This window comes from Methylobacterium sp. P3_A11 (assembly GCF_056403155.1).
The window spans coordinates 1-41,309 of sequence record NZ_JBFUGA010000052.1 but is presented as its reverse complement, the minus strand read 5'-3'; the positions used below and the strand labels follow the sequence as shown (position 1 = coordinate 41,309).

The 41,309-nt window shown below is 69.5% G+C and carries 38 protein-coding genes and 1 tRNA gene; 16 read left to right on the top strand and 23 right to left on the bottom strand.

What is annotated here, in order from left to right; all coding sequences use genetic code 11:
* Together AC1DXK_RS17230 and pgeF are read right to left on the bottom strand one after the other, a co-directional pair.
* Positions 1-516 (bottom strand): outer membrane protein (locus tag AC1DXK_RS17230; RefSeq protein ID WP_477298452.1); only part of this gene is annotated, 516 nt, incomplete at its 3' end.
* Positions 517-785: 269 nt separating this feature from the next.
* The gene (gene pgeF, locus AC1DXK_RS17225) at positions 786-1,556 is read right to left on the bottom strand and encodes a peptidoglycan editing factor PgeF (RefSeq protein WP_457104852.1); all 771 of its coding nucleotides are present in this window, start codon (positions 1,554-1,556) and stop codon (positions 786-788) included.
* A gap of 144 nt (positions 1,557-1,700) precedes the next feature.
* On the opposite strand from pgeF, the gene AC1DXK_RS17220 reads away from it, so the two are divergent.
* The gene (locus tag AC1DXK_RS17220) at positions 1,701-1,892 is read left to right on the top strand and encodes a fibronectin-attachment protein (FAP) (RefSeq protein ID WP_457104816.1); all 192 of its coding nucleotides are present in this window, start codon (positions 1,701-1,703) and stop codon (positions 1,890-1,892) included.
* A gap of 43 nt (positions 1,893-1,935) precedes the next feature.
* Here the strand turns inward: AC1DXK_RS17220 and AC1DXK_RS17215 are convergent, their stop codons facing one another.
* The 10 genes from AC1DXK_RS17215 to rpsF all read right to left on the bottom strand — a co-directional run bounded on the left by AC1DXK_RS17215 (position 1,936) and on the right by rpsF (position 10,777).
* Positions 1,936-3,006, bottom strand: a complete 1,071-nt coding sequence (locus tag AC1DXK_RS17215; RefSeq protein WP_457104817.1) for a class I SAM-dependent methyltransferase — start codon at positions 3,004-3,006, stop codon at positions 1,936-1,938.
* The gene (gene lgt / locus AC1DXK_RS17210) at positions 3,003-3,905 is read right to left on the bottom strand and encodes a prolipoprotein diacylglyceryl transferase (protein WP_457104818.1); all 903 of its coding nucleotides are present in this window, start codon (positions 3,903-3,905) and stop codon (positions 3,003-3,005) included. Before lgt ends, AC1DXK_RS17215 begins: the two co-directional genes overlap by 4 nt.
* Positions 3,906-3,985: 80 nt before the next feature.
* The gene (locus AC1DXK_RS17205; protein WP_457104819.1) at positions 3,986-4,882 is read right to left on the bottom strand and encodes a VOC family protein; all 897 of its coding nucleotides are present in this window, start codon (positions 4,880-4,882) and stop codon (positions 3,986-3,988) included.
* Entirely contained in the window at positions 4,879-5,781 is a 903-nt protein-coding gene (locus AC1DXK_RS17200; RefSeq protein ID WP_457104820.1) for an SMP-30/gluconolactonase/LRE family protein, read from the bottom strand. Before AC1DXK_RS17200 ends, AC1DXK_RS17205 begins: the two co-directional genes overlap by 4 nt.
* Positions 5,782-5,791: 10 nt before the next feature.
* Entirely contained in the window at positions 5,792-6,241 is a 450-nt protein-coding gene (locus AC1DXK_RS17195; protein WP_457104821.1) for a cupin domain-containing protein, read from the bottom strand.
* Positions 6,242-6,447: 206 nt separating this feature from the next.
* A complete protein-coding gene (locus tag AC1DXK_RS17190) occupies positions 6,448-7,935 on the bottom strand; it encodes a replicative DNA helicase (protein WP_457104822.1) in 1,488 nt (495 codons plus the stop codon).
* A gap of 357 nt (positions 7,936-8,292) precedes the next feature.
* Positions 8,293-8,865 carry a 50S ribosomal protein L9 gene (rplI, locus tag AC1DXK_RS17185; protein WP_457104823.1) on the bottom strand — a complete coding sequence of 191 codons (573 nt, stop codon included), beginning with the start codon at positions 8,863-8,865 and terminating at the stop codon, positions 8,293-8,295.
* Positions 8,866-8,906: 41 nt separating this feature from the next.
* On the bottom strand, positions 8,907-9,929 hold the full coding sequence (locus tag AC1DXK_RS17180; RefSeq protein WP_457104824.1) for a hypothetical protein: 1,023 nt from the start codon (positions 9,927-9,929) through the stop codon (positions 8,907-8,909).
* A 128-nt stretch (positions 9,930-10,057) separates the two neighbouring features.
* Positions 10,058-10,309 (bottom strand): 30S ribosomal protein S18, encoded by a 252-nt coding sequence (gene rpsR / locus AC1DXK_RS17175; RefSeq protein ID WP_007561044.1) that lies wholly within the window; start codon positions 10,307-10,309, stop codon positions 10,058-10,060.
* 3 nt (positions 10,310-10,312) lie between these two features.
* Complete coding sequence (gene rpsF, locus AC1DXK_RS17170; RefSeq protein WP_457104825.1) at positions 10,313-10,777, bottom strand: 30S ribosomal protein S6; 465 nt, start codon at positions 10,775-10,777, stop codon at positions 10,313-10,315.
* A gap of 445 nt (positions 10,778-11,222) precedes the next feature.
* On the opposite strand from rpsF, the gene hpnA reads away from it, so the two are divergent.
* The 6 genes from hpnA (at position 11,223) to AC1DXK_RS17140 (ending at position 18,256) form a co-directional block, all read left to right on the top strand.
* On the top strand, positions 11,223-12,251 hold the full coding sequence (hpnA, locus tag AC1DXK_RS17165; RefSeq protein ID WP_457104826.1) for a hopanoid-associated sugar epimerase: 1,029 nt from the start codon (positions 11,223-11,225) through the stop codon (positions 12,249-12,251).
* Entirely contained in the window at positions 12,248-13,144 is an 897-nt protein-coding gene (gene hpnC / locus AC1DXK_RS17160) for a squalene synthase HpnC (protein WP_457104827.1), read from the top strand. Before hpnA ends, hpnC begins: the two co-directional genes overlap by 4 nt.
* Positions 13,141-13,992, top strand: coding sequence for a presqualene diphosphate synthase HpnD (gene hpnD, locus AC1DXK_RS17155; RefSeq protein WP_457104828.1), 852 nt, complete (start codon positions 13,141-13,143; stop codon positions 13,990-13,992). The genes hpnC and hpnD overlap by 4 nt, the downstream gene beginning before the upstream one ends.
* Complete coding sequence (gene hpnE, locus AC1DXK_RS17150) at positions 13,992-15,293, top strand: hydroxysqualene dehydroxylase HpnE (RefSeq protein WP_457104829.1); 1,302 nt, start codon at positions 13,992-13,994, stop codon at positions 15,291-15,293. The genes hpnD and hpnE overlap by 1 nt, the downstream gene beginning before the upstream one ends.
* A 42-nt stretch (positions 15,294-15,335) precedes the next feature.
* On the top strand, positions 15,336-17,333 hold the full coding sequence (gene shc, locus AC1DXK_RS17145; RefSeq protein WP_457104830.1) for a squalene--hopene cyclase: 1,998 nt from the start codon (positions 15,336-15,338) through the stop codon (positions 17,331-17,333).
* A gap of 224 nt (positions 17,334-17,557) precedes the next feature.
* On the top strand, positions 17,558-18,256 hold the full coding sequence (locus AC1DXK_RS17140) for a phosphorylase (RefSeq protein WP_457104831.1): 699 nt from the start codon (positions 17,558-17,560) through the stop codon (positions 18,254-18,256).
* A 239-nt stretch (positions 18,257-18,495) separates the two neighbouring features.
* Here AC1DXK_RS17140 and AC1DXK_RS17135 read toward each other — a convergent pair whose 3' ends face one another.
* The gene (locus tag AC1DXK_RS17135) at positions 18,496-20,022 is read right to left on the bottom strand and encodes a Do family serine endopeptidase (RefSeq protein WP_457104832.1); all 1,527 of its coding nucleotides are present in this window, start codon (positions 20,020-20,022) and stop codon (positions 18,496-18,498) included.
* Positions 20,023-20,356: 334 nt separating this feature from the next.
* Between AC1DXK_RS17135 and AC1DXK_RS17130 the strand changes: the two genes are divergently transcribed.
* Positions 20,357-20,737, top strand: coding sequence for a hypothetical protein (locus AC1DXK_RS17130; protein WP_457104833.1), 381 nt, complete (start codon positions 20,357-20,359; stop codon positions 20,735-20,737).
* 58 nt (positions 20,738-20,795) lie between these two features.
* Here the strand turns inward: AC1DXK_RS17130 and AC1DXK_RS17125 are convergent, their stop codons facing one another.
* The 4 genes from AC1DXK_RS17125 to AC1DXK_RS17110 form a co-directional block, all read right to left on the bottom strand.
* On the bottom strand, positions 20,796-23,513 hold the full coding sequence (locus AC1DXK_RS17125) for a valine--tRNA ligase (RefSeq protein WP_457104834.1): 2,718 nt from the start codon (positions 23,511-23,513) through the stop codon (positions 20,796-20,798).
* A gap of 113 nt (positions 23,514-23,626) precedes the next feature.
* Positions 23,627-24,151 (bottom strand): PopZ family protein, encoded by a 525-nt coding sequence (locus AC1DXK_RS17120; RefSeq protein ID WP_457104835.1) that lies wholly within the window; start codon positions 24,149-24,151, stop codon positions 23,627-23,629.
* Positions 24,152-24,348: 197 nt separating this feature from the next.
* Entirely contained in the window at positions 24,349-25,932 is a 1,584-nt protein-coding gene (locus AC1DXK_RS17115; protein WP_457104853.1) for a TolC family outer membrane protein, read from the bottom strand.
* Between the two features lie 422 nt (positions 25,933-26,354).
* Positions 26,355-27,182, bottom strand: a complete 828-nt coding sequence (locus AC1DXK_RS17110; RefSeq protein ID WP_477298443.1) for a collagen-like protein — start codon at positions 27,180-27,182, stop codon at positions 26,355-26,357.
* A gap of 269 nt (positions 27,183-27,451) precedes the next feature.
* On the opposite strand from AC1DXK_RS17110, the gene AC1DXK_RS17105 reads away from it, so the two are divergent.
* Positions 27,452-27,676, top strand: a complete 225-nt coding sequence (locus AC1DXK_RS17105; protein ID WP_457104836.1) for a hypothetical protein — start codon at positions 27,452-27,454, stop codon at positions 27,674-27,676.
* A gap of 69 nt (positions 27,677-27,745) precedes the next feature.
* Here the strand turns inward: AC1DXK_RS17105 and AC1DXK_RS17100 are convergent, their stop codons facing one another.
* The gene (locus AC1DXK_RS17100; RefSeq protein WP_457104837.1) at positions 27,746-29,773 is read right to left on the bottom strand and encodes a putative bifunctional diguanylate cyclase/phosphodiesterase; all 2,028 of its coding nucleotides are present in this window, start codon (positions 29,771-29,773) and stop codon (positions 27,746-27,748) included.
* A 192-nt stretch (positions 29,774-29,965) separates the two neighbouring features.
* Here AC1DXK_RS17100 and AC1DXK_RS17095 point away from each other — a divergent pair, with 192 nt between their 5' ends.
* The gene (locus AC1DXK_RS17095; RefSeq protein WP_457104838.1) at positions 29,966-31,033 is read left to right on the top strand and encodes a spore photoproduct lyase family protein; all 1,068 of its coding nucleotides are present in this window, start codon (positions 29,966-29,968) and stop codon (positions 31,031-31,033) included.
* A 49-nt stretch (positions 31,034-31,082) separates the two neighbouring features.
* Positions 31,083-31,541, top strand: coding sequence for a nucleoside deaminase (locus AC1DXK_RS17090; protein WP_457104839.1), 459 nt, complete (start codon positions 31,083-31,085; stop codon positions 31,539-31,541).
* Between the two features lie 16 nt (positions 31,542-31,557).
* On the opposite strand, the gene AC1DXK_RS17085 is transcribed toward AC1DXK_RS17090, so the two are convergent.
* Complete coding sequence (locus AC1DXK_RS17085) at positions 31,558-31,869, bottom strand: ETC complex I subunit (RefSeq protein ID WP_457104840.1); 312 nt, start codon at positions 31,867-31,869, stop codon at positions 31,558-31,560.
* Between the two features lie 25 nt (positions 31,870-31,894).
* Positions 31,895-31,971 (bottom strand) — tRNA-Pro (locus AC1DXK_RS17080).
* 408 nt (positions 31,972-32,379) lie between these two features.
* Between AC1DXK_RS17080 and AC1DXK_RS17075 the strand changes: the two genes are divergently transcribed.
* The 4 genes from AC1DXK_RS17075 to AC1DXK_RS17060 all read left to right on the top strand — a co-directional run bounded on the left by AC1DXK_RS17075 (position 32,380) and on the right by AC1DXK_RS17060 (position 35,619).
* On the top strand, positions 32,380-33,318 hold the full coding sequence (locus tag AC1DXK_RS17075; protein ID WP_477298439.1) for an SMP-30/gluconolactonase/LRE family protein: 939 nt from the start codon (positions 32,380-32,382) through the stop codon (positions 33,316-33,318).
* A gap of 96 nt (positions 33,319-33,414) precedes the next feature.
* A complete protein-coding gene (locus tag AC1DXK_RS17070; RefSeq protein ID WP_457104842.1) occupies positions 33,415-34,122 on the top strand; it encodes a glutathione binding-like protein in 708 nt (235 codons plus the stop codon).
* Positions 34,123-34,129: 7 nt separating this feature from the next.
* Entirely contained in the window at positions 34,130-34,705 is a 576-nt protein-coding gene (locus AC1DXK_RS17065) for an NUDIX domain-containing protein (RefSeq protein ID WP_457104843.1), read from the top strand.
* Positions 34,702-35,619 (top strand): inositol monophosphatase family protein, encoded by a 918-nt coding sequence (locus AC1DXK_RS17060; protein WP_457104844.1) that lies wholly within the window; start codon positions 34,702-34,704, stop codon positions 35,617-35,619. The genes AC1DXK_RS17065 and AC1DXK_RS17060 overlap by 4 nt, the downstream gene beginning before the upstream one ends.
* 194 nt (positions 35,620-35,813) lie before the next feature.
* On the opposite strand, the gene clpB is transcribed toward AC1DXK_RS17060, so the two are convergent.
* Positions 35,814-38,450 (bottom strand): ATP-dependent chaperone ClpB, encoded by a 2,637-nt coding sequence (clpB, locus tag AC1DXK_RS17055; RefSeq protein ID WP_457104845.1) that lies wholly within the window; start codon positions 38,448-38,450, stop codon positions 35,814-35,816.
* 199 nt (positions 38,451-38,649) lie between these two features.
* Between clpB and AC1DXK_RS17050 the strand changes: the two genes are divergently transcribed.
* Complete coding sequence (locus AC1DXK_RS17050; RefSeq protein ID WP_457104846.1) at positions 38,650-39,420, top strand: MOSC domain-containing protein; 771 nt, start codon at positions 38,650-38,652, stop codon at positions 39,418-39,420.
* A gap of 158 nt (positions 39,421-39,578) precedes the next feature.
* Here AC1DXK_RS17050 and AC1DXK_RS17045 read toward each other — a convergent pair whose 3' ends face one another.
* Together AC1DXK_RS17045 and AC1DXK_RS17040 are read right to left on the bottom strand one after the other, a co-directional pair.
* Positions 39,579-40,172 (bottom strand): c-type cytochrome, encoded by a 594-nt coding sequence (locus AC1DXK_RS17045; protein ID WP_457104847.1) that lies wholly within the window; start codon positions 40,170-40,172, stop codon positions 39,579-39,581.
* A partial coding sequence (locus tag AC1DXK_RS17040; RefSeq protein WP_477298435.1) for a PQQ-dependent sugar dehydrogenase occupies positions 40,172-41,309 on the bottom strand: 1,138 nt, incomplete at its 5' end. The genes AC1DXK_RS17040 and AC1DXK_RS17045, both read right to left, overlap by 1 nt.

Sequence of the window (41,309 nt, the reverse complement as noted above, 5' to 3'; positions counted from 1 at the left end):
GCCGGTGCCGTACACGAGGGTGCGGTCGAAGGCGTAGCCGAGGCGGCCGCGCACGGTGCCGAAGAAGTCGAGGCTGGAGAGGCCGCGCGGATCGGTGACGTAGTAGCCGGGGGCCAGGGCGCCATTGATGAAGGCGCTGTTCCGGTTACGGCCGAAGTCGAGGTACTGGGCATCGGCCTCGACGCCGAACACGACGCCGGAGCCGGGGGTCAGCTGCCAGTTGTAGCCGATCTGRCCACCGCCGGAGAAGCCGTCCTGGCTGCTGTTGCGGAAGGTGGCGACGGTGCCGGGGGCGGCGTAGGGGAACGGCACGCCGAAGCTGTTGCCGGTGGAGCGGCTGCTGGCGTCGAAGGCGTAGCCGGCGTTGATACCGAAGTAGGCGCCCGTCCAGGTGAACACCGGGACCGGGGTGAACACCGGCGGCGGAGCGGCCCGGCGCGGAAGGTCGGCGGCGAAGGCCGAACCCGCGAAGGCGACGCCCGCGAGGGCCGTGGTGACGCGGAGCAGGGATTTCATGTTCTGGTCCTCACTGGTTGCCCCCGCCGCCCGTCGAGCGGGTGGCTGCGGAGCCGGATCTGGTAGCTGTCCAGCGGTTCCAGGGCTGCTTTACGCTCTGCGGTGTCGCCGACCGCTCATCGCGGCCCCTTGTGGCAACCCGCCGTTTTTCCCCGGCACCTTGACCCCACAACGCGTTCGAATGGCCAAGGTTCATTTACGGCTACGCTTTTTTCCTGGCCCTGCGTCGACAAAGTGTCGCACCCCCTGTTCGGGTCGGGACGGAGGGGTCATGGCGCGAGGGTGACGGCGGAGATCAGGCGTCCATAATCCGCCTCGCCGCGATGCGTGGCCCGGCGGTAGCTGTAGAACCGCTCGGGATCCGCGTAGGTGCAGAGATGAAGCGCGGTGGCCTCTCCGATCTGGGCTTCGGCGAGACGCGCCAGGATGAAGCCCGGGAGGTCGAACTGCGCGTGGTCGGGCCGCGTGCCGGCAGCCAGGAACCGCTCCATCCCGGGGGCATCCGCCTGAAACCGCGTGATGAAGTCCGGGCCGACCTCATAGGAGGCCTGCCCGATTGTCGGCCCCAGCACGGCGACGATCCTTTGCCGTCTCGCGCCCAGCGCCTCCATGGCCGCCACTGTCGCCGCGATGACGCCGGTGAGGGCACCCTTCCAGCCGGCATGGGCGGCGCCGACGACCCCGTGCTCGGGATCGGCGAACAGGATTGGCCCGCAATCGGCCGTCGCGATGCCCAGCGCCAGGCCGGGCACCCGCGTCACCATGGCATCGGCCTTCGGGCGCTCCCCCGCCGCGAACGGCGCCGTGACTGTGACGACGTCGGCCGAATGGACCTGGTACAGGCTCACGAGCCGGTCCGGCGGCAGGCCGAGCTGGCTGCACATCCGCGCCCGATTCTCGGCGACGCGCTCCGGCACGTCCTGGGAGCCGAGACCGCCGTTCAGCGACGCGTAGACGCCCTCCGAAACTCCCCCGCAGCGGGTGAAGAAGGCGTGACGCACGCCCGCATGCGCGGAGAGTTCCGGTGCCTCGATCATCATGCCTGCGGTCACGGTTGGCCTCTCGCGTACCCCTGTGGCGCTGCGATACCGCAAGGCCGGACCCTTGACGATGTCGTTCAGGCGTCAGATTCTTGTTGCATCGCAGTATGGAGCCGATCCGGCTTCACCTCGAGAAGGATCGCAATGTCACGCGGCATCGAAACCGACGCCCTGCCCGACACCCCCGAGGCTGAGGAGCCCCGGATCCCGACCGCGCCCGCGCATCCCGTGACGGGCGAGCCCGCCGCCTTCGACCCCAACGACCTCAATCCGCCTGCACCGCCGACACCGCGGCCCTCCAGCCAGACGGATTCCGGCTTCGGCTCCTTCGGCTGACGACGCTCGGCTCCGCATCGGTCCGAAGACGAGACCCGGTGGTTCAGGCCTCCGGGAAGCCCGGGAGCGGCCCGATCGTCGGGCCGCTCACCGCCAGGACCTTGAACAGGCTGCCCATGCTCCCGACACGGGGGTCTGTGAGACGTGCGACGGCGGCGTCGATCGCGGCGGACTGCGCCGCCGTGGCCCGGGCCTTCAGGCGGTCGGCCCGCGCGCCGAGGCCGAGGGCGGCCAGGAAATTACCCTGATCCACCGGTCCATGAATCGCGGCCCCCTCCGCCCGTGCAGCCCGAGCGAGGGCGGCGAAGTCGACATGATGCGTGAGATCCGCCGCGCCCGGGGCGGAGAGGGGATCGGTGAGGCGATGGCCTGCCAGGGCCTGGAGGGTATCGCCGAACCCGGGTCGGACATGGCCGTAATCGATCGCCAGCAGGGCGCCCCCCGTGGTGCGCAGGCGTCCTGCCAGCCTGCGCATCAGCGCCAGACCGGCTGCCGGCACGCTCATCAGCGCGCCGTCCGGGCCGTCCGCGTCGAGGCCGGGACTCGGTTCCGGTGACAGGCCGAAGGCGAGGGCGCCCTCGGGACCGAGCCCGACCTGTCGCTCATGCCAGCCCGTCGGGCGACGCTCGAACTGGCGCACCGGCAGGCAATCGAAGAACTCGTTGGCCAGGATGATCGCCGGACCGGGGGGCAGCGTCTCGATCCCGTCGTGCCACGTCGCGCCGGTCCCGGCGAGGGCGCGCGCCTGCGCGGCCCGCAGCACAGGACTGGTTTCGACGAGGTGCGGCGTCACGGGCAGGCCGGGAGCCGCCGCCCGCAGCGCCCGCAGGGCATCGGCCATCAGCGTGCCGCGACCAGGCCCGAACTCCACCAGCATTAGCGGATCGGGTCGCCCCATCGCCCCGTGGACGTAGGCCGTCCAGGCGCCAATCAGCTCGCCGAACATCTGGCTGATCTCGGGCGCCGTGATGAAGTCGCCCTGCACCCCCAGGGGGTCGCGGTTGCGGTAGTAGCCGTGGATCGGATGGCCGAGGCAGAGGGCCATGTAGCGGTCGACGCCAATCGGCCCGTTCTGGCGGATCAGCGCCGCGATCTCGGCTCCGAGGGGCGTCACGCCTCGATGGCCGCCTTGCGCGCCGCCTCGGCGGTGGGGAGCTCGACCGGGTTGCGCGGTCGCGTCCGGCCGGTCCCGGCTAGCACGATGTAGGTGAGGCCGATGATCATCATCGGCACGCAGAGCAGCATGCCCATGGTCACGCCGCCGCCCATAGGACCGAGATGGTCGCCGAACAGGAAGCCGAGCTGGCGATCCGGCTCGCGGAAGAACTCGCAGAACGTCCGGGCCAGGGCATAGCCGAGGACGAAGATGCCGCCGAGCAAGCCGGGCTTTCGGAAGCCGAACCGGCGGACGCTGATCGCCATCACGACGAAGAGGAGCAGGCCCTCGGTCGCGGCCTCGTAGAGCTGGCTCGGGTGGCGCGGCAGCGGTCCGCCGCTCGGGAACACGATGGCGTAGGGGAAGTCCGGCGCCACGCGCCCCCAGAGTTCGCCGTTCACGAAGTTGGCGATGCGGCCGAAGAACAGCCCGATCGGCACGACCACCGCGCCTATGTCGAGGAGCGTGTAGCCGTTGAGGCTCTTGGCCCGGGCGAAGAGCAGGAAGGCCAGGATCGCCCCGATGAAGCCGCCGTGGAACGACATGCCGCCGTTGCGGATCGCCAGGATCTCCATCGGATCGGCGATGTACATGGGCAGGTTGTAGAACAGCACGTAGCCGATCCGGCCGCCGAGCACGACGCCGAGGGCTACCCAGACCACGAGGTCGTCGATATCGAGGACCTGCGGGCGCTTTACCACCCCCCATAGGCTGTCGGCCATGACGAGGCGGCGCGCGTAATACCAGCCGCCGATCAGGCCGGCGATATAGGCGAGCGCGTACCATTTGATCGTGATCGGCCCGATCGCGAGGGCCACCGGATCGATGGCCGGAAAGGGCAGGGCGAGGAGCGGCATCGGTCTCACCTCCGAGGCGGCCGGATTGGACGCCGGAGGGGTTGCACGTCAAGCCTGCACGCCTCGCCGATGTGAGTGTCTCAGCCTGGCACGAACAAGAAGCCGTGTCCGTCGGGTCCCGCGCAGGAGACCGCCGCGCGGTCGCTGGAGATCCGTGGTGCCAGTCCGGCACCGCGCAGGGATCGCGGCAAGTCCTGCAGATTGGCCGCGGAAAAGACGAAGCGGGTGGAGGCCCGGTCGGCGGGGCCGAAAGACAGCGTCCTCCGGGTGGTCGGGACGCGATAGTGCAGCAGTTCCACGTGCGGCGCGGGCTCCGGAGGCGTCAGCGCGATCACATCGACCTGCGGGTCGTCCACCCCGTCGAGGCGCGCCTGCTCCGGTCCCTGATTCAGCCCGCGCTCCCCCAGCGTGAGGCCGAGCGTTCCTATCAGGAAGGCCGGGGTAGCCTCGAGATCAGTGACGGTGATCGCAGAGTGATCGATGCCCAGGAACAGCCCCGGTGTGTCGCGCCAGCGGTCGGCGGGCGGACCTTCGGGAAAAGCGATCAACTCCAATGGGTGCCCGTCCGGGTCGCGGAACTTGTAGGCGGTGACGCCCCCCGTGGAGGCCGGCAGGCGCTGCGGACCGCCGTGGCTGATGGGGGTCGGGGCGAGCGGCGCCAGTTGCGCCATCGCGGCCCCCATGTCGCGGACCGGGATCGCGAGGTGCTGGAAGAACGGGTCTGTCGCGGCGGGATCGTCAGGATAGGGCGCCCCGGGCGGATCCACCGCCAGGAAGGTCACCGCCTGGGCGCCGAGCCGCATGCGCAGCTGCGTGGCCCGTCGGTCCGTCAGGCCCATCGCCTCGCAATGGGCGGGCGGAACGGGCTCCGGCGGTGCGACCTGCGCGAAACCCAACCCGTCGCGGTAGAATGCCTCGGTCACGGCGAGGTCCGCGACGGTTCGGCCGAAGCCGATGATCGCCCGCACGGCGCTCACAGGAGCGGGGCTCCCCGCACGTTCACGTAGATGGCGTAGAGCGTGTGCGACGCGCACAGGAACAGGCGGCTGTTGTTTCGGCCGCCGAAGGTCAGGTTGGCGACCGTCGAAGGCACCAGGATCTTCCCGACGCGTTCGCCGCCCAGATCGATGCAGTGGACACCGTCGCCGGCGCTCGACCAGAGATTGCCGTGCTCGTCGCAGCGAATCCCGTCGGCATTGCCGGGCGCGATCGTGCAGAACACTGCGCCTCCGGACAGGCCGCCATCCTCGGCAACGTCGAAGACGCGGACGTGCTGGACCGGCTCGGTGTCGAATTGCAGGCCGGTCTCGACGATGTAGAGCCTGCGCTCGTCAGGCGAGAAGCAGAGCCCGTTCGGACCCTGGAAGTCGTCCGCGACCACGCGCAGGGCGCCGTCGCGCGGATCGAAGCGGTAGACGGCAGCCGGCAGCTCAGAGTCCTGCTTGCCGCCCTCGTAATCGGTCTGGATGCCGTAGGGTGGGTCGGTGAACCAGATCGTCCCGTCCGACTTGCAGACGACGTCGTTGGGCGAATTCAACCGGCGCCCCTGGTAGCGCTCGACCAGGCTGGTGATGCGCCCGTCGAGTTCCGTCCGGTGGATGCGCCGGCCCCGGTGCGCGCAGGAGAGCATCCGACCCTGCCGGTCGCGGGCATGGCCGTTCTCGAAGTCGCTCGCCTCCCGGTAGACGCTGAGACCGGCATGCTCCGCCCAGCGCATCACGCGGTTGTTGGGCAGATCCGAGAACAGCAACTCGTCGCGGTCGCCGAACCAGACCGGACCCTCGGCCCAGCGGAATCCGTCGGCGAGCGTCTCCAGCGGCGCGTTCGGCAGGACGTACGCCTTGAAGCGCGGCTGCGTCAGCTCGAAGCCCTCCATGGCGCGCGCTCTACGTGAAGCGGCCGGGCTGGTTCACGGTCGGCTCGACCTGAAGGCCCGTCACGATCATGGTGCAGGGCGCGTCGCCCACGGTCCCGGACAGGTGGCCCTTCCTGCCGTCACGGGCCTTGGTGTTCTGATCCTCGCCCATCATCAGTTCGCCCGGGCCCATCTCGACCCGGTGGCCGTCCATGGTCTCGACGAACCAGCGACCGGAGAGGATCGCGATCCATTGCGGCCGGGGATTCTCGTGCCATTCGCCGACCCAGCCCACCGGCAGGACCGTGAAGGTCACGATCGACGGCGCCGGATCCATCTTGTCGTTCCACTGCGGCGCGGTCTCAGGGTTGATGCCCTCGAACGTGAACCGCTTGATGAAGAATCGCTCCTGGCGGCTCACCCCGTCCGCGTCCGTGTAGACGTGCCAGTACGGCATCATCGGAGGGGTCGGATCGCTCATCGTCGCTCCTGCCGCGGCGGGACATTCGTGTTTCCACAACGGCCGGTCCCGGGGATGGTTCGCGCCAGACGATCGAGGCGCGCGGGACGATCGGGCTCGTCCGGCGGACGGCGGCCAAAGGATCGGCCTGCTCATGGCGACGCACGCATCGGCGCTGCCACGGCCGCCGCCTCGCCGCCCGCCCGTGAACGGGCGGCAGCACCGTCTCACATCTGCTCGGGGATCCGATCCGCCTGCGCGAGGTTCGAGAATCGGGTGATGTTGGCGTCGAACTGAAGCTCCACCGTTCCCGTCGGGCCGTGACGCTGCTTGCCGAGGATCACTTCGGCCTTGCCGTGGACGCGCTGCATCTCGGCTTCCCAGGCAAAGAACTCCTCCGTGCCTTCCCGAGGCTTCTTGTTGCCAACGTAATATTCCTCGCGGAACACGAACATGACCACGTCGGCGTCCTGCTCGATCGAACCCGATTCACGCAGGTCGGAGAGCTGCGGACGCTTGTCATCGCGGTTCTCGACCTGACGCGAGAGCTGAGACAGCCCGATGATCGGCACCGCCAGTTCCTTGGCGAGCGCCTTCATGCCGGTGGTGATCTCGGTCATCTCCTGCACGCGGTTGTCGCTACGCTTGCCCGAGCCCGAGAGCAGCTGCAGGTAATCGACGATCAGGAGGTCGAGCCCCTTCTGACGCTTGAGGCGTCGCGCCCGGGCGGCGAGCTGGGCGATCGAGATGCCGCCGCTCTGGTCGATGTAGAACGGGATCGTCTGCATGTCCCGCGCGGCGTCGGTGATCTTGTAGAAGTCCTCCGGGCGGATGTCGCCGCGGCGGATCTTGTAGGACGGGACGCCCGACTGCTCCGCGATGATACGGGTGGCGAGCTGCTCGGCCGACATTTCGAGGGAGAAGAACCCGACGATCCCGCCGTTCACGGTCTTGGTCGCGCCGTCCGGCTGCTTCTCGCCGCGATACGCCTTGGCGATGTTGAAGGCGATATTGGTCACCAGCGAGGTCTTTCCCATGGCCGGACGCCCCGCGAGGATGATCAGATCGGAGGGTTGCAACCCGCCCATCTTGGCGTCGAGGTCGCTGAGCCCGGTGGCGATGCCCGAGAGCTTGCCGTCGCGCTGGTAGGCCTTGGCCGCCATGTCGACCGCGGCGGTCAGCGCGTCCGAGAATTTCTGGAAGCCGCCGTCGTAGCGTCCGGCTTCGGCCAGCTCGTACAGGCGGCGCTCGGTCTCCTCGATCTGGTCGCGCGGCGCCTGCTCCACCGGCGCCTCATAGGCGCCGTTGACCAGATCCTCGCCGATGGTGATCAGCCGGCGGCGGATGGCGAGATCGTAGATCGTCCGGCCGTAATCGCCGGCGTTGATCACCGTGGTGGCGTCGGCGGCGAGCCGGGCGAGGTACTGCATCACCGTCTGGCCGCCGAAATCGGCATCGCCCAGATAGGTCTTCATCGTGATGGGCGTCGCGAGCTTGCCGGCCCGGATCAGGGAGGCCGCCACCGTGAAGATCTGCTGGTGGGCATCCTCCATGAAGTGCTCGGGCAGCAGGAAGTCCGACACCCGGTAATAGGCGTCGTTGTTCACGAGGATTGCGCCCAGCAGCGCCTGCTCCGCATCGATGTTGTGCGGGGCGACGCGGTACTCGGCCTGAACCGCTTCGAGCTTGGCCGTGAGCGCATTGGGCAGGGCCATCGGCGGACGACTCCGTATCAGGCGCCGCGGCGGGCGCGCCAGGATCACACCGCACGACCTTGGCCCCGGTATGGTTACCGAAGCCTAGCCGACGGCCGTTTCTCCCGGGCCGGGGCGCGGAAAAGCGGACGCCCGCCGACTCTCGCGAGGGGCGGGCGTCCATGCTGGAACAAAACTGGAACGTGTCAAGCCGGGGGACGGATCATCCCCAATGTTCACCCCTATACCGGGGTGTCGACGTGGGCGCGGACGCCCGGTCCGATACCGCTTCGCGGATCGATGCCACTCTCCGTTCGTCCGTTCCAGAAGAGCGATCGATCCAGGTCACCCCGGATCGATCGTTCCCCGCGAACCGAATCAGCCGCGGTCGTCGGCCCCCTCGCCGGCATCGGCCAGCGCCATGCCGACTTCCAGTCCGAGGTCGTCGAGGTTGAACGCCTCGCGCTCGGTCACCGACTCGCCGCGGGCCTGGCGCTCGGCCTCCTCGGGGCTGCGGGCGACGTTCACGGTGATCTCGACCTCGACCTCGGGGTGCAGCACCACCGGGACCTTGTGAAGGCCCAGCGTCTTGATCGGCTGGTTGAGGATGAACTGCCCGCGATCGACCGTGAAGCCCTCCTTCGCGACGACCTCGGCGAGATCGCGGGTCGAGACGGAGCCGTAGAGCACGCCGGTCTCACCCGACTGCCGGATCAGGATGAAGCTCTGGCCGTTCAGCTTCTCGGCCACCGCCTCGGCGTCCTTCTTGCGGTCGAGGTTGCGGGCCTCCAGCTGGGCGCGCTGCGCTTCGAAGTGCTTCTTGTTGGATTCCGTCGCGCGCAGGGCCTTGCCGCGGGCGAGCAGGAAGTTGCGGGCAAAGCCCGGGCGGACGTTCACGGTCTCGCCCATCTGGCCGAGCTTGGCCACGCGCTCGAGCAGGATCACTTCCATAGTCTTTCTCCTTCAGGTGGTCGGCCGCTGGGGCCGGGGTTTCACGGCGCCGGATTGTCCCTGGGACGCCGGCGGTCGAGGGCGGTGTCGGCGAGGCCGAACACGGTGAGTGCCACCAGGGCGATGCCCTGGGTCACGAACAGGATCAGGTACATGCCGAACAGCATCAGCCCGCGCCCCGGCCGGCCGCGCGAGCGGTCGTGGAAGGCGGCGAGCCCCTGGAGTGCGAAGGCCGCGCTGAACGCGCCGACCAGGGCGACGCCGAACACGCCGACATAGCCCGGGGCGAAGCACATCGCGACGGCTGCCGCGAGGGCCGCCAGCGTCGTGCGCGGCATGATGGTGGAGGGGATGTCGGGCCAGGGCCTGGGCAGGCGGCCGGAAATCTTCACGATCCGGGCCGAGGCCCAGAGGTAGAAGGCCAGGAGCAGCGCCAGACCGTTGGCCGCGAAGGCCGGAACGACGCGGGCGAGGGCGTCCGCCAGTTCGGCCCGGGTGACGTCGGCCTGATCGGTGTCGGTCTGCGGCGCCGGCGCGGCCGTTCCGTCCTGGCCAGTGGCATCGGACGACGGCGCGTCGGCGCGTCGACCCTCGACGGCCGGCCGCGTGGCCGGCATCCGCGTCTGGACGAGCGTCTGTGCGAGCCCGCGCAGCTGCGCGTCGAAGGCCGCGTGATTCGGCGAGGACAGGACCGCGATGGCGATGAAGGCGAGGGCGGCCGTGGCGGCGATCCAGCCGAGGAGGCGGCCGGTCGGGTACCATTCGAGGCCGGCCGACGTCTCACGCCCGAGCAGGGTCAGATAGGCGAGCCACCAAGCCGGCAGGGCGATGTAGGCCGCGAAGGCGAGCCCCATGAAGGGAGCGATCACCAGGGTCAGAACGAGGCTTCCGGCGGCTGCCGCCGCGAGCGCGGCCTTGCGGCTCCAGCCGAGGCCGACGATCAGGATCGGCAGGGGCGCCACGAGGTAGAGCAGGATCGCCAGCGGGGTCGCCTTCAGCAGCACGCCGAACAGGAGTGCCGAGACGAGGCCCGCGCCGATACCGATGCCGATATGCTGTGCCATGAGGTCCGCTGTCCCGCTGCCGCTGCGGCAGGGTTAGAGGCGGCGTTGCGCCCCAACGATCGGGCGGCGTGAGCCGCCCTCTGCGAGGGCCGGCCCGGGCAGATGCCGGGCCGGCGGGTTTCGATGGCCTACTTGATCACGTAGGGCAGCAGGCCGAGGAAGCGGGCGCGCTTGATCGCCTGGGCGAGTTCGCGCTGCTTCTTGGCCGAGACCGCGGTGATCCGCGACGGCACGATCTTGCCGCGCTCGGACACGTAGCGGGACAGGAGCTTGACGTCCTTGTAGTCGATCTTCGGCGCGTTCGCGCCGGAGAACGGGCAGGTCTTGCGACGACGGAAGAAGGGACGGCGTCCGCCGCCCGCACCAGCACCGAAAGCCATGTGTTAGCCCTCCCCGCCGAAGCTGCGCTCGGCACGATCACCGCGATCGCCGCGATCACCCCGGTCGCCGCCGAAGCCGCCGCCGCCGCCGAAGCCCTCGTCGTCACGACGACGGCCACGCTCGCGGTCCTTGCGGTCGTCGCGGTCGCGCTTCTGCATCATGGCGGACGGCTCGGAATCAAGCTCCTCGACCCGGACGGTCATGAAGCGCAGCACGTCCTCGGAGATCTGCATCTGGCGCTCCATCTCGGCGATGGCGGCCGGCGGGGCGTCGATGTTGAGGAGCGCGAAATGCGCCTTGCGGTTCTTCTTGATCCGATAGGCGAGGGACTTCACGCCCCACATCTCGATCTTCTCGAGACGGCCACCGTTCTGCTCGATCACACCCTTGTAGGTGTCGATCATCGTCTCGACCTGCTGGGACGTCACGTCCTGGCGGGCCAAGAGCACATGCTCGTAGAGAGGCATCGTCGGGCCTTTCATCGTCAAAAGGAGCCCGGCCGCCGGAAGGCAGCTGATTCGGGCCGGTTCATCTCGCGGAACGCTCGGCGCCAAGCCCTTCGAGCCGATTTTCAGGCCCGAGCGGTTGATCGAAGGCGGAGACACCGGACGACGGGGTCGGGAAGACCCCTGCACCGCAAGCGGCACCGTCCGTTCAGCCCCCGGCCGGAGCGAACGCGAGGGGCGGCGCATAGTCGGTTTTTGGAGCCCTGACAAGTCCGAGGCGCCGTTCCCGCCCCTGGGTGAGGGCCTGTGCCACGTGCATCCGGGCGCGGACTCGGCGACGTCGGGCAGGGGCTGCGGAAGCCGCTCCGCCGGCGCTTGGCTTGCCGCCCGGGCGGTTCGATGACACAAGCGCGCCGCGGCCGGGACTCCCGGCCCGGCTGGTTTTCGGTAACCCTCCAGATCCGTGATGGCAGAGGCCACAACCCCCGGCGCCTCCGAGGTCGGTCCCGTGCTGATCACCGGCGCGAGCGGCTTCCTCGGCTCCGCCCTGGTCGACGTGTTCCGTAAGGCCGGATTCCCGGTGCGCATCCTCGTGCGCGCGTCGAGCCCCCGCCGGAACCTCACCTGGACCGATGTCGAGATCGTCGAGGGCGACATGCGCGATCCGGCCGCCGTGGCAGCGGCGATGCGCGGGCAGCGTTACCTGATCCACGCGGCGGCCGATTACCGGCTCTGGGCGCCCGACATGGAGGAGATCGTCCGCACGAACCGCGACGGCACGCGGCTGATGATGCGCGCGGCCCTGGATGCCGGTGTCGAGCGGGTCGTCTACACGTCGAGCGTCGCGACGATCAAACCGCCGGCCGACGGCGTCACGCCCTCCGACGAGACCCTGCCGCTGACGCCCGAGACCGCGATCGGCGCTTACAAGCGAAGCAAGGTCGTGGCCGAGCGGGTGGTCGAGGAGATGGTCGCCCGCGACGGCCTGCAGGCGGTGATTGTCAACCCGTCGACGCCGATCGGCCCCCGCGACGTCAAGCCGACGCCCACCGGCCGGATCATTCAGGAGGCGGCCCTCGGGAAGATGCCGGCCTTCGTCGATACCGGCCTCAACCTCGCCCATGTAGACGACGTGGCCCACGGCCATCTCCTGGCGCTCCGCAAGGGCCGGATCGGCGAACGCTATATTCTGGGCGGCGAGGACGTCTTCCTGTCCCAGATGCTCGCCGACATCGCCGGCATGGTCGGCCGCAAGCCGCCGACCGTGAGCCTGCCCCGGGCCGCTGTCTATCCGGTGGCGTTCTTCGCGCAGCTCGCCGCACGGGCCACCGGCAGACAGCCCTTCGCGACCATCGACGGCATCCGCATGTCGCGCTACCGGATGTTCTTCTCGGACCGGAAGGCGCGCGCCGAGCTCGGCTACACGGCCCGGCCCTATCGCGAGGGGCTGTCCGACGCGATCACGTGGTTCCGGGAGGCGGGTTACCTCGCATGAGCACTCTCGAATCCGCCACGGCGACGCGCTCCGGCAAGGGGCACCAGGACGAGAACTTCCCCGTCGCCTCGCACCTGATCCACCCGCGCCACCGCGGCGCGATCCTGGCTTTCTACAACTTCGTCCGCGCCGGCGACGACGTGGCCGACCATGCGGATCTGTCGCCCGAGCGCAAGATCGCGCTGCTCGATCGACTCGCGGACGCGCTCACCGGCGCCGGCCCCGCCGATCCCGAGGCGGAGCCGCTCAAGCGCGAACTCGCCGCCCGCGGCCTGCCGCCGCGCCATGCTCTGGAACTGCTCGATGCGTTCCGCATGGACGCGCACAAGAACCGCTACGCCGACTGGGACGAACTCATCCACTATTGCCGCTACTCGGCCATGCCGGTGGGGCGCTTCGTCCTCGACGTGCACGGCGAGGACCCCGCTCGCGTGTACCAATCCTCCGACGCGATCTGCGCGGCCCTGCAGGTAATCAATCATCTCCAGGATTGCGGCAAGGATTTCGCCGCCCTAGACCGGGTCTACATCCCGCAGGATTGCCTCGACCGCCACGGCGCGACCGTGGCGATGCTCGGCGCCGCCAAGGCGCCGCCGCAGCTCCGGGCGGTGATCCGCGAGCTGGCGCAGCGATGTCTCGACCTCCTCGACGAGGGCGCGGTCCTGCCGGACCTGATCGATGACCTGCGCCTGTCCCTCGAGATCGCCGCGATCCACCGGCTGGCCGTGGTGTTGAGCCGGGGCCTGCTGGAGCGCGATCCGCTCTCGGAGAAGGTCCATCACGGCAAGGCCGCCTTCGCCCTGACGGCCTTGGGCGGCGTCGCCGCCACCCTGGCGCGCCGGCCCTTCCGCGGGCGGACCGTTCGGGCCGCGGCTCAAGGAATCCGCTCGTGAGCGCAACTGCCACCCCCGCTGCCACCCAGGACGGCGCTGCCCCGGCGCTCCCCGCCGCCGGCTCCTCCTTCTACACGGCGATGCGCCTGCTGCCGAAGGAGCGGCGGGAGGCCATGTACGCCGTCTACGCCTTCTGCCGCGCCGTGGACGACGTCGCCGACGATGGCGGCACCCGGGCCGTCCGGCAAGTCGAGCTCGATCGCTGGCGGGCGGACATCGACGCCCTTTATGCCGGCCGCCCGGCCCCGCGGGTGCGCGACCTGGTGGAGCCCGTGCGCCGCTTCGGACTGAAGCGCGAGGATTTCCAGGCGGTCATCGACGGCATGGCGATGGACGCCGTCGAGGACATCGTCGCCCCCGATGCCGAGACCCTGGACCTCTATTGCGACCGGGTCGCCAGCGCGGTCGGCCGGCTGTCGGTGCGGATCTTCGGCATGCCCGAGGCGGACGGCATCCGGCTCGCCTGGCATCAGGGCCGGGCGCTCCAGCTCACCAACATCCTGCGCGACATCGACGAGGATGCCGAGCGCGGCCGCCTCTACCTGCCGCGGGAGAAGCTCGCGGCCATCGGGCTCTCCGATCCGACGCCGGTCGAGGCGATCAGCCACCCGCGCATCGGCGAGGTCTGCCTCTCCCTCGCCCGGGAGGCCGAAGACCACTATCAGGCGACCTGGGAGATCATCCGGCGCAGCCCCCGCAAGGCCACCAAGGCCGCCCGGCTGATGGCGGCGGCCTATCACCTGTACCTCAAGGCGGTGCTCGAACGCGGCTGGGCCATGCCCCGCGCCCGGGTGAAGCCGGGCAAGCGCGCGCTCCTCGGCGTCGTCCTCCGCCACGGCCTGATCTGATGGACACCGTTCACGTCGTCGGCGCCGGGCTGGCCGGCCTCTCCGCCGCGGTCGCGCTGGCCGAGGCTGGCACCCGCGTGGTGCTGCACGAGGCCGCCAAGCAGGCGGGCGGGCGCTGCCGCTCCTATTACGATCCGGCGCTCGGCCTGACCATCGACAACGGCAACCACCTGCTGCTCTCGGGCAATGCCGATTCGCTGAGTTTCCTCAGGACGATCGGCGCACCGGCCGACGCCCTCGCCGGTCCGGACGCAGCGGAGTTCGACTTCGCCGACCTGAAGACCGGCGAGCGCTGGCGCCTGCGTCCCAATGCCGGGCGGCTGCCCTGGTGGGTGATGAGCCCGGCGCGCCGCGTCCCCGGCACCCGGGCGCGGGATTATTTGGCCCCGCTCGGCATCCTGCGGGCGGCGTCCAGAAAGGCGGAGGGCGCCGGCGGCACGATCGGCGCGCACATGGCCTGCGAGGGCGCGCTCTACAGACGCCTGTGGCACCCGGTGCTGCTGGCCGCCCTCAACACCGAGCCCCGGGACAGCGATGTCGGGCTCGCGGCCCGCATCCTGCGCGAGACCCTGGGCGCCGGCGGCAAGGCCTGCCGCCCCCTCGTCGCCGTCGAGGGCCTGTCCTACGCCTTCGTCGATCCGGCGCTGCGTTTCCTCACAGCCCGCGGCTGCGAGGTTCGCTTCGGGCGCCGGCTGCGCAGCCTCGACCTCGCCGGGGGGCGCGCCGCGCAGCTCGTCTTCTCGGACGGCGTCGAGAGCCTCGGGCCGGAGGACGGCGTCGTCCTGGCGCTGCCGCCCTGGGTGGCGCGGGAGGTGTTGCCCGGTCTCCTCGCTCCCATGGAATTCCGCTCCATCGTGAACGCGCATTTCGCGCTGACACCGAAGCCCGGCAGCCCCCTGGTGCTCGGTGTCGTCAACAGCCTGACAGAGTGGCTTTTCGCCTATCCGGATCGGTATTCGGTCACGATCAGCGGCGCCGACCGGCTCCTCGACGTGCCCCGCGAAGACCTCGCTCGGCAGATCTGGGCCGAGATCGCACAGCTGTGCAACCTTGCACCAGACTTGCCCAGCTGGCAGATCGTAAAGGAGAAGCGTGCGACCTTTGCGGCGACGCCGGCGGAAGCCGCGCGGCGCCCGAAGGCCGAAACCGCCTACGACAATCTCGTCCTGGCAGGCGATTGGACCGCCACCGGCCTGCCATCGACGATTGAGGGAGCGATCCGCTCGGGCCAGACGGCCGCGCGTTCCTTGCGCGCGGGATCTGTCGTGCGCGCCGGAACCCGGACGCGCGGCGCAGCTTGAGGCATGGCGTCCGCCGCGAGGCGGTCGTTTGAGGCGAGGACTATGAGAGAGGCCGTAAGCAAAGTCGAGGCGCTGCAGCGCTCGAAGACGCAGGGGATCTCGCTCGAGGACGTCGAGCGCGGCGTGGCTCAGGCAACCCGCGCCTTGACCGCCCTGGCGCATGACGACGGGCATATCTGCTTCGAACTCGAGGCGGATGCCACGATTCCGTCCGAGTACATCCTGTTCCACCATTTCCGCGGCACGCAGGTCCCCGGCGACCTCGAGGCCAAGATCGGCAGCTACCTGCGCCGCACCCAAGGCCGGCACGGCGGCTGGGCCCTCGTCCACGAGGGGCCGTTCGACATGAGCTGCACGGTCAAGGCGTACTTCGCCCTGAAGATGATCGGCGACGACATCGAGGCGCCGCACATGCGCCGGGCGCGCGAGGGTATCCTGTCCCGCGGCGGCGCCGCCAACGCCAACGTGTTCACGCGCTTCATGCTGGCGCTCTACGGCGAGGTGCCGTGGCGCGCCGTGCCGGTGATGCCCGTTGAGGTGATGTTCCTGCCGAAGTGGTTCCCGTTCCACCTCGACAAGATCAGCTACTGGGCGCGCACCACCGTGGTGCCGCTGTTCGTGCTCCAGGCGACCAAGCCCCGGGCGCGCAACCCGCGCGGCATCAGCGTCCAGGAGCTGTTCGTGACGCCCCCGGAGAGCGTGCGTTCCTGGCCCGGCTCCCCGCATGCCACGTGGCCGTGGACGCCGATCTTCGGCTTCATCGATCGGGTGCTGCAGCGGGTCGAGAACCACATGCCGCGCAAGCGCCGGCAGCGCGCCATGGAGATGGCCCGCGCCTGGGTCAGCGAGCGTCTCAACGGCGAGGACGGCCTCGGGGCCATCTTCCCGGCCATGGTCAATTCGGTGCTCATGTACGAGGTGATGGGCTACAGGCCCGATCATCCGCAGGTTCGCGTCGCCTGCGACGCCATCGAGAAGCTCGTCGTCGAGAAGGCTGACGAGGCCTACGTCCAGCCCTGCGTCTCGCCGGTCTGGGACACGGCGCTCGCGAGCCATGCGCTCTTGGAAGCCGGCGGCCCCGAGGCGGAGGCCCAGGCCCGCGCCGGGCTCGACTGGCTCAAGCCCCGGCAGGTGCTCGACATCGTGGGCGACTGGGCGGCGCGCAAGCCGAAGGTTCGGCCGGGCGGCTGGGCGTTCCAGTACGCCAACGCCCACTATCCGGACCTCGACGACACCGCCGTGGTGGTGATGGCGATGGACCGGGCCATGCACCAGCATGGGTTGGTGGCCGGCATGCCGGACTACAAGGCCTCGATCGCTCGCGCCCGCGAATGGGTCGAGGGGCTGCAGTCCGAGGATGGCGGTTGGGCGGCGTTCGACGCCGACAACAACCACATGTATCTCAACCACATCCCGTTCTCGGATCACGGCGCGCTGCTCGACCCGCCGACCGCGGACGTGACCGCCCGCGTGGTCGGGATGCTTGCCCAGCTCGGCGAAACCCGCGAGACCTCCCGCGCGCTGGACCGCGGCGTGAATTACCTCCTGAACGACCAGGAGGAGGATGGCTCTTGGTACGGCCGCTGGGGCATGAACTTCATCTACGGAACGTGGTCAGTGCTCTGCGCCCTCAACGCCGCAGGTGTCGATCCGGCCGATCCGCGCATCCAGCGGGCGGTTTCCTGGCTGATCCGCATCCAGAACCCGGATGGGGGCTGGGGCGAAGACGCCAACTCGTACAAGATCGACCCGGCCTTCGAGGCCGGCTCGTCCACCGCCTCGCAGACCGCCTGGGCGCTGCTCGCATTGATGGCGGCGGGCGCGGTCGACGATCCGGCCGTGACCCGGGGCATCAACTTTCTCACCCGCACGCAGGGCGCGGACGGGTTCTGGAAGGAGGAGCGCTATACGGCCACGGGCTTCCCGCGGGTGTTCTACCTGCGCTACCATGGCTACCCGAAGTTCTTCCCGCTCTGGGCGATGGCGCGTTTCCGCAACCTCAAGCGCGGCAACAGCCGGCACGTCCAGTTCGGGATGTGAGCCTTTGGGGCCGGCCCGGGAGGCCGGCTCCTCCCCGCCGGATCGCAGCCGCGTTGGACCCTCCCGGCGACCGACCCGCGACCCCCGGTGTTGAACACGTGGCCCCTTCAGACGACGATCCCGCGGAACCGGGCAAATCCGGCGCCGCGCCGGATCGGCCCGCGGCTGGACCGCGGCGTCCGCGCCTGCTTGCGGACCTCGCCGGACTGGTCCACCAGCGCGCGATGATCGATCCTACAGCCCCCGTCCTGGCCGTCACCGGCCTCGCCCGAGAGCGTCGCATGGCGGCGGGGGAGGGGGTCGAGGCCGTAGGTGCCGGCGGCAATCCGCACCGGCTTCGCCAACTCCTCGACGCCCGCGTCGCTCCCGGTTGCCGGGCGGTGATCAGCTTCGGCATCGCGGGCGGCCTCGATCCGTCGCTGAAGCCCGGCGATGTCGTGGTCGGCACCGGCGTGGTGAGCGAGGATGGCCGGCGCGCCGCGGATCTCGATCTGTCGGCCGCGCTCCTCAACATCCTGTCGGGCGTCGGCCCGCGAGTGATCCCCGCGGATCTGGCCGGGGTCGACACGGCCATCCTCGCAGTCGACGGCAAGACCGAATTGCGGGCTACGACGGGAGCGGCGGCCGTCGACATGGAATCGCACGTGGCGGCGGCATTCGCGGGACGGCACGGCCTGCCCTTCGCCGCGCTCCGGGTTATCTGCGACCCGGCCGGCCAAGCGCTGCCGGCCTTCGCCGCGGAGGCGCTCACGGCCGACGGCGAGCCCGACATCGCCGCGGTGTTCTTCGCCTTCGCCCGCGGCCGGGCGCGGCTTGGGGACCTGATGCGCCTCGCCAAGGATTCGAACGCAGCCTTCGCGGCGCTGGGGCGGTGCCGCACCCGGCTCGGACCTGGGCTCGGGCTTCCGGTCCCGGACGCCTGACAGGGCTCGAAGTCGCCGTCTTCGGACGCCCGGCGACGCAGGCCAGCACCGCCACCTCGCCATCCGCGTGCAGCGCCGAGCCGACTCGCTTGCAAGGACGGCGCCGGCTGGCTCGGCGGGCGTCCCTGACGGGCAGTGCACGGCACGCGAAAAGGCGCCGGCCTGCTCGGCCGGCGCCAGTCTGAGGTCACCACGAGATGGCGCGGGGCAGGGAGCCCCGTGCCGGGGGGGAACCGGCTTCAGCCGGCGTTCTTGCTCAGCGACACCGCGACGAAGCGGGTCTGGCCCTTGCCGCTCTTCACCCGCATCAGCACGGCCTTGCGCCCGCTCGATTCCGCCGCCCGGATCTGCGCCGCGACGTCCGCAGGACGGGACACACTCTGGCCGCCGACGTCGAGGATCACGTCGCCCGCCTCGATACCCTTGGCCGCCGCCGGACCGTCGGGATCCACCTGGACCACCGCCACGCCCTGGTCTGACAAGCCGACATCGCCGGCCGGCGCCAGCTGCAGGCCGAGGCGCGGCTGGCCGTTGCCCGAATCCTCGTCACGGCTGGCCATCTTGGTGCCGTCGGTCGGCATCGTGCCCAGCGTCACCGTCGCTGTGTCGGACTTGCCGCCGCGCAGGTAGCTCAGCTCGACCTTGGCGCCGGGCTTCATCCCGGCGATCCGGCGCGACAGCTCGCGGGCGCTGTCCACCGTGTCGCCGTTGACCTTCTCGATCACGTCGCCGGCCTTCAGCCCGGCCTTGGCCGCCGGCGTGCCGTTCTCGGCGTGGTCGACGAGGGCGCCCTTGGCCTTGTCGAGGCCCAGGCCCTCGGCGATGTCCTGCGTCACCGGCTGGATCTGGACGCCCAGGTAGCCGCGGGCCACCTTTCCGTCGGTGCGGAGCTGGTCGACCACCGCCTGCACGGTCTCGGCGGGGATCGCGAAGGCGAGACCGACGCTGCCGCCCGACGGGGACGCGATGGCGGTGTTCACGCCGACCACCTCGCCGTTGACATTGAAGGTCGGGCCGCCGGAATTGCCCTTGTTGATTGGGGCGTCGATCTGCAGGAAGTCGTCATAGGGACCGGCACCGATGTCGCGGCCGCGGGCCGAGACGATGCCGGCGGTTACCGTACCGCCGAGGCCGAACGGGTTGCCGATCGCCACCACCCAGTCGCCGACCTGCGGCGCGGCCTTGCCGAACTGCACGTAGGGGAAGTTCGAGCCCTCGGTGATCTTGAGGAGCGCCACGTCGGTCTTCGAGTCCTTGCCGATCACCTTCGCGTCAAGGGTGCGGCCGTCGTCGAGGGTCACCTGCACGGTCTTGGCGTGGTCGACCACGTGGTTGTTGGTCACCACATAGCCGTCGGCCGAGATGATGAAGCCGGACCCGACCGCGCCGCGCGGACCCTGGTGCTGGGGCTGCATGCCGCCGGGGCCGTTCTGACCGAACCGCTTGAAGAACTCGCGCAGCTGCGGCGGCACGTTCTGGAGGTTGCGGCCCTGGTTCGGGCCATCCTCGTCGTCGCTGCTCGCCGAATCGTCGAGCTTGACCTTCACCGAGACGACGCCGGGCTTCACCTTGTTGACGATCCCGGCGAAGGAGCCCGGCGGGTGCTCGGGGGCTTCGATCGGGGATTTCGGGAGGGCCTGGGCATAGGCCGGGGTGGCGGACGGTAGGTAGCCGCTGCCGAGGGCGCCGCCGGCGATGAGCGCGGCAGCGGCCACGGAGGCGAGGGCACGGCGCGAGGTGCGGCCGGAAGGACGGGTCTCGGTCATAGGGGTCTCAACCTCATGGAACGGATCGGGACGACGCCGGCACCCGGCGCTCGATACGATCTGTCTAGGGACCGGCCCCTGACCCGGGCGTGGCGGTCAAATTACCATTTGGACAGGTCGCGGCGCTTGGCCGGAGCCGGCCCGCGCGGTCCGTGTCCCGCCAGCCCAGTCCCGCCGAGTCGGCGTTCAGCCCTGCGCTTCGGAACGTCGTCACGGCACGTGCCGCCCGTTGCCCGCAGGTCGGGACAAACGACGTAAGGTCCCGCAAGGTCCGGCAGGCACCCGTAGACCACGGTCCTCCACGATGGAGCCGTGCCGGATCCTGGGGTGCGCGATGAAGACACTGCTGGCCGTTGCCGTACTCTTCGGATCGACGATCGGGGTTGTCGCGACCGAACTCGATTCGGATTCTCAGAGCTACATCGACGCAAAGCAAGCCGTCACCGAGCGCGTGCGACCGAAGGGCGTGCAGACGAGGCCTTACGCCGTCCGTGATGTCGACACGCGCCGTTTCGACGAAGGTCCTGCCTTACGGAAGGCCGACCCACTGAGGCCCGGTTTCCGCAACCAAGCCGGGATGTACGTGCCGCCCGACTATTCCACCCACCCGCGCGGCGCCGGGCACGACGGTTTCGGGAGTTCGGCCGAGCCTGGCTCGTACGGCAGCGCGCGTTCACCCAATCCCTTCGTCGGCACCCTCGGCACGCGCCGGTGAAGCCTGCACCCAAAGCGCGCCGCCGTCGGACGGCGCGCGGTGAGACGGGCCGAGTCGCTCAATCCCCGCCGAGCCGGGCCAGCGCCTCCTCGATCTTCGCGAGCCGCGCGGCCTCGGTCTCGCGCCGCTCGCGGTTCTCCTCGATGATCTCCTCCGGCGCGCGGGCGACGAAGTCGGCATTGCCGAGCTTGGCGTCGATCTTCTTGATCTCGCCCTGCGCCTTGCCCTGCTCCTTCCTCAGGCGCGCGACCTCGGCGGCGAGGTCGACCACGCCCTCGAGCGGCAGCGTGGCGACGCTGCCGCGCACCAGCAGCTGGACCGAGTTCTTCGGGGGGGTCTCCGCGAAGGTGATGTCCGAGAGCCGGGCGAGGCGCAGCAGCGTGTCGCGCCAAGCCTCGACCCGCGCCCGCACCTCCGGGATTGCGCCGACCATCGCCAGCGGGATCTGCGCGGCGGCCGGGACATTGGTCTCGGAGCGCGCCGACCGCACCTGGCTGACCAGATCGACCACGAAGCCGACCTCGGCCTCGGCGGATGCGTCGGCGAGGCCACCGAGGTCCGGCCATGTATCCAGGGTCAGGAGGCCGCGCTCCGGCAGGTCCGCTCCCTTGATCACCCACAGCTCCTCGGTGAGGAACGGCATGAACGGGTGCAGCAGCTTGGCGACTTGATCAATCAGGAAGGCCACGCTTGCCTGGGTCTCGGCCTTGATGGCGGGATCCACGCCCTCACCCTGCAGCACGGGCTTGGCGAGTTCGAGATACCAGTCGCAGAAGATGTTCCAGACGAAGCGGTAGGCGGCCCCGGCGGCGTCGTTGAAGCGGAAGGCCTCGAGGGCGCCCGTAACCTCCTCGACCGCGTGGGCGGCCTCGGTGAACGCCCAGCGGTTGATCGCACCGGTGGCGGAGCGCGGGTCGAAGGCCGGATCCAGGCGGCAGCCGTTCAGCTCGGCGAAGCGGGCGGCATTCCAGAGCTTGGTCGCGAAGTTGCGGTAGCCCTGGACCCGGTCTGCGGACAGCTTGATGTCGCGGCCCTGGACGGCGAGGGCGCAGAGGGTGAAGCGCAGGGCATCGGCGCCGACCTGATCGATCAGCTCCAGGGGATCGACGACGTTCCCCTTCGACTTCGACATCTTCGCACCCGACGCGTCCCGCACCAGGGTGTGCAGGTAGACCGTGTCGAAGGGCGCCCGGTCGGTGAGGTGCAGGCCCATCATCATCATCCGGGCGACCCAGAAGAACAGGATGTCCTTGCCGGTCACCAGGGTGTTGGTCGGGTAGAAGCGCGCCAGTTCCGGGGTCGAGTCCGGCCAGCCGAGCGTCGAGAACGGCCAGAGCGCCGAGGAGAACCACGTGTCGAGCACATCCTCGTCGCGGGTCAGCGCCACGGAGCGGCCGTGCTTGGCCTCGGCTGCGGCCAGAGCCTCGGCCTCGCTCTCGGCGACGAACACGCCGCCATCCTCATCGTACCAGACCGGGATCTGGTGGCCCCACCAGAGCTGGCGCGAGATGCACCACGGCTCGATGTTGGTGAGCCACTGGAAGAAGATCTTCTCGTAGTTCTCGGGCACGAACCTGGTCTGCCCGTTGCGCACCGCCTGGAGGGCGCGCTCTGCGAGCGGCTTGACGTTGACGTACCACTGGTCGGTGAGGAAGGGCTCGATGACCGCGCCCGAGCGGTCGCCGTGCGGGACCGCGTGGGTGTTCGGCTCGGTGGCGCGCAGGCGCCCGCGCGCCTCCATCAGCGCGACGACCTCCTTGCGGGCCTGCGCCCGGTCGAGGCCGTGGAGCGCCAGGGCTTCCGGCTCGGGCGAGGTCCCGTCGAGGAAGTCCGCGTTGCCGTCGAGCAGCATCCGGCCTTCGGGATCGAGGATGCTGATCACGCCGAGACCCTGGCGGCGGCCGACATCGAAATCGTTGAAGTCGTGGGCGGGCGTGATCTTGACTGCGCCCGTGCCCTTTTCCGGGTCCGAGTAGGTGTCGGCCACGATCGGGATCAGACGGCCGACCAGCGGCAGGCGCACGCGCTTGCCGACCAGCGCGGTGTAGCGCGCATCCTCCGGATGGACCGCGACGCCGGTATCGCCCAGCATCGTCTCCGGGCGCGTCGTCGCCACCGTGATCACTTCGCCGGTCTCGGTGCCGGACTCGTCGACCACCGGGTAGTCGAAGTGCCAGAGATGGCCCTTGGTCTCGATCTGCTGGACCTCGAGGTCCGAGATCGCGGTCTGAAACTTCGGGTCCCAGTTCACCAGCCGCTTGTCGCGGTAGATCAGGCCCTGCCGGTGCAGGTCGACGAAGGTCTTGAGCACGGCGCGGCTCAGGCCCTCGTCCATGGTGAAGCGTTCACGGGACCAGTCGCAGGAGGCGCCCAGCCGCTTGAGCTGGTTGACGATCGCGCCGCCGGATTCCGCCTTCCACGCCCAGACCTTCTCGACGAAGGCCGCGCGGCCGATCTCGCGGCGGCCGGGCTCCTGGCGCTCCATCATCCGCCGCTCGACCACCATCTGGGTGGCGATGCCGGCGTGGTCCGTACCGGGCTGCCAGAGCACGTCCTTGCCGCGCATGCGCTCGAAGCGGCAGAGGATGTCCTGCAGCGTGTTGTTGAGGGCGTGGCCCATGTGAAGCGAGCCCGTCACGTTCGGTGGCGGGATCACGATGCAGTAAGGCGGAACACCGGCACGCTCGGCACGGCCGGCGCGGAAGGCGTCCGCCTCGGCCCAGGCGGCTGAGATCCGCGCCTCGACGGAGGCGGGCTCGAAGGTCTTGTCCATCATCGCGGGTACGGGCGGGCGCTTGTCCAAACGGGGTTGGCCCCGCTTTCGACCGTCACGTCGCTCCCGTCAACACGCGGACGGCGGCCCGCAGCCGCCGTACCCAGGCCGCCGCCTCAGCGACCGCGTGAGACGCGCTCGATCTCGGCGCGCACGAGGCGCTCGACCACGGCCGGCAGGTTGTCGTCGAGCCAGGATTTCAGCATCGGCCGGAGCATCTCCTTCACGAGATCCTCCAGCGTCCGGGCATTCTGGGTCAGCACCGTGTGGGCCAGCAGGTTGAACGCACCGCTCACGCTGGCATCGGTGGCGGGCGACACCAGCACCTCAGGCCCGGGCTCCGGAGCCCGCACGGCCTGCAGCACAGGCTGCGGGGGCGGGGGCGGGGGCGCCACCGGTTCCGGGACGGGCTCCGGCTCCGGCGCGGCATCGACCGGGTCGTCGAAATCGATCGCATCGAAATCGAGCAGGTCCGGAGCAGGTTCGGGCTCCGGTTCGACCACGCGCGGGCGCATCACCGGTTCGGCAGCCTCCGCGAGGTCGAGTACGTCGTCGGGCTCGGGAGCAGGGGGCGCCTCGGCAGGCTTGGCCGCCTGATCGTCGGCAATGATCCGCCGGATCGACGCGAGGATTTCTTCCATCGAAGGCTCGTGCGCCTTATCGGCAGCCTTGTCCTGGAATTTCGTGTCCGGGATCTTGGGGCTTGCTGCACTCATCGGCAGGCGCACTCGGGCATGGGAGACTGGAAAGCGACCCGAATGGATCGGTGTTCAATCAGTATTCCATGCCGTTTCGTGGCGGCAAGCGCGCTCGCACCACACTCCCCGGGGAAAAGACCTCAGCGCCCGTCCGGCGTGCGCAGGCCGAACCACAGATCCTTGACCTGATCGTAGTGGACCTTGGCGCTGTAGTACTCGACCGGGAGCGCCGTGAAGCGCGCGGTCAGTTGTCCGATCGCCTGAACCACGCCGTAGGAGAAGATCACGCGGTCCCGCTGGGCGACGATGAGGTTCACGCGGGAGTTCAGCAGTTCCTGCTGCGCGTTGAGCACGTCGAGGGTCGTGCGCTGGCCGACGCGGGCTTCCTCGCGCACGCCATTCAGTGCGACTTCGTTCGCCTGAACCTGCGCCTGGGCCGCGATGACCTGCGCCTTGGCGGCCTCCAGCCGGCCCCAGAAATCGACGATCTGGGCGCGGACCTGATCGCGGACCTGATCGACCTGGATCCGGGTCTGGCCGACGGTCTCCTTGGCCTGACGAATCTGAGCGTAGGTCTGGCCGCCCTCGTAGATCGGGATGTTCAGCCGGCCGCCCACGAAGCCGACGAAGAAGCTCTGGTTCGGGCCGGTCTGGTCGTAGGTTTGGCTGAGGGAGCCCTGCAGGCTGACCTGCGGTGCCAGCTGACCCTCCAGCACCTTCACCTGCGACTCCGCCGCGTCGACGGCATGGATGGCCGACACGATTTGCGGATGCTCGCGCAGACCGATGGCGATGGCGGCGTCGAGACTGGCGGGGACGAACCGGTCCAGGGGCCGACCCGGCGCGAGTTGGCGTGGCTCGACGCCGATGTTCTGCCGATAGATGCCGATGCTGGTCCGCAGAGCGGATTCCGCCGCGCTCACCTGCGAGCGGGCACCCGCGAGCCTGGCCTCGGCCTGGGCGACGTCGGTCCGCGTGACCTCGCCGACATTGAAGCGGTCGCGCGTCTGGCGGAGCTGCTCCTCCAAGACCTCGACGTTGTTCCGGTTGAGTTCCAGCGTGGCCGTGTTGCTGAGCACGTTCATGTACGACTGGACGGCGTTGTAGAGCACGGTCAGCTCCGTGTACCGCAGCGTCTCGCGCTGGCTGTACACGGTGGACTCGGCACGCCGGGTCAGGTTGTCGGTCTGGAAGCCGTTGAACAGCGTCTGCGAGACGGTCAGGCTCGCGGTGCTCGGCAGGTACGTGGTTCTGACGGTCCGCCTGGACGTGATGGTCTGGGCCGCGGCGACCTCCGCCGTGCTGGAGGTCGCGCCGGAGCCACCGGCCGACGACGCGCCGGCCACGCCGGAAGCGCCCGCCCCGAGGCCGGACGTGCCCGTCGTGCCGGTGCCGACTCCGGTCGTGGTGCTGCCGATGGTCGAGGCGCCCGTGCTCAGCGCGGATCCACCGGCAGCCGACGACGCGCCGGTGGCGGCCGATCCAGCCGCTGCCGCCGCGGTGCTGGAACTGCGGGTCTGGAGGTACTGGACGCCGATCTGGGCGCCGACATTGACCTGAGGACGATAACCCGACTGCGCGATCGCCACGTTCTCGTCGGTGGCGCGCACGCCGGCGCGGCTCGCGTTGAGGCTGGGGTTGCCCTGGTAGGCCTTGGCGAGTGCGCTCTCGAGGGTCTCGGCCGCGGCCGGCATGGCCGCCAGGAGCGCGAGTCCGGAGACCATGCCGGCCAGCCGGAACGTCTGAAAGCTCGCTTGTGGACGTCGTGTCACGATGAACAAGCCCTTGCGGTCTCTTTCGGTCCGGAAGTCCGAGATGAAAACGGCCAAGGTACGGCGTTTCCCTCGTTTCCGATCAAGCCCGCCCCACTGTCACGCTTAGCGCAAACCGGGCGCTTTGGCTCGCCTCGGCACGGCGAGGACGTCGGAATGTGCGCCGTTGGGGCATTAAGGTGACACATCCGATCGGCGGTACGCTTCGCGCCGCGTTATTACGCTGATCGAACTGTGGAATACGACCTCTCCGAGACTATTCCCGGCTATGAATACCCGTCGCTCTCGTAACGAGGGCAATGGAATCGGAGGGGGCGACCGGCGCTCGCGTCGGGTCACGGGCAAGCTGGGCCGGTTCGGGAATCGGATTCGCGTCAATACCGGCCGACCCCGCCGCCGCCGGTATCGGGCTCGAGGTCCGGCGCCGCATAGGGAGCAGGGTCTGGTTCGCGGGGTGCCCGCGCTGCCGGGCGTTGCCTCGGCGCCGTTCCCGCGAGGGGAGGCGGCGGCTTCGGCTTCGGCGTTGCGCCCGGCGGTCCCATCTTCCCAGGCGGACCTTGCAGCCCGCGGGGGCCGGGCGGTCCGGGAAGGCCGGCCGGCCCGGTGGCTCCGGTCGGTCCGGGCGAGCCCGGTGGGCCACGTTCGCCTGGCGGTCCGGCCGGACCGCGTTCGCCCGGCGATCCGACGGCCCCCTGCAGGCCCGCGATACCCTGTGGACCAGCAATTCCCGGCGGGCCGGCGATTCCTGGGGGGCCGGCGATTCCTGGCGGGCCGGCGATTCCTGGCGGGCCGGGTGGACCCGCGGATCCTTGTTCGCCGGGAGGGCCGGCCTCCCCTCGTGCGCCCGCTTCGCCCCGCGGGCCGGGAGGTCCGACGAGGGCGGGCGCCTGAGGTCCCTGCTGGCCGCATTCGCCGACCACGATGCTGCGGGCCTGCTTCGGCGTCCGCAGCGTGGCGACGCAGGTTGCCGGATGGTACACGACGCGAAACTCGAAGTAGCCGCGGCTGTCGGTTCGCTGCGGGAATCGGCCGTCGAGGGTGATCTCCGCCCCGTGGTCGTCGGCATAGCCGATGATCCAGAGGTCGCCGCCCGTGATCTTGGCCGCCTCGATGCGCATGTCGGCCCGCGCCGGCAACGCGCAGGCCGCCGACAGGATCAGCATCGACCACAAGGCCGGGCGGCGCTCGCGCCGTGCGCGCATGGCAATTCCTACAGTCGGCCCGACAGTCACAATGCCATCTCGCGCGGACTAAGCAATAAATTGCGGAGGAAGTTGGATGTGGAAAGCGCGACCAGAGGAGCGGTCCTGTCCGAATTAGGTATTCGTCGGCTGCGCGGCCGCGCCGCTAGCGTGGGGTGGCGGGCGTCCCGAGGATGCCCCGCCGCGGGCTCGGCGCCCCGCGATCGCGGTGTGAGCGCTGTGCGCAGGCCGCGAGGCCATGTGCCGTCTTCGCGGGGGAGGGTTCGACCGTGGACGAGAACGATCCACCCTGGGACGCCGATCCCCTGTGGTACGACCGGACCGAGTACGGGCCTCCGCCAGGCCCTGTCCTCGAAGTCATGGCTTGGCTGTTCCTGCTGATGATCGCCGGCTGCGCCGGCCTGGTGTGGCTCTATGGGCTCCCGGATCGCCTGTGGCGCGCGGCGACGCGCCGGATCCTGCGCCGCCGGCCGGCGGATATTGAGCGCTTCTGAGCCGGCGCGGTCGGCCGGTCGATCGGCCTCGTCGACGATCACGGGTATTCCGGCACGGTGATGCCGGGGTCAGGCGGCTGCGATCCGCCCGACGCACAGGACGGTCTCCAGATCGTGTGCCGGCATCGGCCGACCGAGGTGGTAGCCCTGCAGGAACGGACAGCCCATCGCCTGAAGGATGTGGAGGTCCTCGGCCGACTCGACTCCTTCCGCCACGACCTCGAGTCCGAGCAGACGGCCGAGGCCAAGGACGGCGAGGACGAGCCCCCGCTTGTCGTCGCAGGTCCCGAGCCCGGTCACGAAGCTCCGATCGATCTTGATCCGATCCGCCCTCAGCTGCCGCAGCGAGGAGAGCGACGAGTATCCGATCCCGAAATCGTCCAGGGCGACCCTGACCCCGGCGCGGGACAGCGCCTGCAGCTTGTCCTGCACTGCCCCGATATCGAGGGCGGTCTCCTCGGTGATCTCGATCTCCAGCATGGTGGGCGGCAGCCCGAGGCGGTTCAGGCGCTCGATGACGATCTCGTCCACCGGCACCTGCGCCATTTCCCGGGGCGAGACGTTCAAGGCCACGCGCACGGTCCCGAGGCCGCGGCCGCGCAGGACCTCCAGCATCCGGCAGACCTGCTCGAGGATGTAGCGCAGCAGCGATTCGGTGAGGCCCGCCATCGCGGCGGCGGCGATCAGGTCCGGCGGCGCGATCCAGCCGAGTCGCGGATGCTCCCAGCGCACCAGCGCCTCCAGACCCACCAGCGTCAGCCCGTCGGCGGCGTAGATGGGCTGGAACCAGACCTGGGGGGCGTTGTCGACCAGGGCCTGCGACAGGTCGCGTTCCAGGTCGCGCCGCATCTGCAGCCGCTCGCGCAGGCCCGAGTCGAATACCCGGAACCGGTTCCGGCCGGCCGCCTTCGACGCGTAGAGCGCCTCGTCGGCACAGCTCAGCATCTCGGTGAGGCTGGGTTCCGAACCGGCATGGACGCCGATGCTGACCCCGAGACGGCCCGCGTCGAAGCCGTCGAACGGCTTTGCCACCGCGGCGATCAGGTCCGCCGCCATGACGCTGTATGGCACGCCGGACGCCGCGGGATCGTACAGCACGGCGAATTCATCCCCGCCGAGCCGGGCGGCGAGGCCCTGCTCCGGCAGCGCCTCGGTCAGCCGGCGCGCGACCTCGACGAGCACCCGGTCGCCGGCCTTGTGACCGTAGACGTCGTTGACGAACTTGAAACCGTCGAGATCCAGCAGCAGCAGGCTCAGCGTCCCGGACAGGAGCCGATCCTCAGCCGCCTGGAGGAAGCCCGCCCGGTTCAGGAGGCCGGACAGGTCGTCGTGGGTGGCACGCCACCGCATCTCCTCGACGAGGGCATTGGCGCTCGCATGGGCCTCCGAGCGCGAGCGGGCGAGGGCGTTGGCCTCGTTCTTGAGCCGGCTCGCCTCGCGGAACACCGCCTCGCTCCGGAACGCCGTGTGCGTCAGGGCCAGGAGATAGAGCAGCACGCAGGCCGCAAGGCAGTTCCGGTCGAAGTCGCCGGTCACGGCGAGACACATGGTGACCGACAGCAGCGGCAGGACGATGAAGCTCAGCGGGATGCGCGCATAGGCGGTCCCGTGCGTCACGGCCCCTGCGGTGATGCCGCAGGTGATGGCGAGGTAGAACAGGGTCTGCGCGGAGGTATAGCCCTCGCACAGGAGCGGCTGGCAGGCCCAGACGGCGCCGGACAGGAAGGCCGCGCCCGTGCAGGCGCGCAGATGCCGGTCGATGGAGTGCACCGCCGCTGCGGCCATGGCCGGCGGCATGTCGGCGGTGAGCGCCAGGCCGACGCAGTGGGCTCGGCACAGCACGATCCGCAGGAGATTGACGCTGGTCGAGGCCGCGAACCAGACGGCCCCCACGGTGCCGTGGCCACTCCGATACGCGACGAGCAGGCTCGCCAGCCCGAGCAGCATGTTGACCGGGATGGCCGAGAGGACGCCCCCACGCAGGGCCTCCAGCTGGTCTCGCCGGATCAGCGAATCCCACCGGGGATCCGCTGGGTCGAGCGAGTCGCCGAAGCCGGGGGACTTCAGAGCGGATGTCTCCGGGGCCTGAACGATCATCACACGTCCACTCAGATCTGAGGGACTCATGACAGCGAATCGTAAGATATCGTTCAACGATCCTCGTTCATCGCGCCGGCGCCCGGGCGTTTCGGGGCCGGTCCCCGTCGGGACGACAGGTCGCAAGCCATTCCGGCCGCGGCACCGAACACCATATCGGCTCTCGGCCCGCTCACGGGCTCGGGATCGACCATGCCCCTGACGCGCGACCTGCTCGAAATCCGGACGATCTATCACGAACCGGCGGTGAGCGATTTTCCGGCCGGTCGGGCTATCCTGGCGCGCTTCCCCGAAGCCGCGCTGATCCCCGTACCGTCCCATTGGAACATCCCGGACCTGCACGGGAATGCCGGGTCCGTTGAGGATTGGGTGCGGATCAAGCGCTCGACGCTGGTCCTCGGTGTCAAGAAAGGCCTCGCGATGCGTCCAAACGGGCGCAGCGCCCACTTCATCGCGCCCTCGACCTCGAACGGCTGCGCCATGGCCTGCGCCTATTGCTACGTGCCGCGCCGAAAGGGGTTCGCGAACCCGATCTCGCTGTTCGTGAACGTCGAGCAGGTCTGTGCCGCGATCGGCCGGCATGCCGGGAGACAGGGCCGCCTGACGGAGCCGGATCCGATCGATCCGGATTTCTGGGTCTACGACATCGGTGAGAACGGCGACCTTTCGGTGGATGCGGCGGTGACCGACGGCGTGCGTACCCTGATCGCGCTGTTCCGGACCCTGCCCAACGCCAAGGCGTCCTTCGCCACCAAGGCCGTGAACCGTGACCTTCTCGCCTACGATCCGCAGGGGAAGACGCGTATCCGCTTCTCGCTCATGCCGGAGCGGATCGCCAGGATCGTGGATGTGCGGACCGCCCCGATCCCGGAGCGGATCGCGGCCATCGACGATTTCGTGGCCGCGGGCTACGAGGTTCACGCCAACTTCTCGCCGGTGATCCTTTACGAAGGGTGGGAGGACGACTGGCGGGCGCTGTTCGCCGAGATCGACGACACCCTGTCGGATGCCGCCAAGGCGCAACTGAAGTGCGAGATCATCATGCTGACCCACAATGCGGATCTGCATGCGGTGAACCTCGGCTGGCACCCCAAGGCCGAAGACCTGCTCTGGCGCCCGGACATCCAGGAAACCAAGGTTTCGGAAGGCGGTGGCAGAAACCTGCGCTACCGCGCGGGCTGGAAGGCGACTTGGCTCGCCCGGTTCAAGGCCCTGCTCGCCGAGACCCTGCCGTATTGTACGGTGCGCTACGCGTTCTGAACCTCCGGCCGTGCCCGACGTTGGCGCGCCATCGGAGGGGAGTTCGGCCATGTCCACGCATGAGATGCACATCCGCGAGGCGGTCGCCCTTGCCGAGGCCAACGTCGAGGCCGGCGGCGCACCCTACGGTGCGGTGATCGTCCGCGACGGTGCCGTGCTCGTCCGCGCGGCCAACAGCGTCCATGCGACCAACGATCCGAGCGCCCACGCCGAGATGGTGGCGTTGCGCGAGGCGAGCCGCCTGCTCGGCCGCCGCGACCTCGGCGACTGCGTGATGTATGCGAGCGGGCGCCCATGCCCCATGTGCCACGCCGCGATGCGCCTGGCCGGCTTCAAGGAGGGCTATTTCGCGTTCTCGGCGGAGGAGGCCGAGTCGTTCGGTGCCGGAAGCGCGACCGTCTACGCCGAACTCTGCAAGCCGCTCGATGCGCAACCGATGCGCATCAGCCAGCTCCGCCCCCCGGGGGATTCGCCCTACGGCGCATGGAAGGCCCGACGCAACCGTTGAGACGGTCGCGACCGCCTCAATGCGTCCAGGGCGCCGTGCGGTTGAACTTGAAATTGTCCGAGTAGGACAGTCCCTTGCGCAGGGCGTGCTTGGCCGGCTGCTCGACCCGGTAGGCGATGCCCTCGCGCTTGGCGTAGGCGACGGCCTCTTCCTCGGTGTCGAATTCCAGGCGCACCTGCTGCAACATGTCGGAGGATCCGTTCCAGCCCATCAGCGGATCGATCTCCCGCGGACTGGTCCGGTCGAATTCCAGGATCCACAGCTTGGTGCGGGCGAGGCCCGATTGCGTGGCATCTCGAGACGGACGGAAGATGCGGGCGCTCGGCATCTGACTCGACAAGCTCCTGATCGAATGGTCGGGGCGATAGGATTCGAACCTACGACCCCCTGGTCCCAAACCAGGTGCGCTACCAGACTGCGCCACACCCCGACTGCCACACGGCCCCAATGCCGTAGCGGTTCCGCCGCTCCCCCGCAAGGCACGGCCGGTCGCGGAGTGCCGCTGCCGGATCGAGCCGACCGGCATCGGAGCCGTCTCCCCAAGCCCTCTCCTCACTTGTCAGACAAATCGAGACCCGTTAGTCCAATGCTGGGACGAGGGCCGAGATGTCCTGCCGACGAGCCGGCGCCTGCCATCACTGGGGGGTGGAGGATGGTGCGTCTCGGAGCGCCCGCGGGATGCTTCCGGCCCTCGTCACCCTCGGGCGCGGCACCTCGACGAGGTGGCTCCGCGTTCACGCCGCCGGCGTCTGACGAGCGGTGCGGGCATGCGCATCCGGTACCTTGCCTGCGGGAGCCAGTACCGTGACGATCGCCTTGACCGGAAAGGATTTTCCCCGTGTGGACACCGAGCCCGCGCTACCCCGACCCGGCGGTCGAGATCCTCGACGCCAGCTTTGCCCGCTACCGCGTGTTCAACGCGGCGGTGGAGCGGCTCGCCACCGGATTCCGCTGGTGCGAAGGTCCGGTCTGGTTCGGGGATGGTCGCTACCTCCTGTGGAGCGACATCCCGAACGATTGCATCCTGCGCTGGGACGAAGAGAGCGGAGCCGTCGGGGTCTTCCGCAGGCCGTCGGGCTTCGCCAACGGCAACACCCGCGACCGCAACGGCCGGCTGGTCACCTGCGAGCACGGCAACCGCCGCGTCACCCGCACCGAGCAGGACGGTGCGGTGACCGTTCTGGCCGACGCCTTCGAGGGCAAGCGGTTGAACTCGCCCAACGACGTCGTGACCGCGGCCGACGGTGCGGTCTGGTTCACCGATCCGCCCTTCGGAATCGGCGGTTTCTACGAGGGCACGCGCGCCGAACCGGAATTGCCGCAGAACGTCTATCGCCTCGATCCGGTCACCGGCATCCTCGCGGCGGTCGCCACGGACATCGCCGGTCCCAACGGCCTGTGCTTCTCGCCGGACGGCAGCGTCCTGTATCTCGTGGAATCCCGCGGACGGCCGACCCGGCGGATCGTCGCCTACGTGGTCGTCGGCGGCCGCGTCCTCCGCGACCGGCGGGTGCTGATCGATGCCGGACCGGGTACGCCCGACGGGATCCGGTGCGACGTCGACGGCAATCTCTGGTGCGGCTGGGGCATGGGCGACGACGCCCTGGACGGCGTGATGGTGTTCAATCCGGACGGGCGGCCGATCGGACGCATCCGCCTTCCGGAGCGCTGCGCCAACCTCTGCTTCGGTGGCCGGCATCGCAACCGTCTGTTCATGGCCGCGAGCCAGTCGCTCTACGCCCTCTACGTGGAGGTGCAGGGCTGTCCGGGGGGATGAGGCCGATGCCGCGCCATCACGGTGGGCGTCGTGCTTGACCGGAGCGCTGCGCCGACCCACTTCCCGTCCGCCGGGGGCTAAGCGAGACACCAGCCGATGATAGACCTTCACTACTGGCCGACGCCGAACGGCCACAAGATCACGATGTTTCTTGAGGAGACAGGGGTTCCATACCGAATTTACCGTGTCAATATTGGCAAAGGTGAGCAATTCAATCCGGAATTCCTCAAGATTGCCCCCAACAACCGCATGCCGGCGATCGTCGACGATGAGCCGTCGGGTGGCGGCCCGCCGGTCTCGCTGTTCGAATCGGGCGCGATCCTGCTCTACCTCGCCGAGAAGACCGGACGTTTCATCCCCTCCGATGTGCGCGGGCGGGCCGAGGTCCTGCAATGGCTGTTCTGGCAGATGGGCGGCCTCGGGCCGATGCTCGGCCAGAACCATCACTTCTCCCAATACGCGCCAGAGAAGATCGAATACGCGATCAAGCGCTACGTCAACGAGACCAACCGTCTCTACGGCGTGCTCGACCGTCGGTTGGCCGACCGCACCTTCGTCGCCGGACCCGACTATTCCATCGCCGACATGGCCTGCTATCCCTGGATCGTCCCGTGGGAGAAGCAGGGCCAGAACCTCGATGAGCATCCTCACCTGAAGCGCTGGTTCACGGCGATCGCCGAGCGGCCTGCCACGAAGGCCGCGTATGCGCGGGCTCCGGAGGTCAACCCCGATTACGGAAAGACCATGAGCGAGGACGCCAAGAAGGTGATGTTCGGCCAGACCGCCTCGAACACGAAGCGCTGACCGGCCCATGACCGAGGCCCGGCCTGCCCTGCCGCTGGAGGTGCTCCACCGCGGCTGGAACACCTTCGGCATCGCCACGCTGACCCTCGCGGACGGCAGTACCGTGAGGCGGGTGCTGGAGGACCATGGCGAGGCGGCATGCGTGCTGCCCTACGATCCCGTTCGGCGCGTGGCGCTGCTCGTGCGGCAGGCGCGGGTCGGCCCGGCCTTCTGGGGCGAACCGCCCGATCTCGACGAAGCGCCCGCCGGGGGGCTCGACGGTGCCGCCCCGGAGGCGACCGCGATCCGGGAGGCGATGGAGGAAGCCGGCGTGCGCCTGCTGCATCTGGAGCCGGTGGCGCACGCCTACAGCATGCCGAGCATCTCCTCCGAGCGCCTGTGGCTCTACCTCGCCCCCTACGAAGCGGCCGACCGGGTCGGACCTGGTGGCGGTCTGCACACCGAGGGCGAGCAGGTCGTTGCCTTCGAGGTACCCCTGGCCACGCTGGCTGATCTGGCCCGCGCCGGCCGCCTAGCCGATCTGAAGACGCTGGTCCTCATCCAGGCCCTGATGCTCCGCAGCCCGGAGCTGTTCGCCGCATGACCCTCCCGCCCGACCTGCCTGAACCGGACGTCCTCGCGCGGATGCTCGCTTTCGCCGAGGAGGCCGCCCCGCTGGCATTGTCCATGCGGGCGGGCGGCCTGGACATGACCAACAAGGGTCCGGATCTCGGTCAGGCCCTGACCGAAGCCGACCTCGCGGTCAGCCGGTTGCTGCACGCGCAGTTCGGCCCCGACCTGATCGAGGAAGAGACGGCCGAGGATCTCGGACACGCGGCGGCCCGGGCCATGCTGGCCCGCGACGCCTGGACCTTCGTGGGCGACCCGATCGACGGCACCCGGCCCTTTGCGGGCGGCCTGTCGGGCTGGGGTGTGATGGTGGCGGCCTGCCGCGCCGGCTGGCCCCGGGCCTGCGTCATGAGTTTGCCGGCCTGGAACGAGGACCGCTCCCGGCCGTCGGGTCCCTCGGCGGCGGAGGCGACGGAGGGCATTCTTCTGGCGGCGAGCGGCGGCCGCGCCTTCTGGGCACCGACGCGCGGTGGCCGCATGACGGCGACCCTACAACCGCTGGATCGTTCGGAGCGCCGGACCGGCCATGTCGGATGGCTCTCGGTCACGGCGCAGCGCTACACCCTGGATTACGGCCGCGGGTGGTTTCCCTGGAGTGAGGGCGGGGCGATCTCGGACGCCGCCCTTCTGGCCACCGGGCGGCTCGACGCGACACTCAGCAACAACAGGCTGTGGGATCTGGCCCCGATCCTGCCGTTGTTCGAGGCGCTCGGCTTTCGTCTGTTCCACTGGCCCGACCTGGGCGATCCGCCGGCCGCCTTCGTCGACCTGTTCGACGCGGAGCTGTCGGCTCACGACGATCTCTGGATGGTGTGTCGGCATCGGGACCAAGCGGCGGACCTCGCAACTGCGATCGGGAGGGTCGAGCCGTCATCGCCGCGGGTCTGAGGACCGGTCGGCAGCGCGGACGCCGCCGCCCGGCATTGTCTCCCCGGCCTCAACTGCGGTGGCGCCCCGGCGCTCGCACGCTCCGGAGCACCATCCTGGACCGAGACATCCTGAGCGACTGGTCGTCCCGCACCTGAGCGGAAGGGCGGCACACCTCCCATGGCGCGCCGCCCCTGCCTGTTCCCGCGATACGATCAGTTCAGCGCCACGTGGGCCGGCCGGCGCTCGGCGCCGACCGTGACGTCGCCGATCATCAGGCCCATCGGGCCGGCGGTGACCGGCACGGTCTCGCCGTCATGGATCTTGCCCGAAAGCACCAGCTCGGCCAGGGGATCCTGGACGTTCTTCTGGATCACCCGCTTCAGCGGCCTCGCCCCGTAGGCCGGATCGTAGCCCTTGTCGGCGAGCCAGGTCTTGGCCTCCTCGTCGACGGCGAGGGTGATCTTGCGCTCGTCGAGCAGCTTCTGCAGGCGCCCGAGCTGGATCTCGACGATCGCCCCCATCTCCGACCGCGCGAGGCGGTGGAACAGGATGATCTCGTCGACCCGGTTCAGGAATTCCGGCCGGAAATGGCCCCGCACCACGCCCATCACCTCGTCGCGGACCGCATCGGTGTCCTCGCCCGCGGGCTGGTTCACCAGATACTCGGCCCCGAGATTCGAGGTCATGATCAGCAGCGTGTTGCGGAAGTCGACCGTCCGCCCCTGGCCGTCGGTGAGCCGCCCGTCATCGAGGACCTGCAGCAGGACGTTGAAGACGTCGGGATGCGCCTTCTCGACCTCGTCGAACAGGACGACCTGGTAGGGCCGCCGCCGCACGGCTTCCGTGAGGGCGCCGCCCTCCTCGTAGCCGACATAACCCGGAGGGGCGCCGATCAGCCGGGCGACCGCGTGCTTCTCCATGTACTCGGACATGTCGATGCGCACGAGCGCCGTGTCGTCGTCGAACAGGAAGCCGGCGAGCGCCTTGGTCAGCTCGGTCTTGCCGACGCCCGTTGGCCCGAGGAACATGAACGAGCCGATCGGCCGGTTCGGATCCTGCAGGCCGGCGCGGGCGCGCCGGACCGCGGTCGAGACCGCCTCAACTGCCTCGCGCTGGCCGACGACGCGCTTGGCGAGCGCGTCCTCCATGGCCAGCAGCTTCTCGCGCTCACCCTCCAGCATCTTGTCCACCGGCACGCCGGTCCAGCGGGAGACGACCCCGGCGATGTGGGCGGGGGTGACCGCCTCCTCCATCATCGCGTCGCGGCCGTTCTCCGACTTGGCGTCGGCCTTGGCCTCGATCTCGGCGAGCTGCTTCTCCAGGCCCGGGATGACCCCGTAGGCCAGTTCGCCCGCACGCTGATACTGGCCCTGGCGCTGTGCCGCGGCGAGTTCGTTGCGCGCCTCGTCCAGCTTCTTCTTCAGGCCGGCGGCCGTGCCGAGCTTGTCCTTCTCGGCCTTCCAGCGGGCGGTGATCGCCGCCGAGCGCTCCTCCAGGTCGCCGAGTTCCTTCTCCAGCCGGACCAGACGGTCGCGGGAGGCGGAATCGGTCTCCTTCTTGAGCGCCTCGCCCTCGATCTTCAGCCGGACTATCTCGCGGTCGACGTTGTCGAGTTCCTCCGGCTTCGAGTCGACCTGCATGCGCAGGCGCGAGCCGGCCTCGTCCATCAGGTCGATCGCCTTGTCGGGCAGGAAGCGGTCGGTGATGTAGCGGTTCGAGAGCGTCGCCGCCGCGACCAGGGCGGAATCCTGGATGCGAACGCCGTGGTGCTGCTCGTACTTCTCCTTCAGGCCGCGCAGGATCGACACCGTGTCCTCCACGGTCGGCTCCGACACGAAGACCGGTTGGAAGCGCCGGGCCAAAGCCGCGTCCTTCTCGACGTGCTTGCGGTACTCGTCGAGGGTGGTCGCGCCGACGCAATGCAGCTCGCCCCGGGCGAGGGCCGGCTTCAGGAGGTTGGAGGCGTCCATCGCCCCGTCGGCCTTCCCGGCGCCGACCAGCGTGTGCATCTCGTCGATGAACAGGATGATGCCGCCCTCGGCCGCCGTGACCTCGGAGAGCACGCCCTTCAGCCGCTCCTCGAACTCGCCGCGATACTTCGCCCCGGCGATCAGCGCGCCCATGTCGAGGGCCAGCAGGCTTTTGTCTCGCAGAGACTCGGGCACGTCGCCGTCGACGATGCGCAGGGCCAGCCCCTCGACGATGGCGGTCTTGCCGACGCCCGGCTCGCCGATGAGAACCGGGTTGTTCTTGGTGCGCCGGGACAGGACCTGGATGGTCCGCCGGATCTCCTCGTCGCGGCCGATCACCGGGTCGAGCTTGCCGTCGCGGGCGGCCTCGGTGAGGTCGCGGGCATACTTCTTGAGCGCGTCGTAGGCGTTCTCGGCCGAGGCGTTGTCGGCGGTACGGCCCTTGCGCAGCGCGTTGATCGCGGCGTTCAGCGATGCGGGGGTAACGCCCGCCGCCTGAAGCGCGCGGCCGGCCTCGGATTCCTTCTCGACCGCCAGGGCGAGAAGCAGGCGCTCCACCGTGACGTAGGAATCGCCGGCCTTCTCGGCCGCCTTCTCGGCGGTGTCGAACAGGCGCATCAGCTCGCGCGTCGCCTGCGGGGCGGACGCGTTGCCGGACACCTTCGGCTGCTTGGCGAGCCACTGCTCGGTCTGGGCCAGAGCCACGCGCGACTGGCCGCCGGCGCGGTCGATCAGGCCCGCGCACAGGCCTTCCGGATCGTCGAGCAGCACCTTGAGCAGGTGCCCCGGCTGAAGCTGGGGATGTCCCTCGCGCATGGCGAGGTTCTGAGCCGCCTGCACGAAGCCGCGGGCGCGCTCGGTATATTTTTCGAAGTTCATGAACAACCCTCCCGTACCGGCATCCGCCGCCCGATGAGAGGCGCGGCGCCACCGAAACGTCGCCCTCCGGCTCTCCGCCGCACGAGGACCCCGGCGCCATTGGCGGCCGCCGGTAGCCGGGATGTGGTGTTGCAATTGCGCACCACAAGGGCCGGCGAAGCTCTTGCGCGACACCGCCATTCAGGGTCACGTTCGGCGCATGACCGCATTGATTCATGTCAGCGCCCTGTATCGCTATCCGGTGAAGGGCCTGAGCCCCGAAGCCGTCGAGCGTGCGGATCTCCAGACGAGTGGGTTCTTCCCCGGCGACCGGCTCTACGCCATCGAGAACGGTCCCTCGGGCTTCAACGCGGTGGCGCCCCGGCACCAGCCCAAGACCAAATACCTGATGCTCATGCGGGACGAGGCGCTCGCCCGCCTGCGAACCCGTTACGACGACGCCACCGCGACCCTCACCGTGGAGGGGCACGGCGAACCGCAGGCCTTCCGCCTCGATACGGAAGCCGGGCGTGACGGGCTCGCGGCCTTGATGAAGCGGTTCGTTCCCGAGAGCCTGCGGGGTGAGCCCAAAGTGCTGACCGCGCCGGCCCAGTACCGGTTCACGGATTCGGCCACCGGCTACGTCTCACTGATCAACCGGGCGAGCGTGGCGGCGGTCGAGGATTATCTCGGCGCGCCGGTCGATCCGCTGCGCTTCCGCGGCAATCTGCTGGTCGACGGGTTCGAACCCTTCGCGGAATTGGAGATGGTCGGGCAGGTGATCGAGGCGCCGAGCGGGCTGAGGCTCAAGATCACTAAGCGGACCGTTCGGTGTGCGGCCACGAACGTCGACCCGGTCAGCGGCGTGCGCGATTGCGACATCCCCTGGACCCTCGACGCCCGCCTCGGCCACCGCGACCTCGGCGTCTATGCGGAGGTCATTGCCGGCGGGGCGCTCGCCAAGGGCGATGCGCTGCGCGTGGTGGGTTGAGCGAGGAGGGCGGTTGTGACGACCCGACCCCTCGGCCCGAGGCGCCGGGTCATCGCGACCGTGCCTTCGGAGGCGGTCGCAGATCCTCGAAACAGCTCCGTCGCGCCTGCTGCACATCCAGGGCCGCGTGACGCGGACGGGCTCTTCCCGATCCTTCCTCAGAGACGCGAGACGTAAGTCGCCAGGTCCTTGATGTCGGCCTCGCTCAGCCCCTGCGCGACCTCGTTCATCGCGGGATCGTAGCCGGGCCGGGCATTCGATTTGTAGCCCGTCAGCGCCTTGGCCAAGTAATCCTCCCGCTGGGCTCGGATCCGCGGGATCGCGTCCCGACCGGCGAGGTCGGGCCCATGACAGGAATTGCACTGGTGCTTGGCGACGAGGGCCTGCGCCCGCTCCGTCAGGGCCGAATCTGCGGGCGCTCCGGAATGGGCGGGCGCCGGCAGCGTCGCCACCGCGTCGGCATAGGCGCGCAGGTCGTCGTCGGAGAAGCCGGCGGCGACGTCGTTCATGGGCGGCGCTTCACGCTGCTTTTCCCGGAACTGGAACAGCTGCGTGACGACGTAGTCGGGGAGCTGGCCACCGAGCGAGGGCACCCCCTCGGTCTGCGACGTGCCCGCCCCGTGGCAGCCGATGCAGGGCGCGAGACGCTCCTGCATCGCGGCATCGGGGGCGGCGACCGACACGCCCGCCCAGAGCCCTCCCAGGGCTGCAACCAGCCCCCGGATGGCGCGGGTCCGTGACGGTCGGCGCATCACTGGCCGTAACTCACGCGATAGATCGCACCGTTGTAGTCGTCCGACACGAGCAGGGAACCGTCCTTGGCGACGAGCACATCGACAGGACGGCCCACGTATTTGTTGTCCTGAAGGAAGCCGGTCAGGAACGGCTGCACCCCGGCAACCTTGCCGTCAGCCCCGGGCTTGGCCACCACCACGTCGCCGCCGAGCTTGGTGGTGCGATTCCAGGACCCATGACGGGCGACGAAGATCGCGTCGCGGTAGGCATCCGGGAACTGCGTGCCCGTGTAGAAGCGCAGGCCGAGCGAGGCCGTGTGGGGACCGAGAAGGGCCGCCGGCGCAGTGAATTCCGAGCAGGAATGGCCCCAGCCGTATTCCGGATCGGTGAACGTGCCCTGGTGGCAATACGGATAGCCGAAATGCTGCTTGCCTGGCTCGGTGAGCACGTTGAGTTCGTCGTTCGGGATGTCTTCCGAGACCCAGTCGCGGCCGTTGTCGGTGAACCAGAGCTGCTTGGTCTTCGGGTTCCAGTCGAACCCGACGGTGTTGCGCACGCCATGGGCGATCACTTCGGCATTCTTGCCGTCGAGGTCCATGCGCCGGATCTGCGCATGGGTGTCGGGGGGCATCACGATGTTGCCTGGCGCGCCCACCGGCACGTACAGTTTGTTGTCCGGGCCGATGGCGATGAACTTCCAGCCATGGGCCTCGTCCTTCGGCAGGTCGTCGTAGACCAGGGTCGGCTTCGCCATGCCGTCGAGGTGGTTGGCGATGTCGTCGTAGCGCCAGATCTTCGAGAGTTCGGCGACGTAGAGGGCGCCGTCGTGGTACGCGACGCCGTTCGGCCGGTGCAGCCCCGTGGCGATGGTCTTGACCTCGCGCTTCCCGTCCTGACCCGCCTGCGGCAGGACCGCGTAGACCTTGCCGACCGTGCGGGTGCCGACGAACAGCGTCCCGTCGGGCGCCTGCGTCATCTCCCGGGCGTTGGCGAGGCCGCTGGCATAGACCTCGATCTTGAAGCCGTCCGGCACCTTCAGCTTGTCCAGCGGCAGCTTGGCGGCGGCGGTCGCCAGCGGCGGCCCCGCGACCGGCGCGAGCTTGGCCGCGGCGCCGCCCTCGGGGCGGCCATAGAGGGCCGAGCCGCGGTCGGCC

Coding starts and splice junctions, on each gene's coding strand:
- pgeF (WP_457104852.1), bottom strand. CDS start 1,556: ATGATGATCGAGGCACCGGAACTCTCCGCGCATGCGGGCGTGCGTCAC.
- AC1DXK_RS17220 (WP_457104816.1), top strand. CDS start 1,701: ATGTCACGCGGCATCGAAACCGACGCCCTGCCCGACACCCCCGAGGCT.
- lgt (WP_457104818.1), bottom strand. CDS start 3,905: ATGCCGCTCCTCGCCCTGCCCTTTCCGGCCATCGATCCGGTGGCCCTC.
- AC1DXK_RS17200 (WP_457104820.1), bottom strand. CDS start 5,781: ATGGAGGGCTTCGAGCTGACGCAGCCGCGCTTCAAGGCGTACGTCCTG.
- AC1DXK_RS17195 (WP_457104821.1), bottom strand. CDS start 6,241: ATGAGCGATCCGACCCCTCCGATGATGCCGTACTGGCACGTCTACACG.
- AC1DXK_RS17190 (WP_457104822.1), bottom strand. CDS start 7,935: ATGGCCCTGCCCAATGCGCTCACGGCCAAGCTCGAAGCGGTTCAGGCC.
- rplI (WP_457104823.1), bottom strand. CDS start 8,865: ATGGAAGTGATCCTGCTCGAGCGCGTGGCCAAGCTCGGCCAGATGGGC.
- AC1DXK_RS17180 (WP_457104824.1), bottom strand. CDS start 9,929: ATGGCACAGCATATCGGCATCGGTATCGGCGCGGGCCTCGTCTCGGCA.
- rpsR (WP_007561044.1), bottom strand. CDS start 10,309: ATGGCTTTCGGTGCTGGTGCGGGCGGCGGACGCCGTCCCTTCTTCCGT.
- rpsF (WP_457104825.1), bottom strand. CDS start 10,777: ATGCCTCTCTACGAGCATGTGCTCTTGGCCCGCCAGGACGTGACGTCC.
- hpnA (WP_457104826.1), top strand. CDS start 11,223: ATGGCAGAGGCCACAACCCCCGGCGCCTCCGAGGTCGGTCCCGTGCTG.
- hpnC (WP_457104827.1), top strand. CDS start 12,248: ATGAGCACTCTCGAATCCGCCACGGCGACGCGCTCCGGCAAGGGGCAC.
- hpnE (WP_457104829.1), top strand. CDS start 13,992: ATGGACACCGTTCACGTCGTCGGCGCCGGGCTGGCCGGCCTCTCCGCC.
- shc (WP_457104830.1), top strand. CDS start 15,336: ATGAGAGAGGCCGTAAGCAAAGTCGAGGCGCTGCAGCGCTCGAAGACG.
- AC1DXK_RS17140 (WP_457104831.1), top strand. CDS start 17,558: ATGATCGATCCTACAGCCCCCGTCCTGGCCGTCACCGGCCTCGCCCGA.
- AC1DXK_RS17135 (WP_457104832.1), bottom strand. CDS start 20,022: ATGACCGAGACCCGTCCTTCCGGCCGCACCTCGCGCCGTGCCCTCGCC.
- AC1DXK_RS17130 (WP_457104833.1), top strand. CDS start 20,357: ATGAAGACACTGCTGGCCGTTGCCGTACTCTTCGGATCGACGATCGGG.
- AC1DXK_RS17125 (WP_457104834.1), bottom strand. CDS start 23,513: ATGATGGACAAGACCTTCGAGCCCGCCTCCGTCGAGGCGCGGATCTCA.
- AC1DXK_RS17120 (WP_457104835.1), bottom strand. CDS start 24,151: ATGGAAGAAATCCTCGCGTCGATCCGGCGGATCATTGCCGACGATCAG.
- AC1DXK_RS17115 (WP_457104853.1), bottom strand. CDS start 25,932: ATGGTCTCCGGACTCGCGCTCCTGGCGGCCATGCCGGCCGCGGCCGAG.
- AC1DXK_RS17110 (WP_477298443.1), bottom strand. CDS start 27,182: ATGCGCGCACGGCGCGAGCGCCGCCCGGCCTTGTGGTCGATGCTGATC.
- AC1DXK_RS17100 (WP_457104837.1), bottom strand. CDS start 29,773: ATGATCGTTCAGGCCCCGGAGACATCCGCTCTGAAGTCCCCCGGCTTC.
- AC1DXK_RS17095 (WP_457104838.1), top strand. CDS start 29,966: ATGCCCCTGACGCGCGACCTGCTCGAAATCCGGACGATCTATCACGAA.
- AC1DXK_RS17090 (WP_457104839.1), top strand. CDS start 31,083: ATGTCCACGCATGAGATGCACATCCGCGAGGCGGTCGCCCTTGCCGAG.
- AC1DXK_RS17085 (WP_457104840.1), bottom strand. CDS start 31,869: ATGCCGAGCGCCCGCATCTTCCGTCCGTCTCGAGATGCCACGCAATCG.
- AC1DXK_RS17070 (WP_457104842.1), top strand. CDS start 33,415: ATGATAGACCTTCACTACTGGCCGACGCCGAACGGCCACAAGATCACG.
- AC1DXK_RS17065 (WP_457104843.1), top strand. CDS start 34,130: ATGACCGAGGCCCGGCCTGCCCTGCCGCTGGAGGTGCTCCACCGCGGC.
- AC1DXK_RS17060 (WP_457104844.1), top strand. CDS start 34,702: ATGACCCTCCCGCCCGACCTGCCTGAACCGGACGTCCTCGCGCGGATG.
- clpB (WP_457104845.1), bottom strand. CDS start 38,450: ATGAACTTCGAAAAATATACCGAGCGCGCCCGCGGCTTCGTGCAGGCG.
- AC1DXK_RS17050 (WP_457104846.1), top strand. CDS start 38,650: ATGACCGCATTGATTCATGTCAGCGCCCTGTATCGCTATCCGGTGAAG.
- AC1DXK_RS17045 (WP_457104847.1), bottom strand. CDS start 40,172: ATGCGCCGACCGTCACGGACCCGCGCCATCCGGGGGCTGGTTGCAGCC.